A 57,671-nucleotide genomic window follows, 5' to 3' on the forward strand; every position below is an offset into this window, starting at 1 on the left:
AGTTTACTAAATAAATAATAAAAAAAGAGGCATATTTTACAGAAAATTGGTCGTCTGTAAAAAAGCCTCTTCTCGAATATGTGACAGGAAGATAAAAATTATACTAAAAAACTTATAAAATTATTAATATGTGATAGTTATTTCAGGGCTAAAAAATCTTGAAAATATCAATTTTTTACCTAGACATGAAATTGATTTGTTAACTTTTGTAAGTTATCCGCTTGGACACTTAAATCCTGTGTGACATGATTAACTGCTTGCATTGAGGCTGTTTGCTCATCCATTGAATGTAAAACAGCTTCTGTATAATTCGATAGCTTGCCCATGCCAGCTGCGATGGTTGTCACAGTGGATGCCACTTCATTGGCGCTACTTGAAAGCTGCTCAGCTGTCGTCGAAATATCCTCCAGCTGACTTGTCATCTGACTAACATGCTGTGAAATTGTGCCAAATGATTTTGTCGCTTCGTCAATGACATACACTCCTTGTTGAACATTTTTCAAATCATCTTCTACTGATGAGGCTACTTGTTTTGTATCACTTTCTATTCCTACAACTAAATCCACAATTTGCGTAGCAGAGTGCTTTGATTGTTCTGCTAATTGACGCACTTCTTCAGCTACAACGGCGAAGCCTTTACCATGCTCCCCAGCGCGTGCTGCTTCTATGGCCGCATTTAATGCTAGTAGATTTGTTTGATCTGTAATGGTAGTAATCATATCTGTCATTGATTTAATATCTGACATTTTAAGGGATAATTGCTGCATCAATCCACTTGTTTTTTCTGTTGAAGAGGAAATAAATTGCATTTGCTCTTTTGCCACATGTAAAATATTTGCACCATTTCCTGCTATCTCGCTAGCATCTTTCGCATGCACAAACACATCTTGTGTGGCTACTGTAATTCGCTCAATGCCATCAACGGTTTCTTGCATAGATTTAGCACTATCATTAGCCGATTGTGCTGCTTGCTTCAAGCCCTCTGACGTCTTCTCCATTTGTTGATCTACTTCTTCCACAGCAAGTGTAATTTCATTCGTACTCGCAGATAATTCCTCGATGCTTGCCGATAAATCTGTAGAGCTGTGCGCAATTTTTTGTGTCATTGTTCGTAATTGTTCCTGCATCTCTAAAAAGGATTGTGCTAGTTGAGAAATTTCACCATTATCACGAACCTCAATGACAACGGTATCTAATTGACCTGCCGTAATTCCTTGTGCAGCCTCTGTGATTTGTTTGATAGGCTGTATCACTTTGTAGTGGACATACACTGTGTAAGATAGTGTAATAGCAATTCCTACAATCGTTAACACGGTAGAAAACCAATCTAATGTCGTTACATTGGCTAAATCGATAAATAAAATAACGATCATTAAAACATTTAAAACGGAAAAGCCAAGTAAACTCTTTTTTCGTAAACTCATTACAAATTCCCCCAACTAAAATATGTCTTCCATACCATTATTATAGTTGAATAATCCTAAAATACATAAGGATACGCTCTATTTTATATGAGAAAAGGTCTACAAAAAAAGACTATAGACAGCCTTTTAGGGCATGTCTACAGTCCATTACTGCCTGTTTTATTTTAATTTCATGATACTTGAACCCGCAATACCTGGGTGTGTCATTTCATATGGATCTAAAATTAAGTCTAATTGTTCTTTTGTTAGGACGCCTTCTTCAATGCAAAGCTCACGAATTGAACGACCTGTTAAAATAGCTTCACGTGCTAGACGAGCAGCTACTTCATAACCGATGTGAGGGTTAACTGCGGTTAGCACGCCTACACTTTTTTCTACATATTCTTTCATGCGCTCTTCATTTGCTTCAATATCTTTTAAGCAGTTTTCTGTAAACGCACGGAATACATTATTCATAATGCTAATCGATTGGATTAGGTTGAACACTAATACAGGCTCCATTACGTTTAATTCTAATTGACCAGCTTCCGATGCTAGAGAAATTGTATGGTCATTCCCAATTACTTGGAAGGCTACTTGATTCAGCACCTCAGGCATAACTGGGTTAACTTTACCTGGCATAATTGAAGAACCTGGTTGACGAGCTGGTAACAGGATTTCTCCTAAGCCTGCGCGAGGACCAGAAGCCATTAAACGCAAGTCATTAGCAATTTTAGACATATTAATCATACAGATTTTTAAAGCGCCTGATACTTCTGTGTAGGCATCTGTATTTTGTGTTGCATCCACTAAATGTGTTGCACCTTTTAATGGTAAACCAGAAATTTCAGCAAGATGCTCATCAACAGATTTAATGTAGTCTGGGAAGGCATTTAAGCCTGTTCCGACAGCCGTTGCACCCATGTTCACATCATATAAATTCGGGCGAGTTTGACGAATGCGTACGATGTCACGGTTGATCACGCGGCAATAAGCTTCAAACTCTTGTCCTAAGCGGATTGGCACGGCATCCTGTAAATGCGTACGTCCCATTTTAATGACATGAGCAAATTGCTCTGCTTTTTGATGGAAAACGGATTGCATATAATCCATCGTTACTAATAATTCATCTATTAAATTTAACACAGCGATATGAATAGCTGTTGGGAAAGCATCATTTGTTGATTGTGACATATTGACATGACTGTTTGGGCTTACTGTGTGATAGTCACCTTTTTCTTTCCCTAAAATTTCTAGGGCACGGTTAGCGATGACCTCATTGGCATTCATATTGATGGATGTACCTGCACCACCTTGAATTGGGTCTACAATAAATTCAGCATCCCATTTGCCATCAATCACTTCTTGCGCTGCTTCGACAATTGCCTCACCAATTTCTTTTGATAATAGGTGTACTTCCATATTACTTAATGCAGCTGCCTTCTTCACAATCCCCATTGCTTTAATAAGTGATGAGTGAATTGTGTAGCCTGTAATTGGGAAGTTTTCCGTAGCACGTAGTGTTTGAATTCCGTAATACGCCTCTGCTGGTAATACGCGCTCACCTAAAAAATCTTTTTCTATTCGTTGTGTTGACATTATTGTCGTCTCCTTTTATGTAATACTCACACTTGATAGTAGCTAATAAAAGTCGTATTGTAAACAGTCATTTTTCTGTAAACGAAAAAAATCCTTCAAAAAAGCAAAAAAATCACAAAAAACCGAGCGCATTTCCTACGCTCGGTTGCATTTTATTATTTATTTGACGTTACTGTGAAACGGCTATTAACGTGCTGTGGGTTTTCTAATTCATCGACGACAGCCACTGCGTAATCGGCGTAGCTGACATAGCTTTCCCCCGCGTCATTTACTAATAAGTGGTCGACTCCTGCGGTATAGTGACCTGTACGTGGTCCTTCTGGATCGAAAAATGCAGATGGACTAATAAATGTCCAAGTAATGGATGATTGTTGTAAATCCTGTAGGTTTTGTCCTTGATTTTGCGCTGTTGCTAAATACATGGCTGGGAAATCTGGTGTATCCATCACACGCACTTTTTTCTCTGGGTCCACAAATAGGCTGCCCGCTCCCCCTACAACCACTAATTTTGTAGGAATACCTTGGAAAATCGAGATCAAATGACGACCCGCTTTGACATGTAAATCTTCTTGTCCAGCTGGAGCACCGAATGCATTGACAACGACATCGAAGCCTTTTACATCATCTTGCGTCACATCAAACACATCTTTTTCAATTACTGGAATAGCAGCTGTCACTTTTGCTGCTGAACGAACGATGGCTGTGACCTCATGACCACGTTGTACCGCTTCCTCTACTATTTTTTGTCCAGCTTTTCCTGTTGCACCAATTACGGCAATTTTCATGATTTATTCCTCCTAAGGTTTAGTTGTAACCATTTTAGTTACAGGTTAGATACAAGAAGACCATCTCCGTCTAAGTACGAAGCTGATCTAGCACATCCTGTAGCGTCTGTGCTTGTAATTGCTCTTCCATTGCCAGCCACACAGATGTATAGACACCCTCTAATGTATGCTTGATTTTTTGACCTACTGCACACGCTGGATTGGGCTCATCATGAATGGCAAATAACTGCTCTGGCCCATCAATTGCCTGATAAATCGCTAGCAGTGTTAAATCCTTTGGCTCTACTAATAGCTCATAGCCAGCCATGCCAGAATGAGAAGAAAGTAAGCCAGCTTTTTTTAGCACACCAATCATTCTTCTTACGACTACTGGATTGGTATTCACACTACCAGCTATAAAATCGGACGTAAGGAGACTTTTATCAGAGGTTGTAGCAATGAGCGAAAGAATATGGATCGCCACCGAAAATCGACTGTTCACCATATGTATCACCACCTGTTGTAACTATTATAGTTACAGGTGTACAAAAAAGTCAAGCCCTGTCACCTGTATATATTGTTCCCCGTTATGCTGTTGCTAATGTATCGCTTATATTTTTTTTACGTAAATGACTAATTCCTGTCGTATTTGACCGTTGTCCTCATAAAAATCTAAATTATGAAATTCATATTTAAAGTGACCTACAGGAAATGTCACACTTTCTCCTTGCGCTGCTGCCAAAATGCCTGCTACATCTTGTGACACCATATGTAGCAGCTCTTCCCCAGAATAAGAATCGATAAAAATAACGTTCATAAAAAAACACCTCCATAGCCATTATAGCTTAGGAGGCGCTTACATTTATAGTGTATCTTTATAACCTTTCAAACGAATCTCTTCGATGATTTGCATCATTTCTTGAATTTGTTGCTGCGACAATTCGATCTTGTTACAAGAATATGCATGTTGCACAGAACCCATGCTTTGTTCTGGCTCGCTTTGCTGTCGATCATATTCATCTACTAGAAGTACCATTGTATTTTTCACAACTATCACCCCTACAATATAATGGACTATTCCCATTATACCAAATAATGCTAATTATACCATAATAACTATAATCAAATTCTTTTCATCCAGTCATCCAACTACTTGCCTATTACGTAAAACAAATAGTTAGACCTAGATCTTTGTTTGAAAAAAACAGCAACCAAAATGGCTGCTGTTAGCATTATACGGCAATTGGTGCTTTAATCGCAGGATGTGGATCATATCCTTCAATCGATAAATCCTCAAGCTCTATATCAAAGATGGATGCTTTATTTGGATTGATGTGCAATGTTGGTAGGTTTCTTGGCTCACGTGATAGCTGTTCTTTCACTTGCTCCACATGGTTTGCATAAATATGTGCATCCCCAATGCTATGAATAAATTCGCCAACCTCTAGGCCACACTCATGTGCGATCAAATGTGTTAATAAGGCGTAAGACGCAATATTGAATGGACAGCCTAATAATGTATCAAGGCTTCTTTGCATTAACTGGCAGCTTAATTTACCATTTGCTACATAAAATTGGAACATCACATGGCACGGTGGTAATGCAGCTTTACTGCCCTTTGCGCCCGCATTAATGACATCCTCAGGATTCCATGCATTGACAATGATACGGCGTGAATCAGGTTGATGCTTAATCTGATGAATGACATCCTGTAGCTGATCAAGGCTATCGCCATCAGAGGTTGTCCAATGGCGCCATTGTTTGCCATAGACATTTCCGAGATCTCCATATTGCTGTGCAAAGTCATCGTCTGTTAAGACACGTTCACAAAATGAGGCAAGTTCTTTTTGATACAATGCGTTAAATGACTCGTCTACTAAACAGCGTCGACCAAAATCTGTCATATCAGGACCTTTATACTCATTAGATTCCACCCATTTTTTAAATGCCCATTCATCCCAGATGTGGTTATTATGCTGCAATAGGTAACGGATATTGGTATCCCCTTTAATGAACCATAATAATTCACTTGCTACAAGCTTAAAGGGCACACGCTTTGTCGTTAGAAGAGGAAAACCTTTGCTTAAATCAAAACGCATTTGATACCCAAAGACACTGTATGTACCTGTCCCCGTTCGGTCCTCTTTCTTTGTGCCATTTTCTAATATATGTTGTAGTAAATTTAAGTACGCGAATTCTGGATGCGTCATTTTTCTTCAACAGCTCCTTCAAGTTTGCTGTTGATCATTATACCATTTCACAACGAATTATTGTTGAGCTCCCTTGAAATTTCACTCTCTGTTGTGACAAAAAAAGTGGGCAGCAGGATGATATTTAATAAAACAGGTCCAACAATCACTAATAAATCAATGCCAGGACTAAAGTATAATCCAAATGCTGTAATCAGACCCGATAATACAAGGAACACGATTTGTGCGACAATGATCAAAATCGGCACCAATTGATACAGGTAATTGAGTTTACGGAACTGATGCATATTGTCTGGGTTTTTAATGATTTTCCTTTTTAACCGTCTGGATAAAATAAGACAAGCAAGCAGTTGGATAGCCATAAAGCAAAAATAAATGACACTGTATAAAAGCAACTGACTTTTTTGAATGGTGCCATCAAAATGGCCCACTCTTTGGTTTAATAACTCTTGGACTGCCCCCTCATAGACATATTCACGTTCACTTAAAAAAGTAAAGGGCTCCATAAAGCCAAGCGCTGTCCAATCCTTTGTATTGACAGTCCACTTGGATAATTTACTTGCTAAAATACGCAATTGAATAGGATCTTGCTCGCCAAACATCCCTACTAGATGACGATAGGGAATGGCTACTTTTAGCTGACCATCCTGCTTTTCTTGAAATAAATCCTGAATATAAAAGGTATAGGCAACATCGGATTTATTGGCCTCATAACGAGTCTCACCAATTTTCCAATGATTAGCTAAGGAAGCTTGAATGCCATTTTTCATTTCTGTATAGGGCATATCCTTATGTAAATGCTTCGGAATCTTATAGACAAAATGATGATCACTACCTATGAGACCAATTTCTACCTCGACTTTATCCTGATTCACCGTTTTGGCCTTCGTGGTCAATGGAATGGTGATCATAGCGATGAGAAAAAAAAGTAAAAGTGTTAAAATGCCTTTTTTCACGCAGAAGTCCCCCTATTCGTCACTAATGATTAAATTTACCCTATCATAGCCATGTCCGAAAACACTATTTCGTTATTCCGAAAAAACAATAGTGGTTTTCCGAAACTCGTTATTTCGGTATTCCAAATTTATCAATAATTAGCGATAATATATAGGAGATTATGATCATAAGCAAATTAGAGGTTTAACAATGAAAAAATGTACTTATTGTATTTTTCTTACATACTTAATACTCGGTATTTATGTGTTAGGTATTACCATCAAAACACCCTTTGTGAGTCTCACTCTCGATACGACAAAAGGTCAGCCTGTTTTTGTGGATAGCTATTACCCTCTATGGGCAGAGCAAAAAAATATTGAAAAAGGGGATATTATTGTGGCTATCGATGGGCAGCCAGCCATGGAGAATCGCTACGTTCAACAGCAAATGATCGTTAGAAGCGCCAATGCATTAACGATCCAAAAGGCTGATAAGAGTATTCAAACCATTGCTGTCAAACATCGAGACATGCCAGAAGAATTATATTTGCAAATTTTGTTCCCTATCTTTTATTTTTTCCTAGCTTTTGGTGTCGCACTTTATGTTTGGCGACGCAATCAAAATAATCTTTCAACGTTTTTATTGATCCTATTTTTATTAACTTGTTCGACCGCCTATATCAGTACTGGCGCATCAGCTAGAGGAAATATGATTGGGATGTTTGTCATTAGTAGCTGTATTATTTTATGCATGGTTCTCTTTATTCACTTTTTACAACACTTTTTCAAATACCTACAAATTAAGTGGACCTACCCTCACAGCAAATGGCTGTACTTATTAATACTGTTCATCCCTGGCTTTTATCTAATGGAGGAAGTTGAGCCATCATTACGTGAGTTCACACCTATATTGAACCTAAGTTTATTTGCTGTCCTGGTAGTCTATGCAATTTTTATTTTAGTAACGAGTTATTTACGTACTAAATTGGCCAAAATTCGTTTAATTGCGCTTGCCTTTATCGTGCCGTTTTTACCCTTTTTATTATTCTTCGTTACACCTGAAATATTAGGACATAAGCCGATATTACACGCTGAAATCGCCGCATTGTTTTTATTATTTATTCCGTTCTCTTTTCTGTTCATTCAGGTGAACGAACGATTATTCGATATTGAATACCAATTATCACGATTACGCTATTATTCAACGCTAGCCTTTTTCAGTGCGCTTCTGTTGACAGCAGGGATTGCCCTGTTATTCATGGGGGAGCTATCCATCGTCCATGTCACAAGTATTTTTTTACTTGTCTTTATGGTGATCATTGCAAGCTTTTATATAAAAGAACGCATTGATTTTAAGTATCGAAAAATTATCTTCTCTTCTACTGGAAATTATGTACATAATTTATATGCAGCCGTTCAGCGTATGGGCAAAGCAAAAAACCAACAAGAATTATTGGATCGTTTTAAATATGAAATCACCGAGAAGCTTGGAACCACAGCGTTTCATATCCGGACAATAACAGACGATTCTCCACAGCATGTAAGCTACTATCCGCAATTACTGTTACATGATGCTGGTGAGGAAAAGATTATGTTAGAAATACGCCATGCTCTGCAAAAGGAAGAGCTGCTTTGGTTAGAATTGCTTGCACTGTATGTGTCCATGTTTATCAATAACTTACAGCAAATTGAGGATTTAGTGCGTGAAATTCAGCATATAAAAAATACCAGTGATACACCGCTTCCTTGGCTCGATAAATTGCTATGGAATATTATTGAGAAGGAAAAGAGTATTTTAGCACAGGAATTACATGATACCATTTTGCAGGAGCAGCTTCATTTAGCCAGAGAACTTGATGTCCTAGCTGGCTCCCCTACTATTCAGAAGGAGACCGTGCTAGCTATACGCGAGCAGCTATTGAATGCAACGAAGGACTTACGAGAATATTGCGAGAACTTAAGTCCCCCACTATTGGATACCTTTGGTTTACAAATGGCATTAAAAAAACTCATTCAAAAGGTAAAAATAAGGGCTGATTTTTTATTAAGCGCCCAAATTGATCGTGTAGAATTTCAGGATGTCACCCTGCATCTCGTAGTCTATCGTCTTGTTCAGGAGCTGTTAAATAATGCAATCAAGCATGCTGAAGCAACAGAGGTTTCGCTTCAATTACAAGCAATCCCTCAAGGCTTTATCCTTCGATACGATGATAATGGTATAGGCTGCGACATTGACGATTTAATACAGTCCTCTGCATCAATGGGCATTAATGGCATTCGCGAACGTGTCCGTGCTTTTAATGGTGACATTACCATTCAATCGAGCCTTAACGAGGGCATGCATATTTATATACAAATACAAGAGGACGGGGATTCATATGATGAACATACTTATTATAGATGACCATCCTGTCGTTTTAGATGGTACGAAAACATTGTTGCAGGATTTAGCCAATGTTCAAATCGAAACAGAACAGGATTGCGCAGCCGTTTTATCAAGAATGGATACAGCTACCTTTCAGTTGTTTCTCATTGATATCAATATGAAGCCAATCAACGGCATTCAACTATCAGAGATGATTAAGAAAAAACAAGCAGATGCATTGATTATTCTTTACACAGGCTACGAACTTTCCGATTATTATGAGCTATTGATTGAGAAAAAAATTGACGGTCTATTATCAAAGCTAGCGACAAAGGAGCAAGTGATCCAAACCATTCAAGCAGCCATAAGAGGTGAGATTTTACTAGCAGCCGATTTCTTAGACTTTGTTCAGCAACGCACCAACCTGCCGAATGTGCAGCAGGAGGTTCTACTGAGCGATAAGGAACAGGAAATACTACAGCTCGTTGCCCAAGGCTGTACAAATAAAGCCATCGCCTCTGCAATTGGTGTCACCCAGCGCACGGTGGAGAACTATTTATCGAAGCTATTCGTCAAGCTGAATGTAGAATCGCGGGCAGAGGCTGTCATTGTTGCGAAGGAAAAAGCATGGATTAAATAATGAGGAAATAGCGTTTCTTTACTATTAGATTACAAATGTAAATTTTTCCTTACTAAAAACGGAATTTACTGGATATACAAACAATTCTGTACTATAATAAGGGTAATAATTACATTACTTCATTGCTATGATTAAAAACACGTATTCAAAAGTAATACGAGCTTTTGAATACGTTTTTTATATGTGATAGAAGCAATTGATTGTTGAATTTTTTTGGGAGGGTGTTTACATGACACAAGGTACAGTAAAATGGTTTAACGCAGAAAAAGGTTTTGGCTTCATCGCAGTTGAAGGTGGCAATGATGTATTCGTACATTTCTCAGCTATCCAATCTGATGGCTTCAAAACTTTAGAAGAGGGCCAAAAAGTTGAATTCGGCGTAGAAGAAGGCAGCCGTGGACCTCAAGCAACGAATGTAGTGAAACTATAATCTTCACTTAACATAGACGTGCATATAAAAAGAGACATTCGTAAATGGATGTCTCTTTTTCCTGTGTCAGGATTTATTCATCCTATCAACTTGCACAGGTAGCCCCACCGTATGAACCATTCCATCCTGACTAATATAAATGAATTTGATAATACTTTTTTGGGCGTCCACGCGTGGTGGACGTGTTGCTTGGTAATTCGTGTGCTAAATTTTTCTCATGGAGCTGCTTTAAAATACGGTTTGCAGAGCGTACCGTAATGCCAAGATGTGTACTGAGCAGTTCTCCACTGACGATCGTTGTCGTTAGTTTTTCCAGCATCGCTTCTATTTTTTGTAATTGTAATAAGGGAATATCATATGTCGTACTTAAATTTTTTAGATGCTGTTGTTTTTCATCGTCAAACTGTAGCATCGTTCCATATAGTAAAGGCCCAATTTCTCGTGAATTTTCAATAATGTATCCCTGTGTTTCCTTTGAAGAGCAGAGGGTTGCGGCTTTTTTAGCAAACTCCTGACTTTCAATTAGTGAGTCACCAATTCCCCACCCTATTCTGACAGGAAACGATAGCTTCTCATTTAAAAAATCAACTAAATGACAATGTGAATAACGATTCGTTGTACTTAAAAATTGCTTATACGTCGTGATAATTGCAATAAACGATGCCTCACGATGTACGATAAATGAGCTAGCATACAGTTGTTTGAAATCTAATATAGTTTTATATAAGGCAATTTGCCGATATTCTAGGTCTTCTATATTCGATTTATCTATCGGAATTAAAATATGCACTACCACTACTTTATTTTGGTTAAGCTGTCGAATTCGCAGTTGATTGAGAAAATGATCTAATGTTAATTGCATGGCATATTGAGACGGGTAAAAAGCGATAAATGGTATATTTTGATCAGCTAAGCGCTCACGTATTTCTGCAATGCGGGTAAAGCTCAAATCAACTTTGTTTTCCTTATGCAATTGTAGATGCCATTCAGCAGCTTTATCGACAATATCGCTACTTGCGTACTCGCTCATCGTTTGGCTAAAAAGATAAGGTTTTTTTCCTATCGACCATTCATGAATGCCCAAATAGCCGTTTTCCTCATAGCAAAAGTCGATGGCAATGCGATTCATAGCAATCTTTTTCTCATAAAAAAGCTCCGTAACGGTACGGTAAAAATCACGCTCTGAAATATCAAAATAATGCATGGGTACCGTTGCTTCTTGAAAATGCGTTTGAGCATAAAAATATGGAATTTGTCCGCTAAAAAGCGCTCCATCTCCCCCTTCCAAATACTTTTCTAAAAGCTCATTCAAATGTTCAAAATCAGTATAAGCATAGTAATGAAATTCACAAAAAGAGGGTTTAATTTTTTCAAGCTGTTGAACCCATGAAAGTGAGCGTTTAGCGGTAAAAACATTAATTTTATACATACATATAGCTCCTTAATAAAAAATAAATATTGAAAATAGTCAGAAAATATGGTTTCTTTGTATAAAGGACATAGATTTTCGATGTCTTAAAATAGAGACATTGGATTTTTAAAGGTTAAGTCTAATAAAGTATAAAAGGAGATGAAATTTATGCAAGGGAATTCACAAACAATTAAGAAAAAATCTTGGATTGACAATATGTTAGATAAAATCGAGCGTGCAGGTAATAAGCTACCAGACCCTATCACGTTATTTATTATTCTAGCAGGTATAGTACTAGTTTTATCATGGGTTTTATCCATGCTCGGTATTTCAGCAGTTCAACCTGGGACCGAAGATGTCATTCAAGTAAAAAATTTGCTAAGTCAAGAAGGACTTATCTTAATTTTAACGCAGATGGTTTCAACATTTACAGGTTTCGCTCCATTAGGGCTAGTAATCGTGACCATGATTGGTATTGGTTTAGCTGAGCAAACAGGCTTAATTTCAGCTGTCATGAAGAAAATTGTGATGTCAGCACCTACAAAATTAATTGTACCTTTTATCATTTTTACAGGTTTAGTTGGTAACTTAGCGGCTGACGCGGCATTTATCATTTTACCACCAATTGCAGCCATGATTTTTATGAGTATTGGTCGAAATCCATTAGCAGGCTTAATTATTACATATGCAGCTGTAGCTGGAGGCTTCAGTGCGAACATATTAATTAGCTCTCTAGATGTATTATTATTAGGGATTACAGAATCAGCAGCACAAATAGCAGACCCCGCGTACACTGGTCGTGCAACGATGAACTACTATTTCTTAATTGCTTCGACGTTTTTATTAGTCATTATTGGTACATGGGTTGCAAAGAAGTTTACAGAGCCTCGCTTTGGTTCGTTTCACGGTGAAATTGAAAAGCTAGAGCCATTGACAGCTTTAGAGAAGAGAGGATTAAAGTGGGCTGGAATCGTAACGCTAGTTTATATTTTAGTCATTGCTTTTACAGTCATACCTTCGAACGGTCTTTTACGAGATCCCGCCACAGGTGGCTTTTTAAACTCACCTTTCATGGCAGGCATTGTACCTATCATGTTATTCTTCTTCCTATTACCTGGGCTTGCCTATGGGATAGCAGCGAAGGAGGTTAAAAACGATAAGGAAGTTGCAGAGAAAATTTTTAAATCCATTGCAGATATGGCACCATTTATTGTATTAGCATTTGCCGCTTCACAAATGATTGCCTTTTTCAACTGGAGCAATATTGGTTCTATTTTAGCCATTAAAGGTGCAGAGCTTTTACAAGCATTGAATTTTACAGGTTTACCAATGATGATAGGTTTTGTTTTAATATGTGCCTTTGTCAACCTATTAATCGCCAGTGCTTCTGCAAAATGGGCTTTACTTGCACCAATTTTCGTACCAATGTTCTTATATTTAGGCTATTCCCCAGCGGTTACGCAGATGGCCTATCGTGTAGGGGATTCGATTACAAATCCAATTACCCCTATGTTACCGTATTTCGCAATTTTACTATCTTTTGCAAAGCGCTATGATAAAAATATCGGTATAGGTACGCTTATCTCTTCTTTATTACCGTTCTCGGTGTTTTTCGCAATCGGTTGGATTATCCTCTTCGCCATTTGGTTCCTACTAGGTTTACCGCTTGGCCCTGGAGATTATATTTACTTAAAATAAGGAGTGTTAGAGAATGACAACATTACAACAACAGTTAGCAGATTTATTAAAACATTATGAAGAAGAGACAATACAGCTTCGTCGTCATTTCCATGAAAATCCTGAGCTTTCCTTTGAGGAAGTTGAAACGCCAAAAACCATTGCTGCCTTTCATCGTGCATTAGGTCATGAGGTTCGTGAAGGTGTAGGTGGCAATGGAGTTGTGGCAAAGCTAGTTGGTGGAAAACCAGGGAAAACAGTAGCGTTACGAGCAGACTTTGATGCTTTAGCCATTACGGAAGAAACCGGCTTACCTTTCCAATCGAAAATTAAAGGGCGTATGCATGCTTGTGGCCATGATGGACACACAGCTTCCCTCTTAATCTTAGCGAAGGCGTTTAATCAAATGAAGGATGATTTAGAAGGAACAATCGTCTTTATTCATCAGCATGCTGAGGAGCTTGCGCCAGGTGGAGCTATTTCGATGATTAGAGATGGCTGCTTAGAAGGTGTAGATGTTATTTTTGGGACACATTTATGGGCACCCACTGATCTTGGCAAAGTGCAAACAGCTAAAGGACCATTAATGGCTGCAGCAGATGGTATTTATATAACGATAAAAGGCAAGGGCGGCCATGGTTCAAACCCAAGTGACACCAAGGACTCCATTGTCCTTGCAGCTCAGTTTATTACAAATTTACAGCAGCTTGTGGCACGTCGCATCAACCCATTACGTCCAGCAGTAGTATCAATTGGCCATATTGAGGCATTAAATCCATTCAACGTCATTGCTGATCAAGTGTACATGAAGGGTACGGTGCGCACTTTCCACGAGGAGGAGCGTAGTTTGTTAGAGCATGAAATCGAAGAGCTTTTAAAGGCAACTTGTTATTTAACAAAAGCCGATTACGAGTATGAATATGTGCGAGGCTATCCGCCTGTTGTGAACCATGATGCAGAGACTGAGCATATAATGGCGTCCGCAGAGAAAATTGCAGATGTTGAGACTGTTGAAATAGTTGATCCCAATATGGGCGGTGAGGACTTTGCCTATTTCTTAGAGGAAATCCCCGGTGCGTTTTTCTTCACAGGGGCGAAAAACCCTGATTGGGAGGAAGTCTATCCACACCATCATCCAAAATTCGATATCGACGAGCGCTCATTACGAATTGCCGCCAACGTTTTAGGTCAAGCAACGCTAGACTACTTCGCAAAAAATAATTAATAAAAAGCATTACGAAGTGCTACATGCATTTCGTAATGCTTTTTTCGGTTGAATATTTTAATAAGAAGAATAGGATGGCCAAAGCTAAGAGGTTCTCTGACTAGTTTGAGCGCTCTCTCCTCACTTTAGACTTCGGGCTCCTCCTCACTCAGTCAGGATTACTTAGGAGTCAAGACCCCCTACCTCTAACTAGGCATAAGAATGTAAGCCGGCAATGACTAGATTGACAAATACTTGGTTGAACACAATAATGCCGAAGCCGATGATGGCCAACCAGGCTGTTTTTTCTCCTTCCCAGCCTTTGGATAAGCGAAAATGGAGGAAGGCTGCGTAGAATAAAAAGGTAATTAATGCCCACACCTCTTTCGGGTCCCAGCCCCAATAGCGACTCCAGGCAATTTGCGCCCAAATCATGGCGAATAGCAGGCCACCTAATGCAAATAATGGGAAGCCGATAACAACTGCGCGATAGGAAATCTCATCCATTAATTGTGGCTGTACGCGGCTTGTCCATGGCTTTAATAAGGCACTCACTGATTTTCTTGTGATGAATCGAATGACACCATATAAAATAGTACCCACGATAAATGCCCAGACAATCGAGTTTAATTTCTTGGCATCTATTTTATTTGTGATTTCGACACCACCGATTGCTTCACCCTTCTCGGTGACGGCTCCTTTACTGACAATCAGGGGCATCATGGAGTAAGTGGCTTTTTCTTGCTGTCCCTGTGCATTATCGAATTGTACCTGCACCTCTTCTGTGGCAAGGCTGAAAAACGTCGATACGCCAATAAAGCCAATGACAACCACCAAACAATACAACACAAACTCAAGACCGTATGTACTGATAGTTTTTTTGGAAACATCCAGCGTTCTTAATAAGTAAATTAAACCTGTAGCAAAGGATACAGATAAAATGGCACTAGAAAAGGCCACAGTCATGACATGAATTGTTAACCAGTGACTTTGTAATGATGGAACAAGCGGCGATACTTCCTTCGCGAAAACGCTTCCATAACCAAGGATGATTAAGGATACAGGAATCGTGAATAAGCCAACCACGATTTGCTTATATAAGAAATGGATAATTAAGTAACTTCCTGTAAGCATGATGCCAAAGAACGTCATAAATTCATACATATTACTGACAGGTGCATGGTCAACCGCCATCCATCTGACAACAAAGTACACGAGCTGTAGGGCAAAGGCTATATAAGTGAGCAATAGTCCTAGCTTACCGAATGTTTTTCTCTTTGATTTGACTGCTAGCCCTAATGGCACAATAGCAATGAGTAGTAGAATAAAGGCAATAAATAAGGCATTGCTACTAATGGATAATAAACTTTCTTGATTCAATAGAATCCCTCCAACGTCTCTTTTTCGGAATATGCTTCCAAATAGTAAGAACGTTATAGCGTGTAAGAAGTGCCATGTTTTCCCTTTAAATATTTTTATTTTTTCAAATTGTTACATTTTTATGACATGGAAATGGGGATGTGCTTGGTAGGATCAATCATTATGTAGAGGGAACGATAAAATATCCCATTAAATGGAAGATGACTGTATCAAAAAATGGTATGCCTCTATCTACATCTTACAAAAAATTGTAATAAAAGTCTATTTCTTTTTCTATCTACATGGGACAATAATGATGCGCACAAATAACATAACGTTATGTTTCATAAACTGGAGGCTTTTAATGAAACAAAATATTTATGATAATCCGATATTTTTTCATCAATACAAGACATTGAGACAAAAAGCATCTAATTATAACCGTCTTTTGGAGCAGCCCACGATGAAGGCTTTACTTCCACCGTTGACAAATTTACAGGTACTCGATATTGGCTGTGGTATGGGGGATTTCGCCAAGTATTGTATCGACCATCAAGCCAAGCACGTAACCGCATTAGATGTTTCGAGCAATATGCTGTCCGTCGCTAAACAGGAGCATGCCCACCCACAAATTGACTATCGGCTACAGGCAATAGAGGATTATGAAGCTCCTTCGGCTAGCTTTGATTGTATAACCAGCTCCCTATCTCTTCATTATGTCAAAGATTTCGATGCGGTCATTGGTCAAATTGCTCACATGCTACGTCCTAACGGTGTATTTATCTTCTCTGTGGAGCATCCTATTGCTACAGCTCGTCATACAACGGATGATAATTGGGTATATGATGACAATCATCAACGTTTACACTATGCTGTGGATCATTACCAGGAAGAAGGCTTGCGTGAGCAAACATGGTTGGTGGATGGTGTTGTCAAATATCATCGCACTATAGCGACACTGGTCAATACATTGATTACCCATGGGTTAACCATTGATAAAATCGTAGAACCAATTCCAAGCACAGCAGCCATTCAACAACTTCCTTCTATTGAAAAGGAACTACGCAGGCCATCCTTTTTATTCATCAAAGCAAAAAAATAAACGAAAGCCTCACCCTATGTTTGTGGTGAGGCTTGTTTCATATAAATAATTTCCGGGTCTCCCTCATCCAAGTTGTCGATAAAACCGCTTTTGACAAAGCCTAGGTTATGAAAAAGCTGGTGCATACGCCTATTGGACTGATTTGTAGAGGAGAAAACCTTTGCTGTTTTAGCCATTTGGATATAAGCGGTCATTAAGGCCGATGCGATCCCCTTTCTTCGCTCGGACGGCTTGACAATGACTAAGGAAATAAAGCTATAGCCAAAAAAGTCATTGCTAAATAGCAAAAACCCCCCAATGGTATCGGCGGATTGGTATAGCAAACAGCGTTTCTCTTTGATAGCTTGCTGAATTTCTTCCGCTCTGGATGAATCTCCAATTACTTCTTGATCCATTGTACAAAGTGCTTGTAAATGCTCCATTCTTGCTTCAATTATATGATGGCTCAATTTTCAACCTCCTTCATATAATAGCTCATCACCTTTAGCTCATCTCGAAGTCCCATTGCCTGTCTGCCTTCATCGACAAAGCCACATCGCTTATAAAGTTCTTGAGCAGCTCTATTTGGTACATTGACCCCAAGCACCAGCTCATTGATGTATGGGAAATGCTTGCGAACAAAGTCAGGCAATAATTGAAGTGCTGTCTTGGCATAGCCTTTGCCCTGCTCATAAAAATCAGTGGAAAAGGAACGGATTAATAGCGCCTGTTCATTAGAGGAGTAAGGCGTCACCCCCTCTTTTTCATGTAAGACAAAGAACGTGACTAGCTTGTTACCGTCCATTGCTAAAATGGCATGTCGACTATTATCCTGCTTAGCAAGTGCAATGCTTTCTTTTGGAGACTTTGTATAGCGTAGCTGCTCTTCTGTTAGGGTATATTGTTCTACTAAATTTTTTGCTTTGTCCTCATAGAACATGAGCTGCATAGTCACTCGAATTCCTCCTCGTAAATAGCGGTGAATTCATAGTCTCCCTCTATAAGTTGCTGTAAATAATCCTCAAACGAAGCTGCAATCACCTCAAAGCTATCAGGATCATGGACATAACGAACCACCTGGCCAACTTGTCCCGCTTCATTTGGCGTAAAATCAATATATAGGCTTGATGTGCCCCCATTATTCATACAATCAGCAAAGCAGAGCCGTTCATTTAACGGGACATGCATATTAATCTTTTCATCTACTTCCACATACGCTAAAAATTCCTGATAGCGCTCATAAATTGTTTCACGTTTATCATGATAATCTTTCACGATTTGCTCCACCGATTTTAAATAATACGGATAATCCCCTAAATCAGAGCCTAGGACTAAAACACAGATCGTTTCTTGCCCATGCTGACAATAATATGTACCATTGACATCCTGTAATAGCTCCACCAAAGCTTGTGGGCAGTTCGGAAATACTTCTAACAAGGCCTGAATTTGTGTCTCTGAAGCACCAAAAGCCTGTTGTAATTGTTGCTGCTCTTCTTGTGGTAAGTATTGTAATAAATTCGCAAAATATGTTGTGCGCATCTTAATCCCTCTCTCTCTTTAACTATGACATATTTTAACATAATTTCTTCCATTCTCTTAGTCCCTCATGCTACTATGGAAGTATGCACAAAAAAGGGGTGGGTTTATGAGTGTGAAAGATGCAGTAGACGTGAAAATATTACCAACAATCGTAGGGTTGTAACGCTACTTGCAGCCCTTATATAAGGGAGAATACAATAATGGAACATTATTTAAAAACATTTTTAACAGGTCAATCGATCACTTTACAACAAATGACTACTGCTGACCTAGAGGCTTTTATAGCAATCGAAAGCGAAATCACCTCTTTGCTACTTGCTAATGATGAGATTCCCTTTCCACAAACTGTAGAGGATCACACCGCTTTCTTTAACAGTATCAGCGGAAAGAAGGAGGAATACTTTTTCGGTATCTATGAAAAAGCGTCACAACAGTTAATAGGCTCCTGTGGCGTTTATGCAGTGAATTGGCAAAATAGCACTTGCTCAGTGGGCATTTCAATTGGGAAAGAGTGGCACGGCAAGGGCTATGGCACGGATGCAATGAAAACGCTTATTGATTTTATCTTCCAATATATAGCTGTTCAGAAAATCAAGCTTCAGGTTTTTAGCTTTAACCCAGCAGCTATTCGCTCCTATGAAAAATGTGGCTTCACAAAAGAAGGCATTTTACGCCAAGAAATTTTCCGCTTCGGTACATTCCATGACGTAGTTTTATTTGGCCTCTTACGCTCCGATTGGGAGAGGAATTAATAGAATAGCACAAGAGAGATACTATGATTGCTGTAGTATCTCTTTTTTTGTTCAGTCCTCTTGCCACACGCGTGTTACTTCCTGTAAGGATAGACCTTGAAAGGCTAATCGATAGATATCTGGCATACTTAACGTTTGCCAAAATGCATAATCGTACTGGGCATCAAAATATTGCATCATCAATGCCATGATATTGCCATGTGTACCGATAACGACAGACTCCTGTGGATGCGTGAGAAGGATGTTTCGCAAACTTGGAATAGCGCGAGCCATTGCCTGTTGATTGGACTCCCCACCTGCCCATGCAAAGCTTGGCTCCTGCCACACCCGTTGAACTGCTGCATGAAAATCCTCCAGCTTCCCAGTAGCAAGTTGTCTTTCTTTTAAAGCATCTATCGTTTGGATGGGTAAATGACGCGCCTGTGCAATCCCCTCCACTGTTTGAATGGCTCTACGATAAGGACTAGCATAAACTGCGTCGATTCGATGATGCTTCAAAAGATTTGTGACACACTCTGCATCCCTTTGTCCCTGAGCAGATAGTGGACGATGATATTCATCCTCTGAATAATGAGCATGTGCGTGTCTAACAAAATAAATTTCAGTCATCTGTTTCTCCTCTTTGATCTTTAGCTAAATGAACCTTCCAAATTGCAGGGCATATGTTTTGATATAGCGCTGACTCCCAACGGAAATTTTCAGTTGAACGACCTGTAAATCAGGGGTGCTCGATTCATTAATCACTATTCGATCAAAAAATCTATAATGAAATACGTAAGTGAATTCGCTCAAACAATTCTTTTGTGAGGAATGCATCATGGCTTGTAAAGGACGAATTTCACCTGCGTTTAAGAAAGCTTGAAAGGCCTCTCTTTATTCCAACAATCAATCCGCTTCATCACCTCTTCTCTCACCCATTATTCCATTAATTTCAAAAATTCTCAACATTTCACCATAGACAATGAAATGTCCCCATTTCTAAACAACAAAAAAGGGAATTTGCTAAAATGTGACAAGATATGAATTCCATGCTTAATTATCGGAAAATTCAATCTCTAATCACAACTTTTTTCTTAGTATAAAAGACTTAAGACTTCTCTATTTTCCCCTTAATATTTTCTAAAACAAAGAACGTGAATAACCCTATCCAGCACATGAATAGGGTTTTAAGTCATGTATTAAATTATATAAAAAGGGAAATTCACAGTATTATTTATCTATAATACATAAAAATTTTCAATCGAGCTAAATAGGATGAAGTACCTTATCTATGACTAAATTACGAATTTAAGAAACGATACACAATGTGACATTTTTTTTAATATAAGTGATATACAATGAAAAAGTTGAATCGAGGTCATAAAAATTTATTTCAAGAATATGGATAAAAAATTAGGAGGAAAATATCTTGGTTAACTTATTACTTAAACAATTCTTGAAGGCGGAAATTGAGATCAAACGAAGAATTATGTATAAAAAAGCAAAGGATCTTGGTTTCACCCACCCTATTGTAGTAGATTACAGTCAAGAATTGGATGTCTTACTTAATAGATATTTAAAACAAGCACAAGCTTCCTAATCATAACGAGGCATATAATAGAAGAAAGTATAGATATGATAAAGCCAGGCCATGTTTTATTGGCTGGTTTTATCGGGGATGATACATGCATTCACCTAGCCATTTCTCAGAATGTATAGAGAATGAAAAAGTAGGCGATGTTTTTGATAAGAAAACATTTGGAGGTTGAATGATGCACGTATTCATCTTAACTTTTATGGTTGTTTCCAAAATATTATTGCCACCTCAACATTCAGTAGACCATACATCACCCACACTTTGCACACCAACTGAAATAAATACACTATATCAATACCCAAACAACCAATTTCAATCGTTTCGTGATGAGGACACATTTTATCAGCAGCTTAATCGTGCGATTTATGAGGAATATACCAATGCTTCATTGAATATTCGTCAAAAGATGGCTTTTAAAGATGTAGCAAATGCGACAAAACGTTTTTATTTACAAACAGATGGTAAACAGGAAACAATAGACCTCTCTCAACATACTTTTATTCATCCCAATCGACAAGTTTATTTTTTAGCATCCTTTCAGCACAATACCGATGAATCCTATCGCAAATTTCTTGTCATCGACGCTGAAACACAAGAAGTAATACTGGGACATTCGCTTTTTCAAGAAAGTTCCAAGCACCTTTAATTCATTGTATGCACACCATGTAGATTCTAGTAGTCATTTCAAAAAAATAGAAGTAAAAATTTCTTAACAATTAAAAAGCTTGCGATGAATGACAAACATTCATCGCAAGCTTTCTTTACTTGAATTAAGCTAAACTTTTTTGTTGAATGGCTGCTGTGACTTCTTCTATTAATTGCTGTAGTGACTTATCAGGGGAATTTTGCTGACCATGTCTGCGAACAGCTACAGTTCGGTTGGCAACCTCACGATCACCGATAACCACAATATATGGTATTTTTTGCAATTGGGCTTCTCGTATCTTTTTGCCGAGCTTTTCTTGACGGTCATCTAATTGCACACGGATTTCTGCCTGTTGTAAAGCTTCAACAACTTTCTTGGCATAGCCTTGATGTGCCTCTGCTACCCCAATCACTTGGACTTGCTGTGGTGCCAGCCAAGTTGGAAATGCTCCGCCAAAATGCTCGATTAAAATACCTAAGAAGCGATCAATTGAGCCAAACACTGCACGATGGATGACAACAGGTCTCACCCTTTCATTGTGCTCATTAATATACGTTAAATCAAATTTCTCTGGTAGCTGGAAATCAAGTTGAACCGTTGCACATTGATGACTGCGCTGAATCGCATCTTTAATATGGATGTCAATTTTCGGTCCATAGAAAGCCCCGTCCCCTGCATTAATTGTATAGGCAATACCTAAATTGTTTAGGACATTTTCAAGTGCTGCTTCTGCTTGATCCCACAGTGCCAAATCACCCATATAATCATCTGGTCGTGTCGATAATTCAATCGTATACGCAAATCCAAAGACGCTGTACACTTCATCTATAATCTTTAAGGCCAGTGCAATTTCATCCTCAATTTGCTGTGGTGTTGCAAAAATATGGGCATCATCCTGACAAAAAGTTCGTACACGTAACAGACCATTCAAGGCGCCACTAAATTCATGTCGGTGCACTTGCCCAAATTCTGCCATACGTATAGGTAAATCCCGATAGGAATGTAAGGCATTTTTGAAAATCAGCATATGCCCAGGACAGTTCATCGGCTTTAAGGCAAAGCTTTGGTCATCCACCTGTGTGAAATACATATTGTCCTTATAATGATCCCAGTGACCTGACTGCTCCCATAAGCGTTGGTTCATCATCAGCGGTGTTCGTACTTCCCTATAGTCATATTTTGCTTGTAAATGTCGCAAATACGATTCCAGTTCATTGCGTAAAATTTGACCATTGGCTAAATAGAAGGGCATGCCAGGTGCTTCCTCTGAAAACATAAATAACGATAGCTCTTTACCTAGCTTGCGATGATTTCGCTTTTCTGCTTCCTCCAAGAAGATAAAATGATCGCGCAGTTCCTCTTTTGTAGCAAAGGCAACGCCATAAATACGCTGAAGCATTTGATTCTTGCTATCGCCTCGCCAGTAAGCGCCTGACACATGCATTAATTTAAAATGCTGTAATTTGCCTGTAGACGGGACATGTGGCCCACGACATAAATCATAAAAATCTCCCTGCTCATAAATCGTAACTAGCTCATCTGCAGGAATTGCCTCCAACAGCTCTAGCTTTAACGCATCATGGGCGAATAATTGCTTTGCTTCTTCACGTGAAACCTCGCGTCTATGAATCGGGATATTTTCCTGTACAATTTGTTTCATTTTCTTTTCAATTTGCTGTAAATCACTCGGTGTCAGTGTATCAGCAATATCTATATCATAATAAAAGCCATTTTCAATGACTGGTCCTACTCCAAATTGTGCATGTGGATAAAGTCGTTTAATTGCCTGAGCTAATAAATGGGCCGTAGAATGGCGAATGACCTCGATCCCTTCCTTTGAGCTTGCATCGTACAATGTAATTTGTGCATCTTCCATAATCGGGCGCGTCAAATCAATGATGGTTCCGTTAACACTCCCTGCGACTGCCTTTTTACGAAGCTCTGGACGAATCGCTTGTGCAATATCGGTTAGTGTCACACCTTTAGTAAATGCTTGTTGTTGACCATCTGGAAATTGAATGTGAATACGTTGATTTGACATGTTTCTCTACTCCTTTTAGTAATAAAATCAATTACACCTTGGCATAATTGTGTAGATAAAAAAAACACATATCCGCCCCTAAGAAGGGACGAGTATGTGTTGATTACCCGTGGTTCCACCCAAATTCCCACTAGTTTATAAGCTAGTGGCTCATTGATTTTGCTGTAACGCCGCAAAAAACGGTGCAAGTTTCCAAGCACGGCTCCAAGGTAGTAAGATGGGAGTACGACATTAGGAAGCTTGCAGCCAAGGCCCCCCTCTCTATAAATGGTTAATCGCATCTCTTGTCCTTATCATTGCCCATTTCATTTTGTATGAAATTGTTAATTACTATAACGAATAGTGAATTCTTTGTCAAACACTAAAAAAGAAAAAAATTTAGCGACGGACTTGCAATGGGCGTTCTGGACGTTGAACACAATAGTGACAATGCGGGTCATCACATGCCTCCTCTTGCCACTCATTACACATCGCACAAAAATAACTATCAAACGTGTCATCATAGATGATGGAATTTTGACAACTCGGGCATTGTTGATTTTTTTGAATCGTACCGATGATTTCTAGCCCATCAATAATCACTATATCTTCGCGCTGTTCAATTCGCATTTTATTATTATCTCCTAATGATTTTTCACTTCTAAGGTCTCATCTTCAGATTGCCATTCTACATGGATCATTGGCTTTGTTTCTCGTTTAAAGATTTTCTCACTTTCTTTTTTTGTGAAGGAATAATAGCCATCTTTATTTAACTGAACATCACTTAAATTTTGGGATTCTTTTGTCCCCTCAATTGTAATTTCTAAAGGCCCCAAATCATCATCATCTCCCAGATAAAATAAGCGTAAGCCCACCTCACCATTACTATGATAGATGGCTTTCCAATGCTCACTTTTGGCGATATAATGTATCTCCTGCTTGGGACTTTGACAAGCTGTCAATAGGATGATGAGGGTAAGTGGAAACATCCATTTTTTCATTAAATATCCCCCTAACCTTGTATGGTGATAGCCCACCCTGTCGGCTTTTCTTCAAAGGCATCCTCGTATTCTGTAAAAACAAAATGAAGTCCCCTTAAATCATCTGGCAAGGGTGGTGTCACCACATACGTACTGCTTTCATGTCCATTTGAGCCACCTGTACCTTTACTTCGGCATTCATAGGACGCATCAATGTATAGACCAAAATGTTTTCGTTCTAATTTTTGCTGAATCGTTAGCTGAGGTTCTTGCTGCTCATCCCAATCGATTAATAATTGCACCACACTTGCATTGTCATATTGACGAACATAAGAAACCGTATACAAACGCTCTCCCTTTGCTACCGTTTTCAATACAGGGATATAGTGACGGAAGCCTGAAGGTTCTACCTTTGAAGTATAGTATTTTTCTGATTTAATCAATTGGAAGAACAATGCTAAAAAAGTATCATCGAAACCATATTGCTGTGCCCATTTCGAAATGGTATCATCCGAAGGCAAGCCTGGAGTAAGAGCAGCTTGCTCTTTTCGTTGCTGCAAAAGTGCACATATTTGCTCATCTATTGTGACAAGCCTTGAATCATTGTATTTGCTATGTTGTTCGGACATCTATATCCTCCTTCCTCCTGCAAGTCCTTCTTCTTTCTATACGTTATTTTCCGCAATTGGTTCCATAAACAGCCTATTTTTACTTGTAAATACCAAAAAAGCTATCCAATACATTGGATAGCTAGTTCGCTAGCATATCATTGGGCCAGCTAGTCGAGTCTGATAATTGATATGTAACCATATTGGCTGTCACAGCGAGAATAACACCCGCTCGGGACATATGAGAGGTATTTGGCTTTTCCAATACAAGGACCACGTAGCCCTCTCCACGTCCTTGCTCATCAAGCGCATTCGTCGCATTGATTTCAAAGGTGGAATACGTTTGCTCATTCGTTGCATACAGAAGTCGTTCTTCATCATACACGCCATGTTCTTTTAAATTATAGCTGACAGGCATCCACCCTTCAGACCATTCAATACTGCCTATCATTTCTCGTTTTCTTCTGGCAAGACGTCCAATGGAATACCTAAAATATATCTTCATAATCGCTTGATTGTCTTCATTTTTTCCTTCACAAGTGGCTGTCACTTCAAGCATAATATCATTTTTAAAAAGCTTTTTCATAAACACTAATGCCACAGTGATAACACAGATAAATAGTACTATACCCAAGATGATAAATGCCATTAGGTCCCTCCTAGTATCACAATTGCTGTTAATACAATATTACCATGTTCTAGGAGAGATAGGAGCTTTTCACCAAACAATCTTAGAAATTGACACAGGCATAAAGGATAAGACAAAAAGTGATTATTTGTTGGCTTGAAGCTCAACTGTAAGCGTAAAAGGTATTTTTAAGTATTCATAGTGTATCGTTACTTTCTGGTTGTTAGATGCTAGAACTTGTACTGCATAATGCTGTGGCTGCTCGCCAATAGCTTGTTGATTTATGTATCTTTGAGGTACGATCGTTCGCTGTGCTAATTTATGAAAAGATAGTTGATCATTTCCCTCTAGCTTTGTTTCCGCCTCAAAAGGTTCTGACTTACTTATTATAAGCTTCGCGTTATCAGGACGCTGATCATTCACCAGTATTTGCTTTAGCTTAATTTCACGCAGCCCTGTATTTTCAAGTGCGATGATTTTGATTGCTTCATTGCCTTGTTTGCTGCTATAGCTTTGAATAACAAGTGGTGGATTGCTCTTGAGATAAATCATAAAGATTGCCCCGACCACTAGCACACTCAGTACTAAAATAAATAGTATTTTTTTCATACTTTCCCTCTCTTTCCTCCCAACTAGTATAACAAAAACAACCTGACTTATTGACAGTCAAGTTGTTTTTGTAAACGTATTTCATCTCGTATTGGAATACCATCATTACCAATGAGTGGGATAGAAGGCTTATAGGCTCTTGCTTTTTCCACTGCATTACGCAGTATTTCTATTAAACAATAGCCTCGTTTTTGATAGAATTTCAATGCATGCAAATTATCGTTTGTTGTAATAAGTGATATGCTTGTACAGCCCTGCTCCATTGCTGCTTGTTCTACTGCTTTCACAAGAGCAGAACCAATACCTTTCCCCTCAACCGTACTATCTAACGAAATGATTTCACAGTCCTCTTCCCGCATGATATAGGTGATTAAACCGATCATCATTTGTTGCTCATTCATAAAAGCAAAGCCCGCTAATTCACTACAATCATAAATGCCACTGGAAATGACCATCTCTGTCGTACCCCAATGTTCCTGAAAAAATTCGCTTACAGTTTGTTTTGGTAGTTGATGTATGGCAATAATCGTCATTTTATAAACTCCTTCTTAAATGGAAATATGAAAAACCCCTGCAATCGCTTTTTGTATGCCTAAAAATACAGCCCAGGATAGCACACCAAGTCCAATAGCTAGTACAATATGTACAGAGGATTTCATCGCCATGTAAATCACAAATAGCATGCACATCGTTGCGGGCAAGCCAACGATAACGCCTACCGTAAAGCGTTGAATATGCTCACTCGACTCACTTTGCACTGTCAGCCAAATAATGCTTAAAATACTCACCAAGGGCAACGCAGCAATAATGCCTCCATAGGTAGGGAACCGTCGTGCAACCTCCGTCACAACGCCAATGATGGCTGCTGAACTCAAAATTTTAAAAAATGTATACATTATTTTGCCACCTCACTTAGACGTCGAAACGCCTGTAGAATGGCTTGCTGTTCCTGCTCAGTTAGCTGATTAAGTGCATGCTGTAGCTTATCATCATCTAGCTCCGAGTTTTTCTTCAACACTTGTAGCCCTTCTGCTGTCAAATGTAGCATGACCTTACGCTGGTCGTCACTTGCACGCTCCTTCATCACCCAGCCATGACGCTCTAGCTTTTTCACATGCTCTGATGCCGTATTAGGAGAAATATTTAGTAACCCTGCTATATCACGCACCGTCACTTCCTCTTCCTTTTGTATCATTTGCAAAATACGCACACTCTGATGGGAAATAACATCTTCATGGGTTGTATGTAGATGATAGAATATCGTTGTAAAATAATCATTTATATCTTTAATCATTGTAATAACTCCTTTAATATATCGTTCAAAACGATTATATCGTATACAACGATATATTAAAAGCGACCTCGTTAAAGTTTTTATTTTCAGATATTTTTCTTCAGTAAGCTTAGCATCTAATAGCCATCTGAGGGTAAACCTGCATAAGGCTTATACCATTTTGGATAAATTAGCGGGACTGCTGTTGCAAGAAATTGAAAAGTATTCAAATAAAAAAGAGCAGCAAAATAACGGGCTAGATAGCTGGCAAAAAGTAATACTGCTAAAGTCATGATAGGACCACCCGCTATAAATCCTAGCGACTGCTTGCGCGTTAAGCTACTCCCTTGTTGTGGGGTACAGAAGCCAAACAATCCCCATCGAATATGGAAATGTATACGACCTATACGCAAGTTTTCAGGAAGATGTTTTGCACCTAAATAAACATGGACTCGTTCCTTTGAACATACTATAACACCCAATGTATGCCCAATTTCATGCAGCAGCGTAGAGATTGGTATGCCTACTACATATAAAAGCATAAAGGATAGAATGGACATTACTACTCACCCCCTCTCAAAAATTCTATCTATTTTTCATAAACATCTATCTTTCTGCGCTTCTTGCTAAATAGTATCAATGGGTACTTGTGAACACTTACGTTCTACAGTATTATTACTCTATTCTGAATTTAATTGAGGGCATCCCATGTTATACTTTCTCTATTTTTTAGTAGGTGGCACAATCATGGTGCTCGCGCTACTACTTAGCCAATCTAAGTATTTATTTTTATCAGGTATTATTACGGCCTTACCGATATTGACGCTCATTAATATGGGCATGCAAATGAAAAATATGAAAGAAGATACCTTTCATGCTGTTCTTCAAAACACAGTATTTGGAGCGGTTGGCATGCTGTTATTTACCGTGCTCGCGTTCCTCCTAACAAGCTGGTTTAAACCAGGCATTTCCGTTATGAGTGCGCTCGCTGTCTATGCCGTATTTATGCTTTCTGGCAAATATATTTTATCCATGTTTGCCTAAAGAAAGGAGCTGTCCTATGACAGCTCCTCATTGATTATTTTCACATAAACTCCCTGCTCAAACCTTTCCAAAGCAGAGACATTCATTGCTTTGACATAGTTAGATACCTCGCTCGCCTTCCATAGTCGCTGTTGATGATAGATAGCTGGATCGATGAGTCGCACTTTATTGCGAAAATGAATGTCATGATTCTCTTGTTCTTCTCTTACCTCTACATTTTCATGTAATTGTTGTAAAAGAGCTTGAACGTCTCGATCATGTGAAGCCTTCATCTGCTGCAATACCTCATGATCGGTCTTTAGGAAATCTTCAAGCGTTAGAATTTGTTTTGCTAGCGACAGTTTTAATACATTCGCTAACGAACTTGTCGCATAGATATTTAAAGGGTGCAAGAAAAAATCTAACACTTCCTGATAATAAATTTTTACAAACCATTCTGCACGCTCAATCGTTTTAACACACAATTTCCCCTGAAAAACGAATAAGTCCTGTAAAAATTTTTGGATATCTTCAAGGGCTAAATTTCCATAAAAATACATATCTCTTAATGTATAATCTATACGATCCGCACACAATGCTGGAGCAGGTTGTTCAAGTAACGACCATCTGGATGTATCTAGTATGTTCTCTACCTCGTAGCCATATTTTTCAAGAATCGCAGGTATTGAAGACTGTTTGATAACATCCATGAATATCGCTTCATGGTAATCTTCCGCCTCATTTTCAAGGACCACATCCACCACATGGGAAAAAGAGGTATGGGACACATCATGTAATAAGCCTGCCACCTGCTCCTGCAATGAACCGCCAAGCTGTCTAATAAGCAGCATGACACCTACAGAATGCTCAAATCTTGAAATAGTCCACTTGCTATTTACTAGAAAGCCTGCCCCAGCCTGATGAATTTCCTTTAAGCGTTGAACTGGCTTACTTACAATCAATTCCTCTAACAAACCATCTATCTCGAACTCCCCATATAAGGGGTCACTAATCAGCATTTATATTCTTCCGACTAATCACAAAGACTCCACCACAATGCGATAGTGGGTAAAATGTTAACTCACAAATTTCCTGTAAGGCAACCTTTAGCTCCTCATGGACAAAGTAAAATTCATCCTCGTCCCAGTATCCCTTGCTATCTTGACGACATTGCTCCAGCTGCTCTCTTGTCTGGAAAGCTACATCGCCAATTAAAATTTTCCCTGTTGGTGATAGGTGCTGTAATAATTGTGTGATATACAAAGACTTTTGCTCATCTTTAAAATGATGGAGCGCATACGTACTAATAATCGCATCATAGGGCTGCTGTAATAGCTCCTGTGGCAAGCCATTCATTAAATCCCACTCCATTAAGTGAGCCTCTGGCATTTTTTCCTTGGCAATGGCAATCATGTTCGCAGAAAAATCAAAGCCATAAATCGAATGCCCCTGTTCATAAAGCTTCGCCGTTAATATCCCTGTTCCAAAGCCAATATCTAAAACTGTGGAAGCCGGAACAGCCATCACTTCATTGAAAATTTTATTTAAAATCGCTTTATAGCCTGCAAATGGGTATTGATACTTTTCCTCACTGTGTTGTACCGTTTGGTCGTATCCATCGGCCCATAAATCAAAACCTTCTTTATTTAATAGCATAGTGCCTCCTACAATGTATAAATTCTCCAAGCATTCATTAATTTACGTTCAGTCATCTGTTTCATCATAAATCCCCCTTCATTAACCAATTCAGTCCATTATACCAATTTATTACCTTTCCAACAATTCAGAAAATAAACAGTGCTTTATCAATTTTCAAATTTTCATAAGCTGTTATAATATCATTATGTATAAAAATTACAATAAACATTCTGGATAATATTTTATTATAAATTACCAAAATATTACCACATTCAACTTTTTACGATATTATAATACTGGGTAGTTAAAATATAAAAGGAGATGACTTAATGCAAGGTACAAACAAAAAGGCATTGTTATGGATTAGCATTATAATGAGCTTAATGTCCATTTTCTTTGCATCTTTTGGTTCTAACAAATTTGGAGCCCCATTCCCCTTTATAAGTTACATCGGTGAGAATGAGTTATCATCCGCAATTGCTCTATTTACTAAAAATGGCATTACTCAAATTAACTTTAATATACTTTATTTCTTTATAAATGTTACACTAATTTACTTTATTCTTTTTTATGGTAGAAATATAATTAGTTCATTAAAATTAATTAAACAATCCTAATTCTTATACATCAAGATTACAAAAATTAGCCTATCAAAAGAAAAATAAATTGTGTCCTACATATAATGAAGATGGAAATGTTGATTATAGACAAACAATTTCGTCTAATAAATTTGCATGAACCTTTGCATCTTATCCCATTGTAAAGGGAGTAATTTCAAAACAATTCAAGAGCAATTAGGGCAATCACATGTTACTATATCTATAGACACTTATAATTTTTAACAAATTAATGTAAATTGGTCGCCTGTTTAATTCAACCTATTATAAAACCTCATGTAAAACCCATATAAATCAACGTTTTCTTTAAAGGAGGGATCTAAATGATCGCATTCACTTGTAATGCATGCTCTAGAACGACTTCTTTAGGTCAAAGAGGTCAAGATTAAGTTATAAACTAACAGAAATTGAATGATCTCTTTAGGCCAAAAAGTAATCAAATAGCCTAATAAACAGGAGAGATTTCAAATGGAACAACAAACAATTCAGCCGTTTTTAACGGTTGCCAACTATCATTTACTAGAACAGCAATTAAATAAAATTTTACATGCACTGACAACAACAAAGGATAAAAACGTTATCCTAGCAGTACGTGGCCTTGTTGATACGGAGGTAACGACAAAATTAGCATTATCAGCAGCAGAAACAATGCTGATTGACCAGCTTTTTGCTGTCACAGATCGTGCACAAGGTGATGCATTTTTAGAGCAATTAAAACCATATGTCATCCCGTTCAAGCCGGTGACCGCTAGTACGCTTAAAGCCTTATTTAAAAAAGAAAAGAAGCTCAAGCTACCAAATCTAGAAGCACTCGATTTTCAGCAAATTTGTTATCTTGCTTGGGATGATGCTGGCACACATCGAAAGTATGTTGTCCTTGAGCAAAATGGGCAGCTAAAAGGGATCAAAGGGATATTTGCCAATAACACGGTTCGCGGCATTTGCGCTATCTGTAATCGCCATTCAGATGTAGGCTTATTTACTACGTCCATTAAAGGACAGGTGGTTGGCACGTTTACCAACCACAGTAATTACATTTGTGCAGATAGTCAAACATGCAATGAACATGTTACGGATATGAACAGAACACTGGAGTTTTTCGAGCGTATTACACAAAAATAAATGAACGAAGGCAGAAATGTTGTGCAAACAACATTTCTGCCTTTTAACTTTAAAAGATTAACTTTTCGGGTTTAGAAAAAGTTATCGGTTGGGATTACGATCAATAAATTCCTCTATTTCATCGGCTAATCCGTACACAAGATGGAAATAGTGTTTCTCCGACATGACACCCTTTTTTCGCCATTTTTGCATTTCTTCATAATGAAATTGATAAAAATAGCCTTCTACATCTCTTCTAGCAATTCCTTTTTTCTCCGCCATCTCTGCAATCGAAAGACCTTTCCTCCACTCTTGGTCGTATTCCTGCACGGTCATGCCCAAAAATTTACTTATAGCTTCATAATCATATTTCACATGGTACACAAGAATACCTTCCTTATTTTCTTCTGCATATACGGTTGAAGAAAATGAGAAAACTACGATAAATAAAAGCACATACACTTTATTGGCACTTTTCATTTTGGAACCCCCATACTTTTTGAGGTTAATGTGTGTGGTTCTCATCATTACTATGTATGAAGGAAATCGTGGAAGTGATGAAGAATGTCAGCGAAGAAGAGAAGATTTTTTATTCATCCTTCGTGAATGATTTAGTCCAAAATACCATGGCTTGTCATTAGTCATGTAATACAAAATGAAGCATGATACTATTCACGCAAATTTTCAATTCTACGTTCTTATCGATCGATATCTCTTGTCTAAAATCGATTAAGTCCTTTTCCTCGACATGAATCATTTTCGCGACACTAGCCGTTGAAAACATGTAATCCTTAATGAGGTCATTCAAAAGCAATGCGGCTCTTTCCCTTGCATCAAAGCCTTCAAAGCCAACACATAACATAACTATTTTTCGTTCAATCTTATCTAGCTGCTCCGTCGTGATGCTGCCCTTGTTATTCAATAAACTATCCAGCTCATTCATTGGTAAATCAAATATTTTCGCAAGTTGCTGATGATTGAAACTGAATTTTTCAGCCACTTCTTGAATTTGCTGTCTCAGGTAATCGAATCGGGAAATATCCGTGACAAAAGATACTTCTGCCCTATCCTTCCATTCTTTCACAGTAGTAACCCTCTTTTCATTCTTTTTTATGTATCAAATGAAACTATATTAAAAATGAGGACGCCAAAAAAGTGGCAGTATTAATAAAAAAACGGAAATCGTAATAAAAATGGTAGTGGTTGTAGGGGATAATTTTTGGCGATATGGACCATTATAAAATCCCGAAAACTGCAGTTTATTACGATAGAGGACAAACAATAAACTATATATGGCGATTCCCCCCAGCCACCCAGCGTATGAACCATCAACATTTATTCCAAAAGAGGTATAAATAAGCCTAGCGCCTCCCCACATCACGCATCCAATAATGGAAAAAAGGATAATAATTCTTATTAATTCTAAAAATATTTTAAATGTAATCATCCATAGTTCTCTTATTTCCTTCACCACCTCTCCACCTCCACAATCTGTAAAATTATTACAACACTTCCTGAATTAGTAATTCACTTAAACCGAGAATGTATTGTCGTCTATGGTGAGCTTACTTGTTGTGTCTTAATACGGTTTCAACATGAATTGGGTAGGAATTATAGAACAAAGTATAATTGGTGGGAAATGTATACTTTTATTATTTCCGCTTTATATTCACTGACAAAAGAGTGAAAAAACTTAATGCCCTCACTAGTATTAATAGCCAGCGAATACAAAAGAAAAAACCAACTTTATGCTAAAAAGCTGGTCTAGTTATTCAATCATTCATTTATGACTTGCTGTTTTTCATCTTCATAAAGAGCCAGAAAAGGTTGGCTATTTCTTCAGCTTCATATTTATAAATCGTTTCAGCGAAAGAAGCACGAAATGGCTGTAGCATGATCTCTAAAACACTCATGCGGGGTGTTTCTCTCTTCATTTCATCCAAAAGTAAGCTAGAGAGTTCGAGTGATTTTTGTGGAAGTTCGATTGTCGAGATTTTTTTACAAAATTTCTCTAATTTCTCTTGTATTTCTTTACTAGTAATGGACTTATAGGCTAGATCCTTTTCTAATAAAAACATTTCCTGTGGCTCTAATAGAATTTCTCCACTCTTAATCATTTCTGGCAGAAAACTTTCTACATATTTCAATGACCGAGTAACCACTTTTTTTAGATCTATCGTCATATTAGTAGCCAAATTCCAATAAAAAGATAAATATTGGAAGGTGCCAAAAAAGACGACCGCACACTCATAATAATAGTGCTTTCCTTCTTCTCCATAAATATCATAGAATCTGTTTTTTAACCAGGTGATTTCATGAAAGCGATGTTCCGCAAGAATTTCTTGCAGCTCTTCATCATGCAAAAAGGAGATTTCTCGAAATAAAGGCATTAAATTATATTTTTCTTTAATTTTTAATGTGGCGATTAATTGTTCAATTAAAACGTCTACATCATCTTTTTTCTTACCAACTAAAATTTCCTCTTTTAAAACATTTCGCTCTTGACGATTTTGCTCTAATACGGCTTTCAGGCATTCGTTTTTAGATGAAAAATAATTATAAAATGTACCTTTCGAAATATTTGCCTTATCTAAAATATCCTGAACCGATGTATGCTGATACCCTTTTTCAGTAAATAATTGTAATGTTGATTCGATAACGATTTGTTTACGATCTTTCATACATTTCTCCAATCTCTAAACACAATAACGAACTAACTACAATTATACTAGGAAAACTAGATTTCTTAAACTATGCAAATTTGATACTAGAGTTCCTCACTCTGTAGTGCCAGTCCAAATCGGTTAGGTTTTTCTAAAATGTATGGATAGTAAAAAACCTTCTGCACACACTACTTTTCAGGAGGTGATATTTAATGGCGAATAATAACAACAACCAAAATTTCAACTCAAAAATTCCTAATGCAGCTCCAAACGCAATGAATTCAATGAATGTTGAATTCGGGAACGAGACTGATGTTAATCAAATCAGACAACAAATTCAACAAGCTGAAGCTAAAAAGCAACAGGCTTCTGGTTCTATGAACGCAATGAAGTCAACGAACGTTGAATTTGGGAATGAAACTGATGTTAACCAAATCAGACAACAAATTCAACAAGCTGAAGCTAAAAAGCAACAGGCTTCTGGTTCTATGAATGCAATGAAGTCAACAAACGTTGAATTTGGGAATGAAACTGATGTTAACCAAATCAGACAACAAATTCAACAAGCTGAAGCAAACAAAAAATTTGCTTCTGGTAAATTTGCTAACGAAAATAATTCAAAATAGCTTTCATTCAACATCCGCAGCCGGCATCCTTGCCGGTTTTTTGTTTTTCACCATTTTGGTTAATTCCTTCAGGATAAAATTCCCGCTTTAGATTTTCATTCAGGTAAACCGAATTTACATACATCCAAAATGATTCGATTCAAGTTATCAATTTGTTTTTTTAAAAAATTTTTTTGCTTCTTCTATTTGCTCCTTTGGTAGAGTCCGCAGTAATTCTTCTTCTAACCACGCTATCGTTTTGCTTCTTAAATAATTTCGCATGTGTTCTTCCGCTTCCAGCATGACACTATTGATCGTACAGTTCGATTGACTTGAACAAGACTCACACTTTGGTTTTTTATTTTGATAAGCAAAATTCGCTTTAATATTCTTACACTGAAATATCGGATCTTCACCTTCAACAGCTCGCACAACATCCCAAAATGTAATATCTTCAGGTTTTCTATTGAGTCGATAACCCCCTTTTACACCAGATACCGAGCTAACAATGCCTTCCTTGGACAATTTCCCTAAAACTTTTGAAAGATAGGTCTCCGATAATCCTTGAAATTCTGATAAATCCTTTATTCCTATACTTTCATTTTTTGGTACATCAATTAAATAAACAAGACTGTGTAGGGCATATTCAACCATCACACTATATTTCATTATTCCACCCTCTTAAAACATTTTGCTTACCATGATAGTAACACATTTTAGCTATACATAAATGAATCAGTTTGACAAACGAAAATGAAAAGTGTATATTGTAGACAAAGTTAATCAACGATTAAATTAATCGACGATTAGTAACAACTTTATTTAACTGGAGGATTTTTATGCGTAAACTACTTGTGATAAATGCACACCCTGAAGTGGAGTCAAAGACATCTTTGAGCCTTCAAGTATTAGATCATTTTCTAGGGACATACAAAGAAAATAAACAGGATGATGAAGTAATTGAGCAAATTAATCTATATGAAGACGTTGTTCCGATGATAGATAAAATTGTTTTAAGTGGCTGGGAACATTCACGAAATGGAGATCCTTTAACACACGAAGAAAATGAAGTTTTGGAACGCATGAATGAAATTTTAGTTCAATTTAAAAGTGCCAATAAATATCTAATTGTAATGCCTTTGCATAATTTTAATATTCCTTCAAAGCTAAAGGATTATATGGATAACATTCTAATTGCGCGAGAAACATTCAAATATACGGAAAATGGTTCTGTGGGCTTATTAAATGATGGAAGGAGCATGATCCTCATTCAGGCAAGTGGTTCAATTTATACAAATGGCGATTGGTATACCGAAGTGGAGTATTCTTACAAATACCTTAAATCAATGTTTGCCTTTCTTGGAATAGAAGATGTTAATATTCTTCGTGTCCAAGGAACAGCCTTATTGAATACAGAAGATGTCTTGCAAAATGCACTTTATCAAGCGGATCAATTATCCGTTGAATTAGCTAATAAATAATGGAGGGATTCACAATGACACAACGTATGAATTATTATGAAATTGCACCAGATGCTATGAAGATAATGATGGAAATGGAAAAATACACGAAGACAAGTGGTATTGATAGAAAACTACGTGAACTCATTAAAATTAGAGCTTCTCAAATTAATGGCTGTGCCTATTGCATCAACATGCACACTGCTGATGCGAAGAAAATGGGAGAGACTGAACAGCGCTTATACTGCATTAGCGCTTGGAGAGAATGTACTTTTTATTCAGATGCTGAAAAAGTAGCATTAGAATTAACGGAACATATTACGCATATTCCAGAAAAACGCGTTCCTGATGAATTATATGAGCGTGTTCGCAAGCATTTTGATGAAAAGGCTTATGTCGATTTGGTTATCTTGATTAATCAAATTAACAGTTGGAATCGAATTTCTATTGCTATGGGCAATGTTGCGGAATAATAAATGGCTGCCTTAACAGGTAGCTATTTTTCTTATAGTAGTTTGATATCAATTTGAGTCGTACTTTCATTTGGCAGTCCCCCCCTATCTCCCTTTAACAAAATGTTCAAATGTTTGTTTAGGAAATAAAAAAATTTCCCGGGTAAGCGCAAGAAAAGACAAATTCAATCCCACATTCCTCCATCAAGCGACTGATTTCTTCATTTTCCTTGCCTTTTGAAATACTGGCAGAAGGCAGGGGCTATAATTATTTCCTCTTAAATGTCTTCTATGACCATGCAATCTTAGAAAATTATTAGAGTATATACTTTCACTTACCTCTCTCAGTATTGTGTTTTCGCACAAAAAAACACTCGTCATGTAAACGAGTGTTTCGTAATTAGTATGACAACCAATTAAGTGCTGTGTAGATTTTTAAGGCTTTTTAAATTCTTGCAAGTTTATTAAGATTGGGGTTAAATATTGAGTGGTCTTTCACTTGTTTCCAACATACACGTACAGTGAACATGTTTATTTTGTAATGGAAATTTGATTAGCGTATTTCGTATACTTTTGATAAAACTTAATAATATCAATTTACACAGTTTATTAACGTAATTCACTATATCGCATAGTTCATTGTATTTGTTTAACCTATGCAACTTTTGTTACTACCAATGCAGCATTATCATAAGTTATGAGTCCCGTTGAACTTACTATGGCAACTCGTATAACATCACCCTGGTTTAACGCTAATTGGTCTGTTCTTGATACTAAATCTACTTCAATATTAGCAGCAGTTACAAAGGTTTGATATTCAATCTGTTTTGTTGCAAGAGGAGTCCCATTTATAGTGAGGCGAAAAATAATATTATTCGATATTCCTCCTGAACTTGCTCTTAGTTCAATTGTAAACGTAACAGTATATACCCCTTGACTATTAACAGTAATAGAATCATCAATTGTACTTGGTGTTGTTCCACTGGAAGGTCCGACTGTGTCGAAATTAACATTTGGATTAATAGTAGGATTTCCTCCAGCTACGTTATATATTGAACCATAAGCTGGGATAAATTGTACTGGTTCTTCTTGAGTTGGCACATTGGGACAACTAGAAACCCTAAACTTGGAGAAACTTTTACAGTCTTCACACCCCTCGCAATCATTGCAAAGCTTATTGAATCCATGATTATTAGACAAATGTATCCTCCCTTCTATTATTTCGATTAGAATATTTTATGTTTTTTAGGTCATATTCGTTTGTACATAAGAGAGGAGTTTGCCCATGATATTTTTCCTTTTAATAAATACTAAGTCCATCCCAGTCATTTAACTATTTCATCAATCAGCATATTTCGCTTAACCAATACCCTTTGTACTGAAACTCAGACAAAAATGGTTTGAGTTTTTTTGTGTATGTGAATCCTTTAATTTATCAAAATATTATAGGTGTGTAACTTTTTCTCCAAAAATGAGCATCAAATGGCATAAGCTAGATACTATTATTTTATGTCAACAATTATTCTCGCTACTCTATATTCACCTTCTATCTCTATCGCCATATTGCTATCAATATCATTCGTAATTTCCACAGCCCTTATTTTATATATATTCGTTCCGGTATTCAGCCTGTAACCCTCTTCGTGCTTTGTAGGTAAATCTGTTGTTTGTTCTTTTATTTCTCCGACTTTTTCTTCTATTTTATCATTTGGGATCGGTTCATTAGTAACAATATAATTATGACCATTCCAATTAAATACAGGGAAAGAAATATTGTCTTGATTTCGTTCATTGCACCCAGTTAACAGAAGGAAAGTAACTAAAAATAACAAAATGGATCTTTTTATCATATTTGTTCCTCCACCAAAGAAGATGAGGGTATTAACCAAATCTTCTTTTGCATCTTTTTATTTTTTAGTATTCATATAATATTTTTTCATAAGTTCTATCAGCCTATGGATAGTTTTTATAAGTTGTTGAAAAAATTTTCCAGCAACGTTGTATTTTACTTCTTTATAATTTGTCACCATATACACGACTCCACCTACTATAATCTGCATGAATATAAAAACCCGTAGAAGCAGATTCGGCTGACTTACTGATACATATACTCCAAATGACAGATTTTGTTACACTAACACCCCTTTCCCCGAATCATATGTTAGGGCTATCATTTATCACTCTCCCCTGTTAAATGAAAGAAACATTGAATATTACCCCTATCCCAAATATTGGGTTTATGATAACATATATCTGAATCTTTTAACTTTGGAAAATATGAAAGGAAGTGTAATAACCAGATATGAAAAAGATATTGAAACCATTGATTAGTGGTATTGTCATTGGTGCCCTCTCTCTAACTATAAATATAGATAAAAATGTATTAGCTAATGATATTGCAAATACATGTAAGTATGATTCGGCATCGAAGGTCAACCCTGATTATTCCACAATGAACTGTTTGTTAACCGAAACAGCACTGAGTTATAATGTTCCTCCTGAAATTGTGAAGGCAATAGCGGAAGGTGAAAGTGGAAATTGGCGTCATTTCGATATGAATGGTAAAGCGATTGTGACAGCTGATAATGGAATTGGCATTATGCAAATTACAAATCAAGCTGACTACAATCAAGATAGACTAAAAAGCGATATTGTCTATAATATTCGAGCTGGTGTGGAGACTCTAGATGATATGTTTAAGCGGAAGGATTTGCCTAGCATCAACAGTGGGGAAAGAGATATATTGGAACATTGGTACTTCGCTATCATGGCTTATAACGGTACTAAGCCGGTAAATAGTCCATTTGTCCAAGCAACTGGGGAAAGAAATGCAAATGCCTATCAAGAAAAAATTCTCCAAATTATTGAGAGATTAGAATTAATAGACTTAACAGAGCTGCCTTTTACACGCGAACATTTTCAATATGACTCTAACAGCAGGGAAAATATTAAATTTTCAGCGATGAACTATGATTTTGATTTACCTTTAACAAAATCAAAGTACTTTTTTAAAGCAAATCAAAAAGTTAGTGCAACAACTAATGTAACAGTTAGGACAAGACCTACTACGGATAGTCCTTCTATGGGTACTTTACGTACAGGCGAAATTGTTACCATTACGGGTCCTTTTGAATATGAAGCCGTATCAACGAAGAAAAACCATTTTGTTTGGTATCCTGTGAAAAGAAATGACGGGACAGAGGGGTATGTAGCATCAAGTTATTTAAACTACTCAGCATCAACACCTACAACTCCTACAACTCCAGTAGGTAGTATAGATGTATCAAAGTTCGCTGATTACAAGGCAGACCAGTACTGGGCAGAGGATTTTCAATGGGCAGTAAACAAAGGACTTATCAGCGGTTATCCAAACGTATACAACCCTGCAACAAAGAAATACGAAAACTTACTGAAACCAAACACGAATTTAACAGAAAATCAGATGTTATCTGTACTTTTCCGTTACTTTAAGTCTGATGAATTAGCTTCAACAAAACCTAGTTCTTCATGGAGTGCAGATGTAAACTATCAACTAGCAAGTAAGTACGCTCTACCAACGCTAGGTGGTATATCAGCGTCTAAACAGGTATATGCAGTCAAAGACATCACACGTGGTAATTTTGCTCGTATCCTAGCATCTATGCATTATGGAAAAACAGTATCTCAGAAAGAGGCCATCCAGTTTCTACGTGACTTCGATTTAACAACTACTAAAACGGATGCAGAGTTTAAACCAAATGATTCTCTAACAAGAGCGCACGCTGTGGCATTCTTCCACCGTTATGAGCAAATATTCAATAAATAAATTGCTATCTATAAGTGAAAAGGTGACTTTAAAAGTCACCTTTCTTTTATATGGTTCTCTAAATGGTGCTATAAAGCCCTATGTGGAGTTACGGGAGAGGCTGTGAAAGCATAACAAAGGGACTTGCATATCGGGTAATCAATCATAAACACAAGTCCTGTTCAAATTGAAGGAAAGCACCTTCAATCGAAAGTGCTCAATGTAGCTATTGATATCAGCTATCGCTACAATTCAATTGATAAATCTAAGAAAATCAAAAAATGAAAAATTTGGGGTACTTTTTAGGATACATGCTTTCCCCTACCTCCCCCACTCTGAAAAATTAAAAGTTATAACTCAATGACATTTTACAAACGCTGAGATATTCACAAAAAAACACTCGTCATGTAAACGAGTGTTTCGTACTTATTATGACAACCACTTAGGTGGTGTGTTTTTTTCCCAATAGATATCGCCAAGGTTGTTGTGTGCCATGAAGTTGTCCTCGACACTGTGGTAATGGAAGTTGTAGTAGTAGCCTTCCTGCGGTCTTTTTTCTGTGCGCACATGGAAACGAATTAAATCTGTGCCTGTTTCATTGTTGATGACATTGAAAATTTTCTCACCGTAATTACCACTTGGCCTTTCAGAGATGGTTAAAGATGCAGCAGTTTGATCATCAAGATTAGCCACTGTCATTGCAATGGCTTCCTCCATTTTAGGGAAGATGATGCTGTCGAATTCATTGCTAATTTTTGGACCAATTTTTGTGCCAAATTTTATGTACGATTGTTCTCTAGCTGCATCCACCAGTAAGGCATTATAATCAATCGCTTCCTCTTGTATCTGTAGCTGCTCGTCACTGCTGTCATCATGCTCAGCAGCTAAAGCAGTGCTTGTCCCTGATGAAGGGCCGATGGATGCACGGTTCGAAGGATTTTGATCAAATGCTTCCCAAATCTCATGTGTAGGCGTTATTAAACCAAATGTTAAAAACGCAACCATGATGACTATACTTTTCTTAACCCACGTTTTCATTTATTGTCACCTACTCTTTATGTACAAATTGGTAATTCTCCTATTATTATATACGTTCTCGCCATTAAAAGGTTTCATATTTCTATAATTCATTGTACAATATTTATGAATAATGTGTCGTTTTTTTAAAGGAGGTACAAAGCATGAGCATCGCAATGGGTATTGGTCTTTTATTAATGTTAGGTTACTTATCATCTTTATGTTTCACGGACTAATTTTTATATTTTGTAATATGTACCCTACAAAGCCCTAAAAGCCTGTTATATGCAGTCTTTTGGGGTTTTTCATTTTTCCTTTACATTGCATAGTAACGCAAAATAATGCACACAGTTGGGGCTCATTATGGGACTATCTCGGGGCTTGTTGGGGCTAATATTGTAAGCAAAATTTCAAATTTAGTAATCGAATTTTGTATAATGTCCATCTTTAGACCTCTTTCGAGAAGCTGGAATACGTTTACTAAAAAAAATTCTATTGCCAAAATCTTTTAAATATAAAAACTAGTAGTAAAATTTAACAATTTTATTGAAAATGAAAAAAAGTAAGGGTATAATGACTTTTAATTATTAAAAAAACGAAGAACAGACAAAGTATGTCATTCCCTTTAACGAAAGAGAGCAATCGGTAGCTGAAAAGATTGTGTTAAATAATGATTGAAAGACACCTGTGAGTGTTATCCTGAAAAAAGTAAGGATAGACGGTTTGCAACCGTTAAAAAGCTTTGAGTTGGCTGTGAATGCAGCAATTAGGGTGGTACCGCGAGATAGGCTCTCGTCCCTGACAAATTGTCAGGGGCGGGAGCTTTTTATATTTAAAGGAGGTGAGTGTCCGTGGATGATGACGATGATGATAAAAGAAAAAAGTTAAAAAATTTAGGAGGAAAAATCATGCATACAAATCTAAAACGTACACTTACCAAAGAGTGTATTAATAAAGTGGGAGAAATGGTAAAAGTCCAAGGTTGGGTAAAAAAAATAAGACATCTTGGAAATATCAGTTTTATAGTACTAAGAGAGCGAACTGGTGAACTGCAATGTGTTTTAGAAGGAAAACTTGCTGGCGTCATTATAGAAACAGAAAGTGTTATAGAAGTTATCGGAAAAATCGTTCCAACAAATAACACAGTACTTGGCGTTGAACTGCTAATAAAATCAGTGAAAGTGATAAACAAAAATGATTTACTACCTTTTGAGGTAAATAAAAAAGAAGTAAACACAGGACTTGAGAACCTTTTAAATCATCGAGTATTATCACTCCGTCATGAAAAAATCGCTTCAATTTTTAAAATAAAAGCAACTCTTGAAGAGGCATTTCGTGAATATCTAACAAATAAGGATTTTATCAGAATTTTTACACCAAAAATTGTTTCTCAAGGTGCGGAGGGCGGCGCCAATGTTTTTAATTTAAATTATTTTGGGAAAGACGCATTCCTTGCACAATCTCCTCAATTTTATAAACAAATGATGGTGGCTTCAGGTCTTGAGTATGTATTTGAAATTGGACCAGTTTTCCGTGCAGAAGAGCACAACTCATCAAGACATTTAAATGAATATATCTCTCTGGATCTTGAAATGGCTTTTATTGAAGAGTATGAGGAATTAATGGAGCTAGAAACTCAAATTATAAAATATATGTTTGAGAAAGTAAAAGAAAAAAATGAAAACGAGTTAAAGCTTTTGAATATTGAGATTCCAACTATTACTGATATTCCAAAACTAAAATTACATGAAGCAAGAGAAATTTTAAAGAATCGTTTTAAAAAAGAAATGCCAGATGGTGACCTAAATACCGAAGGAGAAAAACTGATTGCAAAATATATAAAAGATACGACGGGGAGTGAGTTTGTCTTTATTACAGAGTACCCGAAAGAAAATAGACCCATGTATACAATGCCTGCGGAAAACGGATTAACCAAGTCATTTGACCTCTTATTTAAAGGTCTAGAAATCACATCTGGAGGCCAACGAATTCATGAATATGAAATGCTTGTAGCATCATTCAGAGAAAAAGGACTTAACGAGGAAAACTTCCAAAATTATTTAAACACATTTAAATATGGTGTTCCACCGCATGGAGGTTTTGCTATTGGACTAGAACGTTTAACAGCCAAACTCCTTGGATTAACAAACGTTCGGGAGGCAAGTGCTTTTCCACGAGACATCAATCGATTAACACCTTGAGTAGTCTATTAAGCTTTATTGTTGGATCTTAATTCAGCCCACTTCAAATAGTGGGCTTTTTTGTTTTTATAATGAATACTACTATCCTGCCTCGTTGGTTTAAGTACATTTGTTCACAATATCTTTGGTATATAATCTAATTAGTAATTCATGAATATGGCACTTTTCATGAATAACGTCGCTCTCCTTATTTCAGAACAGTGCCCGATTGGAATACATTATTCCAACTGTGCAACATTAAAATTAATACCAATTTCCATTATTTATCTTATAATAATTGTAAGAGGAGTTGTTGTTTAATTGACTGTTAAAAATATAAGTACATCCATTTCTGAAGATATTATTATTACGAATTTGACTGGTTTCATAACCCTTGCTGATGTAAACAGCTGGTTTAATTCATTTGAGAAAACATGCTATTCATTTATTAGGCAAGAAAAAAAGTATAAGTTGTTAGTTAATCGTAAAGGTTATACTCCAGAACATTTTTCTGTACAAAAATTGTGGAAAGACAAATTTTTCACTAATAAAATATTAGAGAACACAATTGCAGTCGCTTTTTTATTAGAAGAAGGAGATATTCTAATTCACCTTAAACAATCTAATACCAAAGACAATGTTATGTTCTCAAGTAACTATGACCAATTAATTTACTGGCTTACTAAATATAAATAAAGGATTTCTACTCTTAAGGTGTTGAAGGGTAATTTTTTTATTGCACAATTTTTTTCAAGTAATCGAACCACTTTTGATTATAATAACTAAACAATACAAAATTCCTTGTACAAGAATTGTGCCAGATGCTGAATAAAAAGACGTGATTTGTCTCTTGCTTGTTAAAAGCATACCGTTATGTTTAATAAGGATTTTATTTCCTTTTCTCGCAGATTCCTTTTACGAATTGTTACTTATAATCTGGGTATTCATTGATCCCACCATTTTTCTCTGTAGCTTTGTAATATAGTTTGATTAAAAACATCTCACTAACCAGCATTTTTCTATAAATAAAAGAGGCTCCATTTTGAAAAAAGATTGTTCAAAATGGAGTCTTATTATGTAATACTAAGTTTGATTTTTATAAAAAAGATTGATTATTTTTTTCTTCCTATGTTGTTCAACAACCGCGCCCGATAATTGAGAATTAAAAGATTAATTATAATTATATATTTTCACATCATTTGCTTCACAAATATACAATAGTTCTTTACTAGATTTATTATTTCCATTTACTAATATTCCTTTAATTTCCTTTATTGCCATTTCAGCTTTTACTCCGATAGAATCATGTTTTTCTATTACCACTTGCGTACTTTCAATTTTCATATTATTTTTTAAAGCTGAAAATGACCTTAAATATGACAAAAGACGTTTACGTTCGCTTAATTCATATGTTCTATCATCAAGGATTGTTCTTTTAATTGATTCAAAATTTGAATCAAATAGTAAAATCATGTCCTTTTCAAACTTTCCCTTACAAGTTGTCCAATTAAGTAATTTTATAATATTATAGGCAAGAATTCTCCCCTCTTCTAATTTGAACATTTTTTCAGTTTCATCATCTACATCACTATCAAAATTATAAGCTAGATTATCGAATACTTTCTTTGTATATTCATCAGTAATACCTTCAGGATGATTATATTGAATTCTGCCAGATAAAATAATGTCTTTAACTGAAACAGGTCTATCTTCAGGAGTGTGGAAAAATAAAAAACGACCATTAGGGCAATCTTCTTTAGAATTATAATGCGAAATAAATTATTCGTTCAAAGATATTAAATACATGTTAATGAGCGATGTACTAGAAAGTACTATGATCTGAACATGATAACTTCAGACTATCAAGTTCCAGTATTCTATATCCATGGCGAGGATGACTGGCAAACTCCTTATTCTCTCGCTCACACATACTTTGATTAACTCAAGGCGCAATGAAACAATTTTACTCCATACCAAATGCTGGACATGCGACGATGCTTGATCAGAAGGAGCTATTCAACTAAGCTTTATTCGACATTATCGATCAAATCAAACATTAATTACCAAAGCCATTCCATCATAGTACCATGATGGAATAGGACTCGAGTATATCAAACCATTCGATATGCATAAGCTCCATAATATATGTCAAATACTCTTATACAACTAAATGGCCCTTTAATGAAAAAAAGCACTTTCCTTATTCCAGGAAAGCGCCACATGTTGCGTAAAATCAACACTACACCACAGAAAATGAAAGATCATTACGTTCTTTCATGTCTATGTTTCCAATAACTATCTCAACTTCAGATAAGTGATAAAATGTGTAGTTTCAAAATTATTTACTTCTTCATTCGGTGAGTAAAGATATATCTTATTGTCTTGTCCAAGAGCTATCCAATTTCCCTTGTTGACCTATTTTCCTTAAGTCTTTAAACGATGAAGCTCTGAAGTCAAATAGACAAAAAAGGACCGGGCAACTTTTTGCCCAGTTATTCCTATTCGTTTATAATTTCTTCATACCCAGTCATAGTATCCATATGGCTCGCAATCATGGCGATAATGGTACTTGCCTCTTCTTTTTTAAATGACAAGGTACTTTCATCTTCGAAGAGTTCCCCGTCTTCTGTCCAGATCCGATTGACTCTTCGCAGAACGCCATCTCCATTAGCTCTATCTACCCCAAACTGATAGGTTACTTCAAGATTATCTTCAATTTGATAAGCCGGGACTTCCGGAGTTTCCCATTCCACATCAATTTCTTCAAGAGTAATTTCATCATCTAGAACTTCATATTCTTCTTCATCATCTACATAAAAGACTTCACTATCTTCGTCAATAAATTCATGAAAACTTTCATGAACAGCTTCAATCACATCAGTAATATCATCCAAAATAATTCTTGTAGGTTGTTGAAGCGTCATATCAAAGCTTTCTAAGTAAAATTCTTCATTATACGGATCAAAGAGGAGGGTGCAAAAGTAAACCCTGTCGTCATCTTCTGTCGAGATAAAAAATTCAATTCGGGGATGTTTTGAACCTCGATTGATATTCATATGACCGATTTGGTCATATTCTTCGCAAATCGATTTCAAATGATCTTGAAGCTCACCAGTTACTCTGTTAAACCATTCCATAGACATGTCACTACCGCCTCATTTTCTTTTTATCTAGTCATAATTTTTTTCCGTTTATTCATGCTGATTATATCCATTTATCGTGAATTATATTCTTTACAACTTAACGTGAGGACCTATTACTTACAAAGATTTGTTTTTGAAGAAAATTCCACTTATTGCACTGAATATTTTTAGTTAAATCGGGGACGATAAATCTTGTGACTTTAAAAGAAGGAGGAAGTAAAATGGAGAAAAATACCCCAAAGCCAGATAATCGATCAGATAATGTTGAAAAGCTTCAAGATATGATGAAAAATACTAAGGAAAATATGGAAGCTGCAGAAGAAATGATGGCTTACGTTGATGAAAACGAGCGAAAGGCACTTAAGCAAAAAAATGCACGTAGGGAAGAAAGTATGAGTGGTTTTCGAGAAGAGATTTTAGATGAAGCGGCTGCTCGAAAAAATGGTAACTCATAAATTTAAGTAAAGTGTCTTTTTATCCCGCGTACCAAAGTTCCTTAAATAATCAATGGGTGATAAAGAATGCCCCACTGATTAAGTTTCATTTCATGTGAATACGGGAAAAGACGGAAAATAATATATTTAATTTATAAAGCAACAGAAATTATACGGAAATAAAAATGTGAGAAAGGCTATATAGGTTTAGACAAAAAACCAAACTCTTTTGAGCTGGTTGCCGTTTTCTTCATGTTATTGATTAACTGCGTAACTTTCCCGAAACCTATACTAATTAAGAATTACAAAGATGAGTGTTGGGATTCTTAACACTATTTCGTAGAGATCATCAACCACTATTTATCGGGCAATCGCTCTCCGTTAGTTAAAGTATGATTCTTCACAAATTCTTGGTTATTCGTAATAGGTAGAGGATTACCATATTTATTAATTCCCTCATATTGTTCAGTTAATATCTATGCTTCAGCTACTTCCCTCGCTGCGGCTTTTTTATGTATAGATAACCTTAAATTGCACATATTAATATTGAGTGTATCGCACGCACTTAGCTGCGGCGCTAGTTGACAGCTGCAGCTTTTCTTCAATTTAATCCGCAACAGCTTGGCGCCTAGTACCCCCGCCATTACATGTATATCATCCAGAAAAAATAATAAGTATTTATTAAGCCTGATTAAACCGTCAAATAATTAGTTCTCCAGTATAAAACTGGGGATTTTTCAATATGACTGAGTTTTTAGGAAATATCTTTACTGTACATTTTTTATCAAAAATTCATTCAATATAGAGATGAAATTTAAAATTCCACTTTGGTATACCTGCTTAAAATAATCTTCCACTTCTTCAACTAAACTGCTCCGTTAGCTTAAGTACATTGTTTCACAACTCACATCAAGCTTAACATAAAATCTTATTTTTAATTTAGAAGTGTTATTCAATTAAAGGGCCCTTTCCATGAAGAAAGACGCTTTCCTATTTCAGAAAAGCGCCCTTTAATTGAATAACGATTAACCTTCTATTAGCTGGTTTAGTTGAAGAAGAAAAGTGAAGTTTATTCAACATTTGCGTCCGTTTGTGAAAAGGTTAATGAAATCTAAACCAAGCAAACCATTGGCCTTGTTTATTTTTGGTCACAAAAATTTGTCTGTGGGATGCGTCATATGCCGGTAAATACTTCGGAAACAGCATTTCCACAAACCAAGAATTGTTAGCTATTTCCTCCCCGCAATAATGTTTCGCCATTGCATAATAAGCTTCCGGATGTGGTGCTTTTGAAAGATGTGCTATGGTTTCTATTTTCCAACCTTTATAATTATCTTCTTTATAAACCTCAGGAATAATTGTATTTAATGCATTTATAAGACCTTTATCTGAACTGATATGTCTCAAGCTTTGCGAGTTCGGACATTTACCATTGTTAATTAAAAAGGGTACTTCCTCATTTGTTTCAGCAAATGATATTTGAGAGTGTATCAATATTCCTAAAAAACACAAGTAAATAATAACTCTTAAATAATTCTTGATTCATCACCCCTCGAATAGTTATTATTCATAAAATAAGGGGTTTTTATGCTAATCTTTATAACAATCTGCCTCAATTGTTGAACTAAACTGCTCCGTTATTTGAGTTAAGAAAAAAAGAGCTGCCTAAGCAACTCAATGATCTTCAAGAAAAGCGCCCGATTGTTGAAGATTGTTTTCCAACTAAAGCCCTCTTTAGTGAAAAAAATCATTTCTGTTCATTTTCCTCTTTAGCCTTTTGTAATACATTCTGGATAAATGGAGCTTTATTTGTTGTATAGGAAGCTCTATCAAAACGAAACTTTTCTGCCAAATTAATCTTTAATTTTTGATATTCTTTTAGAACATCAGGATTCACTCTTAAATAATTTCTGAACAAAATTTGATTGTTCCAATGTTCTCCATGATATTGATAAAAATGTATATGATGAGTCCCAGATCCCCATTGTCCCTTTCTAAAGAAACGCCTTTGAGGAAATTCTTTATGATATACAAATTCATACCCAATTTGTTTTAAAGGCTCGATGAATTCACTCACAATTTCTAAATCATTTACTCCAATAGCGATATCTAAAATTGGTTTTGCACATAAACCTTCAACAGATGTACTTCCTATATGTTCAATTGATATATATTTGTCAGTTAATATTTCCTTTAGTTTTTCTTTTTCTTCATCAAATTGTTTGGACCAATTCGGGTTGTAATCTTCGATTGTTATTTCCTTTTTCATACTATGTCTCTCCAACTATTATTTCTAATGTTCAATAGAATTTCTCTTATATTTCAAGTGTACTCTTTAAAAATTTTGAATGCACTATATAAATATGTGTTTATTTACTCCACAATCTGGTCTTTAAATGTAAAAAAGATCCTTTCCTTTTTCAAGTAAAGCGCCCGATTGTTGAATAACGATAAAATACTCAACTTATTATTCTTTCACTTAAGCAGCCTTTAGTTTAATTACATTTCTTCAATTCTAATAAAGACCACTTACCTTTTTATTTATTCCCACACATAATGTTTACCATGACCATCTATTTCTTTTATAATCTTTTTTTCTTCGGTTTTAGAATGAGTTATATAATCAATATGCAAATGACGATCAAACATATTATTGTATACATGATAAATAGGATGCTGTTCACTCATATTATTAATCATTGTTAATAGATTGATTTTCAATGATTCATTAAATTGATTGGCCACGTGTGTGTGAAAAATTATCACTTGTGTACCGTCATCAATATTTTTTATAAATGACGGGATTAACTGTAAAAAGTCTCCTGCATATAGTTTTTTTGAAATATTTTTATTAAGTTGGGACACCTTTCTTAATAACTCTTTACGATCTTTTTGTTCTGGCCAAATGAGTGCTTGCATCCATTCATAGTCTTCTTCTTTGTTAAGGTCCACTATGTTTAAATCTATTCCAACCCGCTCACTCACTTCAAAAGGTTTAATAGCAGTTAATGACTTTCCAATATTTTCAGCATATACCACGACACTACTTTCAAAATCACCAAAATGAAGAATTTGTTCAGTTTCTTTAATCTCATATTTATAATGGTCTAGATTTAATAATAATCCCGCGCTTGTACCAATTTCTATTAATGTTAAAGGCTTTTCGGTTTTATGTGCTATTTCACTAAAAATCGGATATAAATACGAACTACGATTCAATTCATTCGTCTGAACAAGTTTTGTTTGAAAACATTCTACTAATGCTTCTTCATTAAGACGAACAAATTCTTTTAAGGTAAAAAAACTTGCTTCTAAATAGTTTTCAGACCGATCAAATATAGAGTAATAGGACTTAAGTGGATGATTCTTTTTAAAAGCTAAGTATTGGACACTTGCAAAAAACATATTAGGCTTGGGTTGAGAACCTGGAATTGACTGCATCAATGTGAGTAGTTCTCTATCTTCTGCAATTTCCTTACTCCAATAGGCATAAAGTGGGCTACTTTTTTGTGCTTCAAGTTCGCTAAATCGTTTAAAAATTTTCGCTAATCTTTCCATCTAAAACACCTCTTTCTCTTTTGTGTTTTTAGTGTACAATTATTGTTAAAACAAATAAATTAATTAAATATAATGAAATTGATTAATAATTTTAATTAAAAGAGGTACATATGGAGATAAAATGGTTAAAATCATTTGTTACCGCTGTTGAATGTGGGAATTTCCGTTTAGCAGCAGAAAAGCTTTATATATCACAGCCCAGTATTACTGTTCATATTCATCTGTTAGAAGAAAGTTTACAGATATCTTTATACGAACGAAAACATACTCAACTTACATTGACGGACGAGGGACAATTTTATTACTTTCTGGCAAAGGATATATTGAAAAAAATAGAAGATAGTAAAAGAGAACTCAATCTCTATTCCGTTCAAAAGCGTACTCTTCTGAAAGTTGCGATATCACCAATATTAGTAGAAACAAATCTACCACATATACTTTTACAATTTTCTACAGAGAATCTAGAATATGAAATCGAAATTATTGTAGAAGATTCAAAAAAAATGGATGAACTAATTTTAAAAGATGAGGCTAATTTAGCTATCTGCATTGGCACTAGTAAGCAATCGATTATTCATTCAGAAAAATTATATTCTAGTCCATTACAACTTATTTATCCTAATAATCAAGATACTAAATTGGATAAAGTTATGCAGTTATATAAGTTATTTGAAAGCTATCCTTTGTTTACAGGACATTTAGAAGAAGCGATATCAATCGAGGCTTTATTAGATATACAATTTCCATCAATTCGAAAATTGAATATCTCGCAGAGTTACATTATAAAGCAATTTGTTAAAGATGGTTTAGGAATGGCATTTTTACCCAAGTCTATAGTTCATAAAGAAGTAACGGAAGGGCTGTTCAATTTATTTCATTTTGATCGTTTCCTCTTACCTACTGTGGATTTGTATATTCGCCATATAAAAGAAAATGAAAAGATTGTCCCCCTGTTGCAAAAAATTAGGGCTAGTAATTTTCTCTAATAACTGAGCCTTTTCTTTAACTAACCTGCTCGTCTGCTTAAGTGTAATCCTTCACAAACTCAGTTATTATTCTATATGAATACGTAAGAGTTTTCCTCAACAATATGGCCCGATTGCTGAATAAGGGAAAATCCTGCATATAACATATTTTTTATCAAATTTTATAAATTATCATTCTAAGATCTAAAAAAAAAGTTCATCTTTTTTATAAACGGTATTCACCACAGTACAACTTTCTTACAAGCGGTTAAACTTTGCTTTAAAGATACAACACACACTTCACAATAAAAATGAGCACATCTAATTTAATTTCAACAACACTTATTTATCTTTGTCAGGATTTAACATACTAATCAAAAACCTCAATTTGAAAGAAACCTACAACTATTTAACAATCGAAGAATTAAATATATTTCTCCACACAGCAAAAAAGTATGAAGATATTACGGGTTATACTTTTTTGTTGATAGCCGTCTATACAGGTATGCGCAAAGGTGAAATTTGTGGTTTACAGTGGCAAAATATAGATTTCAAAAATAATATAATTACAATTGAACGAACACGTGATGATATTGGTACGCGTACCCCTAAAACTAAAAATAGTTATCGAAGAATTTTGGTGGATGATCTTGTCATTGATCAATCAAAAAAATACCAAGTATGGTGTAAACAAATTTTATTAAAACATGGCAAACAATTAGATGATCAGTTATTTGTATTTATTAATACTTTCAATAACCTATTGCATGGTGCTGCCATTCATAAAATGTTTAGAGATACGATTTTAAAAGCTGGTATATTAAACAATGACGGAGAACCAAAAATTACTTTTCATGGTTTACGTCATACCCATGCAACAATTTTATTAAATAGCGGACAGAACGTAAAAGCAATTGCTCAGCGCTTAGGAAATACTCCAGCAATGATTTATGAAATTTACGGCCACGTAATGAAAGAGTTAGAAGAACAATCAGTGGAGGTTTTCAGTAGAAGTTTAAATTGCGGAACTGGGGCTAGCGGCGGGGCTAATTAATGTAAAAGGTCCGTTCAAACGTTGATAAATCAATACTTTTGTCATTTATTTAATGTTTCACACACTAATTTTTTTATTTTGAAATATGTACCCAACAAAGCCCTAAAAGCCTGTTATAGCAGCTTTTAGGTTTTTTTATATAAATGGCAAACATTAATATTTTTTCATACATAATTTTATACGTTATTCAGTGCATTTCCGCATTTTCTTTAGACAAAGAGAAAAACGCATAAAACCAATTTTCATAAGGTTTCAAGCGTTTTTTGTGTAAAAAATTAAGCTATGATTTGCAATTGACACCCCACATTTGTCTTGAATTTTGGTATTACGATTTTCACATAGGGTGTAATAAATGGGTTGAGTGAAAAGAATGGAGGAAATTCAACTTTAAATCAGATTCTAGCTATCAATATAGTCTTAGATTTAATCCAATGCGAATTTGCATAAATAGACTTGCTACAGGGAAGACTTTTTAAAGAAAATTATGGAGGTGCGAATTACGTGTTTGAGAAAAAATTAGCACTTCATGAAACCATGGAATTTCATGAAGTCATTAACTTTATGACAACTAGTTTACTTAAATCGAAGCTGAGTCAAGGTGTGGTCTTTGATGATGATTTAAGAGCGTTATTGGACAAAAATGTAAAATTATCTACCCCGGCACTCACTGCTATGGTTAAGCTCTACTCAAAATCGGAATTGGAATATTAGGAGGACAATTGTATGCAAGACTATTTAGATCCTATAAATTCAGTTGGAATGCCTGAACTAACTGATTCGGGGATTGCTCTTGAGTTTTTACTTACAACCAAAACGGGTATTCGTAATCTTTCAATTGCCTTAACAGAAACAGCTTCTCCTGCTCTTCAGAAAATCTTGAGAACTCAGCTGGATGTCATGGTCGATTTATATTTCGAAATTTCTGAACTGATGGTAAAAAAAGAATGGCTGAAACCTTATGATCTTGCAGGTCAAAAGGAACTGGATATTAAATCAGCAGAAAATGCGATTAGTATTGCCCAGTTGGATTTATTCCCTAAAGATATGAATCGAAAAGGAATGTTCCCTACCCCACCGAAAAAATAAACGAAAATGAGGGATTTTTTTAATGAAAGCTGTCACTTTTCAAGGTGTAAAAAATGTTGAGGTTAAAGAAGTACAAGACCCTAAAATAAAAAAGCCGATGATATTATTGTTCGTTTAACCACTACTGCCATTTGCGGGTCAGACTTGCATTTGATTCATGGTATGATTCCGAATCTTGGACAAGATTATGTCATTGGTCATGAACCAATGGGTATTGTAGAAGAAGTTGGAAAAGATGTGACGAAGGTTAAAAAGGGTGACCGGATTGTCATTCCTTTTAATATTGCATGCGGGGAATGCTGGTACTGCAATCATGATCTGGAAAGTCAATGTGATAATTCAAACGATAATGGCGAAATGGGTGCCTACTTTGGTTATTCAGACACAACAGGCGGTTTTCTAGGAGGACAGGCAGAGTTTATGCGAGTGCCCTATGGTAATTTTATCCCTTTCAAAATTCCAGAGAAATCAGAAGTTCCTGATGAAAGTCTTGTTCTCCTTGCCGATGCCGCATCTACTGCTTTTTGGAGTGTAGATAATGCTGGTGTAAAGAAAGGAGATACTGTTATTATTCTTGGCTGCGGACCTGTTGGACTGCTAGCACAAAAATTTGCTTGGCTGAAAGGAGCAGAAAGAGTAATCGCAGTTGACTACATCGGGTATCGTCTTAAACATGCAAAGAAGACAAATAACGTGGAAATCGTTAATTTTGAAGACCATGAAAATTGTGGTGAATACTTGAAAGAGATTACCAAGGGCGGTGCAGACGTTGTCATTGATTGTGTAGGGATGAGCGGAAAAATGACGCCTTTAGAATTTCTTGCAAGTGGGGTAAAACTTCAAGGTGGTGCTATGGGAGCCCTTGTCATAGCCAGTCAAGCTGTACGTAAAGGAGGAACAATCCAAATTACCGGTGTATACGGCGGTCGATACAACGCCTTCCCACTTGGAGATATATTCCAACGCAATGTAGCGATTCGTACTGGACAAGCTCCAGTTGTTCATATCATGCCCCATGTCTATAACTTAATGGCTGAAGGAAAAGTGAATGTCGGTGATATCATTACACATGTCCTCCCACTTGAAAAAGCAAAACATGCTTATGAAATATTCGATACAAAGCAAGAAGGTTGCATTAAAGTGGTTTTAAAACCCTAATATAGAAGTTTTTAGGTACTTTTGTCTCTGCATTGCAAAAGTACCTTTTTCATTGACCTAGGGGTACATATTTATATGTATTTCTTCTGAAAGTGATTCTTCAAAATGGCATTAATATTTGAGCACAAGCCTCTTCGACTGGCGAACTACATTTTGATCAACAGAACTAACCCCTCCCTAATCAAAAATCATTATGTAACGATTCCTTTCATTGAACAACTTCTAATGAACAACTCAACATCCCATTTGTTTTATTTCCATGAGGAAAGACGCTTTCCTTATTTGAGAAAAGCGCCAAATTTATGAGTAAATAATTAGTTTGGCAAAACAGTTGAATAAGTTTTTGAACTACCTTAGATATCCACCATTATTAATATCAAATGTCGCACCTGTGTAATGCTTTGATCTATCTGACAAGAGGAAAATAACAGTATCAGCAACATCTTCAGGCATTACAGGTGTATCGATGAGCTGATGATTTAAATATTCCTCTTTTCTCCAAATAGGTATTGCATCCATCATAGGAGTGTTTACCATTGTAGGGGCAATGGCATTAACTCTGATGTATGGTGAGAAATTCACTGCACAGCTTTTAGTTAATCCCAATATAGCAGCTTTTGAGAGTCCATATATTGCATCTGAACTGCCTTCCATACCTGATACAGAAGACATATTCACGATGACTCCCTTACGTTCGCTCTGAAGTAGATATTTCCCGAACATTTGAGAAAAATAAATACATCCCTTTAAGTTTATATCTATGACTTTATCAATTTCCTCGGTTTGATAATCCAGTATATTCTTACCCAAATAAATCCCTGCATTATTAACTAAACTATCTACATCACAATGTTCTCTTTCCAAATTTCCAAAAAAATTGACTACTTCTTCATAAATACTTACATCTAGTTGATATGTATACAAATCTGAGGGGACATTCATTGATTGTTTTAATTCCCTTAAGGCGTCTTCATTAATATCACAAGCAAGTACTGAAGCACCTTCATCTAAACATTGTTTAACAATTTCTTTTCCTATACCAGAAGCTGCACCTGTTACTATTACTTTTCTATTTTTAAGCATCATCTATTTTACCCCTTTATTAAAAAGTTAGGATGTTATGAAAAACTCTACCTAAATTCTATCTTTGGCGCAAGAAGAACATTGTTTAACCTCTCTTTATAAAAGACCTGTTTTTTTAACTTATTACAAATTTTATTGATTTGTTGTCTTGGTTTAATATCCAATTTTTCAGAGAGACAATCATCACAATATATATCTTTTTGACTGTTAATAAAGTTTTGGACAATCTGTATATTAGACGTAAGCTAATTATCTTCCTTCCTTAAAAAGAAATCTTTGCTCACAATTATATAAGTCTTCCACTATACTTCCATTAGAACAGAGATAATGTATAATGTCTGTTGTTGAGTTTACATTAACTTCAATCTTTTTATTATTGTAGAGATTCCTTTAGAAAAATAAACTAATAAGTGCTAAAATAGCAGGTCCACCTTGTTTTAATAGAATCGATTTAGAGCTTGTTAAGCTACCATACAAAGCGACAATGATTACAAAGATTAAAAAAATGGCAACAATTTCAGTTTGCTGATGTGACAAAAATAATCCATACAATAAGGCGATCGCAATCAGACCATTATAAACGCCTTGATTTTTGAAAAGAACTTGAACATTTGCATTTTCTAATGCTTCTTCAGAAAGACTAAATGTTTTTGCTGTTCTTTTAGAAGTAGTTGCAAACGTTTCTAAATACATAATATACAAATGCTCAGCTGCTACGACTAAGCTTAAAATAAAAGTTAATGAAGACATCCTATTCCCTCCTAAAAAATCTTTAAAAAAGCAATGTCCTCAAGTGTATCAAGGACATTGCTTGAAACTATTTATTAAAACGAACAATGCGGTCTATTGGTAGGCGTGAAGAACCATATGCTGGGGCTGCCGCTTCACCAATGGCTAATAATAAAATAGGAATTTCATTTGCTGGTAATTCCATGTATTCA

Annotated in this window: 64 protein-coding genes, 1 pseudogene and 1 other annotated feature (1 of these 66 running past the window's edge); of the genes and pseudogenes, 23 read left to right on the forward strand and 42 right to left on the reverse strand. The window is 36.2% G+C overall.

Features of this window, described 5'->3' with window-relative positions; genetic code table 11:
• Window positions 1-179: 179 nt before the first annotated feature.
• The 8 genes from VK91_RS16985 to VK91_RS17020 form a co-directional block, all read right to left on the reverse strand.
• Window positions 180-1,424, reverse strand: coding sequence for a methyl-accepting chemotaxis protein (locus VK91_RS16985; RefSeq protein ID WP_048394485.1), 1,245 nt, complete (start codon window positions 1,422-1,424; stop codon window positions 180-182).
• Between the two features lie 159 nt (window positions 1,425-1,583).
• Window positions 1,584-3,002 (reverse strand): aspartate ammonia-lyase, encoded by a 1,419-nt coding sequence (gene aspA, locus VK91_RS16990; RefSeq protein WP_004230240.1) that lies wholly within the window; start codon window positions 3,000-3,002, stop codon window positions 1,584-1,586.
• A 155-nt stretch (window positions 3,003-3,157) separates the two neighbouring features.
• A complete protein-coding gene (locus tag VK91_RS16995) occupies window positions 3,158-3,787 on the reverse strand; it encodes an NAD(P)-dependent oxidoreductase (protein WP_048394487.1) in 630 nt (209 codons plus the stop codon).
• A gap of 70 nt (window positions 3,788-3,857) precedes the next feature.
• Window positions 3,858-4,271 carry an Rrf2 family transcriptional regulator gene (locus tag VK91_RS17000; RefSeq protein ID WP_048394490.1) on the reverse strand — a complete coding sequence of 138 codons (414 nt, stop codon included), beginning with the start codon at window positions 4,269-4,271 and terminating at the stop codon, window positions 3,858-3,860.
• A 105-nt stretch (window positions 4,272-4,376) separates the two neighbouring features.
• Complete coding sequence (locus VK91_RS17005; protein WP_036080672.1) at window positions 4,377-4,583, reverse strand: hypothetical protein; 207 nt, start codon at window positions 4,581-4,583, stop codon at window positions 4,377-4,379.
• Window positions 4,584-4,628: 45 nt separating this feature from the next.
• Window positions 4,629-4,814: a hypothetical protein gene (locus tag VK91_RS17010; protein WP_048394492.1), complete on the reverse strand. Its 186-nt coding sequence runs from the start codon at window positions 4,812-4,814 to the stop codon at window positions 4,629-4,631.
• A gap of 184 nt (window positions 4,815-4,998) precedes the next feature.
• A complete protein-coding gene (locus tag VK91_RS17015; RefSeq protein ID WP_048394494.1) occupies window positions 4,999-5,976 on the reverse strand; it encodes a thymidylate synthase in 978 nt (325 codons plus the stop codon).
• Window positions 5,977-6,023: 47 nt separating this feature from the next.
• Window positions 6,024-6,932 (reverse strand): hypothetical protein, encoded by a 909-nt coding sequence (locus VK91_RS17020; RefSeq protein WP_048394496.1) that lies wholly within the window; start codon window positions 6,930-6,932, stop codon window positions 6,024-6,026.
• A 190-nt stretch (window positions 6,933-7,122) separates the two neighbouring features.
• Here VK91_RS17020 and VK91_RS17025 point away from each other — a divergent pair, with 190 nt between their 5' ends.
• From VK91_RS17025 to VK91_RS17035, 3 genes are all read left to right on the forward strand, one after another.
• Window positions 7,123-9,315 carry an ATP-binding protein gene (locus VK91_RS17025; protein WP_048394498.1) on the forward strand — a complete coding sequence of 731 codons (2,193 nt, stop codon included), beginning with the start codon at window positions 7,123-7,125 and terminating at the stop codon, window positions 9,313-9,315.
• Window positions 9,290-9,916: a response regulator transcription factor gene (locus VK91_RS17030; RefSeq protein ID WP_048394499.1), complete on the forward strand. Its 627-nt coding sequence runs from the start codon at window positions 9,290-9,292 to the stop codon at window positions 9,914-9,916. Before VK91_RS17025 ends, VK91_RS17030 begins: the two co-directional genes overlap by 26 nt.
• Window positions 9,917-10,145: 229 nt before the next feature.
• Window positions 10,146-10,346 carry a cold-shock protein gene (locus VK91_RS17035; RefSeq protein ID WP_004230248.1) on the forward strand — a complete coding sequence of 67 codons (201 nt, stop codon included), beginning with the start codon at window positions 10,146-10,148 and terminating at the stop codon, window positions 10,344-10,346.
• Between the two features lie 130 nt (window positions 10,347-10,476).
• Here VK91_RS17035 and VK91_RS17040 read toward each other — a convergent pair whose 3' ends face one another.
• On the reverse strand, window positions 10,477-11,775 hold the full coding sequence (locus tag VK91_RS17040) for a hypothetical protein (protein WP_048394501.1): 1,299 nt from the start codon (window positions 11,773-11,775) through the stop codon (window positions 10,477-10,479).
• 150 nt (window positions 11,776-11,925) lie between these two features.
• On the opposite strand from VK91_RS17040, the gene VK91_RS17045 reads away from it, so the two are divergent.
• Window positions 11,926-13,455 carry an AbgT family transporter gene (locus VK91_RS17045; RefSeq protein ID WP_048394502.1) on the forward strand — a complete coding sequence of 510 codons (1,530 nt, stop codon included), beginning with the start codon at window positions 11,926-11,928 and terminating at the stop codon, window positions 13,453-13,455.
• A gap of 13 nt (window positions 13,456-13,468) precedes the next feature.
• Entirely contained in the window at window positions 13,469-14,659 is a 1,191-nt protein-coding gene (locus tag VK91_RS17050) for an amidohydrolase (RefSeq protein WP_048394504.1), read from the forward strand.
• 189 nt (window positions 14,660-14,848) lie between these two features.
• Here the strand turns inward: VK91_RS17050 and ccsB are convergent, their stop codons facing one another.
• Complete coding sequence (gene ccsB, locus VK91_RS17055; RefSeq protein WP_048394507.1) at window positions 14,849-16,018, reverse strand: c-type cytochrome biogenesis protein CcsB; 1,170 nt, start codon at window positions 16,016-16,018, stop codon at window positions 14,849-14,851.
• Window positions 16,019-16,361: 343 nt separating this feature from the next.
• Between ccsB and VK91_RS17060 the strand changes: the two genes are divergently transcribed.
• The gene (locus VK91_RS17060) at window positions 16,362-17,099 is read left to right on the forward strand and encodes a bifunctional 2-polyprenyl-6-hydroxyphenol methylase/3-demethylubiquinol 3-O-methyltransferase UbiG (RefSeq protein WP_048394510.1); all 738 of its coding nucleotides are present in this window, start codon (window positions 16,362-16,364) and stop codon (window positions 17,097-17,099) included.
• 14 nt (window positions 17,100-17,113) lie between these two features.
• On the opposite strand, the gene VK91_RS17065 is transcribed toward VK91_RS17060, so the two are convergent.
• The 3 genes from VK91_RS17065 to VK91_RS17075 are packed head-to-tail and all read right to left on the reverse strand — an operon-like array spanning window position 17,114 to window position 18,617.
• Window positions 17,114-17,548 carry a GNAT family N-acetyltransferase gene (locus VK91_RS17065; protein WP_048394512.1) on the reverse strand — a complete coding sequence of 145 codons (435 nt, stop codon included), beginning with the start codon at window positions 17,546-17,548 and terminating at the stop codon, window positions 17,114-17,116.
• Window positions 17,545-18,027: a GNAT family N-acetyltransferase gene (locus VK91_RS17070; protein WP_048394606.1), complete on the reverse strand. Its 483-nt coding sequence runs from the start codon at window positions 18,025-18,027 to the stop codon at window positions 17,545-17,547. The genes VK91_RS17065 and VK91_RS17070 overlap by 4 nt, the downstream gene beginning before the upstream one ends.
• A gap of 2 nt (window positions 18,028-18,029) precedes the next feature.
• The gene (locus VK91_RS17075; protein WP_048394514.1) at window positions 18,030-18,617 is read right to left on the reverse strand and encodes an SMI1/KNR4 family protein; all 588 of its coding nucleotides are present in this window, start codon (window positions 18,615-18,617) and stop codon (window positions 18,030-18,032) included.
• 200 nt (window positions 18,618-18,817) lie between these two features.
• Here VK91_RS17075 and VK91_RS17080 point away from each other — a divergent pair, with 200 nt between their 5' ends.
• Window positions 18,818-19,369, forward strand: a complete 552-nt coding sequence (locus tag VK91_RS17080; protein ID WP_048394516.1) for a GNAT family N-acetyltransferase — start codon at window positions 18,818-18,820, stop codon at window positions 19,367-19,369.
• A gap of 51 nt (window positions 19,370-19,420) precedes the next feature.
• On the opposite strand, the gene VK91_RS17085 is transcribed toward VK91_RS17080, so the two are convergent.
• Entirely contained in the window at window positions 19,421-19,978 is a 558-nt protein-coding gene (locus VK91_RS17085) for a histidine phosphatase family protein (RefSeq protein ID WP_048394517.1), read from the reverse strand.
• 799 nt (window positions 19,979-20,777) lie between these two features.
• Here VK91_RS17085 and VK91_RS17090 point away from each other — a divergent pair.
• Window positions 20,778-20,948, forward strand: a complete 171-nt coding sequence (locus VK91_RS17090) for an aspartyl-phosphate phosphatase Spo0E family protein (RefSeq protein ID WP_004230265.1) — start codon at window positions 20,778-20,780, stop codon at window positions 20,946-20,948.
• 172 nt (window positions 20,949-21,120) lie between these two features.
• Window positions 21,121-21,591 (forward strand): hypothetical protein, encoded by a 471-nt coding sequence (locus VK91_RS17095; RefSeq protein WP_048394519.1) that lies wholly within the window; start codon window positions 21,121-21,123, stop codon window positions 21,589-21,591.
• 124 nt (window positions 21,592-21,715) lie between these two features.
• Here VK91_RS17095 and thrS read toward each other — a convergent pair whose 3' ends face one another.
• The 10 genes from thrS to VK91_RS17145 form a co-directional block, all read right to left on the reverse strand.
• Window positions 21,716-23,632, reverse strand: a complete 1,917-nt coding sequence (gene thrS / locus VK91_RS17100; RefSeq protein ID WP_048394520.1) for a threonine--tRNA ligase — start codon at window positions 23,630-23,632, stop codon at window positions 21,716-21,718.
• Window positions 23,633-24,010: 378 nt separating this feature from the next.
• The gene (locus VK91_RS17105) at window positions 24,011-24,241 is read right to left on the reverse strand and encodes a hypothetical protein (RefSeq protein WP_048394522.1); all 231 of its coding nucleotides are present in this window, start codon (window positions 24,239-24,241) and stop codon (window positions 24,011-24,013) included.
• Between the two features lie 14 nt (window positions 24,242-24,255).
• Window positions 24,256-24,612, reverse strand: a complete 357-nt coding sequence (locus tag VK91_RS17110) for a hypothetical protein (RefSeq protein WP_048394528.1) — start codon at window positions 24,610-24,612, stop codon at window positions 24,256-24,258.
• Between the two features lie 11 nt (window positions 24,613-24,623).
• Window positions 24,624-25,220: a hypothetical protein gene (locus VK91_RS17115; protein WP_048394530.1), complete on the reverse strand. Its 597-nt coding sequence runs from the start codon at window positions 25,218-25,220 to the stop codon at window positions 24,624-24,626.
• Between the two features lie 121 nt (window positions 25,221-25,341).
• Window positions 25,342-25,848, reverse strand: a complete 507-nt coding sequence (locus tag VK91_RS17120) for a hypothetical protein (protein WP_048394531.1) — start codon at window positions 25,846-25,848, stop codon at window positions 25,342-25,344.
• Between the two features lie 123 nt (window positions 25,849-25,971).
• Window positions 25,972-26,436, reverse strand: coding sequence for a hypothetical protein (locus VK91_RS17125; RefSeq protein WP_048394533.1), 465 nt, complete (start codon window positions 26,434-26,436; stop codon window positions 25,972-25,974).
• Window positions 26,437-26,483: 47 nt separating this feature from the next.
• Window positions 26,484-26,969 (reverse strand): GNAT family N-acetyltransferase, encoded by a 486-nt coding sequence (locus VK91_RS17130; RefSeq protein WP_048394534.1) that lies wholly within the window; start codon window positions 26,967-26,969, stop codon window positions 26,484-26,486.
• 15 nt (window positions 26,970-26,984) lie between these two features.
• Window positions 26,985-27,332 carry a DUF3147 family protein gene (locus VK91_RS17135; RefSeq protein WP_016993931.1) on the reverse strand — a complete coding sequence of 116 codons (348 nt, stop codon included), beginning with the start codon at window positions 27,330-27,332 and terminating at the stop codon, window positions 26,985-26,987.
• A complete protein-coding gene (locus VK91_RS17140) occupies window positions 27,332-27,730 on the reverse strand; it encodes a MarR family winged helix-turn-helix transcriptional regulator (RefSeq protein ID WP_036219134.1) in 399 nt (132 codons plus the stop codon). The genes VK91_RS17135 and VK91_RS17140 overlap by 1 nt, the downstream gene beginning before the upstream one ends.
• 116 nt (window positions 27,731-27,846) lie before the next feature.
• Window positions 27,847-28,269 carry a hypothetical protein gene (locus VK91_RS17145; RefSeq protein ID WP_082148170.1) on the reverse strand — a complete coding sequence of 141 codons (423 nt, stop codon included), beginning with the start codon at window positions 28,267-28,269 and terminating at the stop codon, window positions 27,847-27,849.
• A gap of 187 nt (window positions 28,270-28,456) precedes the next feature.
• Here VK91_RS17145 and VK91_RS17150 point away from each other — a divergent pair, with 187 nt between their 5' ends.
• A complete protein-coding gene (locus tag VK91_RS17150; protein WP_082148171.1) occupies window positions 28,457-28,753 on the forward strand; it encodes a hypothetical protein in 297 nt (98 codons plus the stop codon).
• Window positions 28,754-28,767: 14 nt separating this feature from the next.
• Here the strand turns inward: VK91_RS17150 and VK91_RS17155 are convergent, their stop codons facing one another.
• Window positions 28,768-29,751 carry an HD domain-containing protein gene (locus VK91_RS17155; RefSeq protein ID WP_048394538.1) on the reverse strand — a complete coding sequence of 328 codons (984 nt, stop codon included), beginning with the start codon at window positions 29,749-29,751 and terminating at the stop codon, window positions 28,768-28,770.
• A complete protein-coding gene (locus VK91_RS17160; protein ID WP_048394539.1) occupies window positions 29,741-30,388 on the reverse strand; it encodes a class I SAM-dependent methyltransferase in 648 nt (215 codons plus the stop codon). The genes VK91_RS17155 and VK91_RS17160 overlap by 11 nt, the downstream gene beginning before the upstream one ends.
• 1,067 nt (window positions 30,389-31,455) lie before the next feature.
• On the opposite strand from VK91_RS17160, the gene VK91_RS17170 reads away from it, so the two are divergent.
• Window positions 31,456-32,109, forward strand: coding sequence for a FusB/FusC family EF-G-binding protein (locus VK91_RS17170; protein WP_048394543.1), 654 nt, complete (start codon window positions 31,456-31,458; stop codon window positions 32,107-32,109).
• 81 nt (window positions 32,110-32,190) lie between these two features.
• Here the strand turns inward: VK91_RS17170 and VK91_RS17175 are convergent, their stop codons facing one another.
• The 4 genes from VK91_RS17175 to VK91_RS17190 form a co-directional block, all read right to left on the reverse strand.
• Window positions 32,191-32,568 (reverse strand): hypothetical protein, encoded by a 378-nt coding sequence (locus tag VK91_RS17175; protein ID WP_048394545.1) that lies wholly within the window; start codon window positions 32,566-32,568, stop codon window positions 32,191-32,193.
• A 157-nt stretch (window positions 32,569-32,725) separates the two neighbouring features.
• Window positions 32,726-33,172 (reverse strand): HTH domain-containing protein, encoded by a 447-nt coding sequence (locus VK91_RS17180; protein WP_048394546.1) that lies wholly within the window; start codon window positions 33,170-33,172, stop codon window positions 32,726-32,728.
• A gap of 48 nt (window positions 33,173-33,220) precedes the next feature.
• Window positions 33,221-33,559, reverse strand: coding sequence for a hypothetical protein (locus VK91_RS17185; RefSeq protein WP_231595711.1), 339 nt, complete (start codon window positions 33,557-33,559; stop codon window positions 33,221-33,223).
• Between the two features lie 313 nt (window positions 33,560-33,872).
• A complete protein-coding gene (locus VK91_RS17190) occupies window positions 33,873-34,769 on the reverse strand; it encodes a TetR/AcrR family transcriptional regulator (protein ID WP_048394548.1) in 897 nt (298 codons plus the stop codon).
• Between the two features lie 194 nt (window positions 34,770-34,963).
• On the opposite strand from VK91_RS17190, the gene VK91_RS17195 reads away from it, so the two are divergent.
• Window positions 34,964-35,377 carry a gamma-type small acid-soluble spore protein gene (locus VK91_RS17195; RefSeq protein ID WP_066036862.1) on the forward strand — a complete coding sequence of 138 codons (414 nt, stop codon included), beginning with the start codon at window positions 34,964-34,966 and terminating at the stop codon, window positions 35,375-35,377.
• Between the two features lie 147 nt (window positions 35,378-35,524).
• Here the strand turns inward: VK91_RS17195 and VK91_RS17200 are convergent, their stop codons facing one another.
• Window positions 35,525-36,025, reverse strand: coding sequence for an Rrf2 family transcriptional regulator (locus VK91_RS17200; protein WP_048394550.1), 501 nt, complete (start codon window positions 36,023-36,025; stop codon window positions 35,525-35,527).
• Between the two features lie 170 nt (window positions 36,026-36,195).
• On the opposite strand from VK91_RS17200, the gene VK91_RS17205 reads away from it, so the two are divergent.
• Together VK91_RS17205 and VK91_RS17210 are read left to right on the forward strand one after the other, a co-directional pair.
• Window positions 36,196-36,837, forward strand: coding sequence for an FMN-dependent NADH-azoreductase (locus tag VK91_RS17205; protein ID WP_048394551.1), 642 nt, complete (start codon window positions 36,196-36,198; stop codon window positions 36,835-36,837).
• A gap of 14 nt (window positions 36,838-36,851) precedes the next feature.
• Entirely contained in the window at window positions 36,852-37,289 is a 438-nt protein-coding gene (locus VK91_RS17210; RefSeq protein ID WP_048394554.1) for a carboxymuconolactone decarboxylase family protein, read from the forward strand.
• A 633-nt stretch (window positions 37,290-37,922) separates the two neighbouring features.
• On the opposite strand, the gene VK91_RS17215 is transcribed toward VK91_RS17210, so the two are convergent.
• Entirely contained in the window at window positions 37,923-38,468 is a 546-nt protein-coding gene (locus tag VK91_RS17215) for a hypothetical protein (RefSeq protein WP_053075730.1), read from the reverse strand.
• Between the two features lie 302 nt (window positions 38,469-38,770).
• Window positions 38,771-39,118, reverse strand: a complete 348-nt coding sequence (locus VK91_RS17220; protein WP_048394556.1) for a hypothetical protein — start codon at window positions 39,116-39,118, stop codon at window positions 38,771-38,773.
• A gap of 452 nt (window positions 39,119-39,570) precedes the next feature.
• On the opposite strand from VK91_RS17220, the gene VK91_RS17225 reads away from it, so the two are divergent.
• On the forward strand, window positions 39,571-41,073 hold the full coding sequence (locus VK91_RS17225) for an SH3 domain-containing protein (RefSeq protein WP_048394557.1): 1,503 nt from the start codon (window positions 39,571-39,573) through the stop codon (window positions 41,071-41,073).
• A gap of 408 nt (window positions 41,074-41,481) precedes the next feature.
• Here VK91_RS17225 and VK91_RS17230 read toward each other — a convergent pair whose 3' ends face one another.
• Window positions 41,482-42,090 (reverse strand): YpjP family protein, encoded by a 609-nt coding sequence (locus tag VK91_RS17230; protein WP_036080766.1) that lies wholly within the window; start codon window positions 42,088-42,090, stop codon window positions 41,482-41,484.
• 568 nt (window positions 42,091-42,658) lie between these two features.
• Window positions 42,659-42,872 (forward strand) — a binding site (T-box leader).
• Window positions 42,873-42,977: 105 nt separating this feature from the next.
• Between VK91_RS17230 and aspS the strand changes: the two genes are divergently transcribed.
• Both aspS and VK91_RS17240 read left to right on the forward strand, forming a co-directional pair.
• Window positions 42,978-44,270: an aspartate--tRNA(Asn) ligase gene (gene aspS, locus VK91_RS17235; protein ID WP_048394617.1), complete on the forward strand. Its 1,293-nt coding sequence runs from the start codon at window positions 42,978-42,980 to the stop codon at window positions 44,268-44,270.
• A gap of 300 nt (window positions 44,271-44,570) precedes the next feature.
• A complete protein-coding gene (locus tag VK91_RS17240; RefSeq protein ID WP_048394559.1) occupies window positions 44,571-44,945 on the forward strand; it encodes a hypothetical protein in 375 nt (124 codons plus the stop codon).
• Window positions 44,946-45,419: 474 nt separating this feature from the next.
• On the opposite strand, the gene VK91_RS17245 is transcribed toward VK91_RS17240, so the two are convergent.
• Both VK91_RS17245 and VK91_RS17250 read right to left on the reverse strand, forming a co-directional pair.
• Window positions 45,420-45,812, reverse strand: a complete 393-nt coding sequence (locus VK91_RS17245) for a hypothetical protein (RefSeq protein WP_048394561.1) — start codon at window positions 45,810-45,812, stop codon at window positions 45,420-45,422.
• 935 nt (window positions 45,813-46,747) lie between these two features.
• A complete protein-coding gene (locus VK91_RS17250; protein WP_048394563.1) occupies window positions 46,748-47,392 on the reverse strand; it encodes a hypothetical protein in 645 nt (214 codons plus the stop codon).
• Between the two features lie 221 nt (window positions 47,393-47,613).
• On the opposite strand from VK91_RS17250, the gene tlp reads away from it, so the two are divergent.
• A complete protein-coding gene (tlp, locus tag VK91_RS17255) occupies window positions 47,614-47,847 on the forward strand; it encodes a small acid-soluble spore protein Tlp (RefSeq protein ID WP_048394565.1) in 234 nt (77 codons plus the stop codon).
• A 1,080-nt stretch (window positions 47,848-48,927) separates the two neighbouring features.
• Here tlp and VK91_RS17260 read toward each other — a convergent pair.
• From VK91_RS17260 to VK91_RS17270, 3 genes are all read right to left on the reverse strand, one after another.
• Complete coding sequence (locus tag VK91_RS17260) at window positions 48,928-49,338, reverse strand: hypothetical protein (RefSeq protein ID WP_231595713.1); 411 nt, start codon at window positions 49,336-49,338, stop codon at window positions 48,928-48,930.
• 235 nt (window positions 49,339-49,573) lie between these two features.
• Window positions 49,574-50,095, reverse strand: a complete 522-nt coding sequence (locus tag VK91_RS17265; protein WP_048394567.1) for a GrpB family protein — start codon at window positions 50,093-50,095, stop codon at window positions 49,574-49,576.
• A 272-nt stretch (window positions 50,096-50,367) separates the two neighbouring features.
• Window positions 50,368-51,384, reverse strand: a complete 1,017-nt coding sequence (locus tag VK91_RS17270) for a DUF2332 domain-containing protein (RefSeq protein WP_048394569.1) — start codon at window positions 51,382-51,384, stop codon at window positions 50,368-50,370.
• Window positions 51,385-51,494: 110 nt separating this feature from the next.
• Between VK91_RS17270 and VK91_RS17275 the strand changes: the two genes are divergently transcribed.
• The 5 genes and pseudogenes from VK91_RS17275 to VK91_RS17295 all read left to right on the forward strand — a co-directional run bounded on the left by VK91_RS17275 (window position 51,495) and on the right by VK91_RS17295 (window position 55,647).
• Window positions 51,495-52,370 (forward strand): LysR family transcriptional regulator, encoded by an 876-nt coding sequence (locus tag VK91_RS17275; RefSeq protein ID WP_048394571.1) that lies wholly within the window; start codon window positions 51,495-51,497, stop codon window positions 52,368-52,370.
• A gap of 367 nt (window positions 52,371-52,737) precedes the next feature.
• The gene (locus tag VK91_RS17280) at window positions 52,738-53,403 is read left to right on the forward strand and encodes a site-specific integrase (protein WP_231595715.1); all 666 of its coding nucleotides are present in this window, start codon (window positions 52,738-52,740) and stop codon (window positions 53,401-53,403) included.
• Between the two features lie 501 nt (window positions 53,404-53,904).
• Complete coding sequence (locus tag VK91_RS17285) at window positions 53,905-54,114, forward strand: hypothetical protein (RefSeq protein ID WP_016993944.1); 210 nt, start codon at window positions 53,905-53,907, stop codon at window positions 54,112-54,114.
• Window positions 54,115-54,126: 12 nt separating this feature from the next.
• Window positions 54,127-54,489: a spore coat protein gene (locus VK91_RS17290; protein ID WP_048394572.1), complete on the forward strand. Its 363-nt coding sequence runs from the start codon at window positions 54,127-54,129 to the stop codon at window positions 54,487-54,489.
• Between the two features lie 22 nt (window positions 54,490-54,511).
• A pseudogene (locus VK91_RS17295) lies at window positions 54,512-55,647 on the forward strand (zinc-dependent alcohol dehydrogenase).
• 348 nt (window positions 55,648-55,995) lie between these two features.
• Here the strand turns inward: VK91_RS17295 and VK91_RS17300 are convergent.
• The 3 genes from VK91_RS17300 to VK91_RS17310 all read right to left on the reverse strand — a co-directional run.
• Entirely contained in the window at window positions 55,996-56,730 is a 735-nt protein-coding gene (locus tag VK91_RS17300) for an SDR family NAD(P)-dependent oxidoreductase (RefSeq protein ID WP_048394621.1), read from the reverse strand.
• A 390-nt stretch (window positions 56,731-57,120) separates the two neighbouring features.
• Window positions 57,121-57,480 (reverse strand): DUF1304 domain-containing protein, encoded by a 360-nt coding sequence (locus VK91_RS17305; RefSeq protein WP_048394575.1) that lies wholly within the window; start codon window positions 57,478-57,480, stop codon window positions 57,121-57,123.
• A 67-nt stretch (window positions 57,481-57,547) separates the two neighbouring features.
• On the reverse strand, window positions 57,548-57,671 hold the end of the coding sequence (locus VK91_RS17310) for a nitroreductase family protein (protein WP_048394576.1). The gene runs 503 nt beyond the window's last position; the window shows 124 of its 627 coding nt (coding positions 504-627); the start codon falls outside the window, past its right edge; the stop codon is at window positions 57,548-57,550.

Origin of the sequence: Lysinibacillus sp. LK3, assembly GCF_001043675.1 — a bacterium.
GTDB classification, from domain to species: Bacteria; Bacillota; Bacilli; order Bacillales_A; family Planococcaceae; genus Lysinibacillus; species Lysinibacillus capsici.

Bases quoted from the DNA above. Each gene is read 5' to 3' on its own strand.
- VK91_RS17060 (WP_048394510.1), top strand. From the start codon at position 16,362: ATGAAACAAAATATTTATGATAATCCGATATTTTTTCATCAATACAAG.
- VK91_RS17015 (WP_048394494.1), bottom strand. From the start codon at position 5,976: ATGACGCATCCAGAATTCGCGTACTTAAATTTACTACAACATATATTA.
- VK91_RS17105 (WP_048394522.1), bottom strand. From the start codon at position 24,241: ATGCGAATTGAACAGCGCGAAGATATAGTGATTATTGATGGGCTAGAA.
- VK91_RS17040 (WP_048394501.1), bottom strand. From the start codon at position 11,775: ATGTATAAAATTAATGTTTTTACCGCTAAACGCTCACTTTCATGGGTT.
- VK91_RS17000 (WP_048394490.1), bottom strand. From the start codon at position 4,271: ATGGTGAACAGTCGATTTTCGGTGGCGATCCATATTCTTTCGCTCATT.
- VK91_RS17045 (WP_048394502.1), top strand. From the start codon at position 11,926: ATGCAAGGGAATTCACAAACAATTAAGAAAAAATCTTGGATTGACAAT.
- VK91_RS17085 (WP_048394517.1), bottom strand. From the start codon at position 19,978: ATGACTGAAATTTATTTTGTTAGACACGCACATGCTCATTATTCAGAG.
- VK91_RS16995 (WP_048394487.1), bottom strand. From the start codon at position 3,787: ATGAAAATTGCCGTAATTGGTGCAACAGGAAAAGCTGGACAAAAAATA.
- VK91_RS17145 (WP_082148170.1), bottom strand. From the start codon at position 28,269: ATGTCCATTCTATCCTTTATGCTTTTATATGTAGTAGGCATACCAATC.
- VK91_RS17225 (WP_048394557.1), top strand. From the start codon at position 39,571: ATGAAAAAGATATTGAAACCATTGATTAGTGGTATTGTCATTGGTGCC.
- VK91_RS17005 (WP_036080672.1), bottom strand. From the start codon at position 4,583: ATGAACGTTATTTTTATCGATTCTTATTCTGGGGAAGAGCTGCTACAT.
- VK91_RS17270 (WP_048394569.1), bottom strand. From the start codon at position 51,384: ATGGAAAGATTAGCGAAAATTTTTAAACGATTTAGCGAACTTGAAGCA.
- VK91_RS17210 (WP_048394554.1), top strand. From the start codon at position 36,852: ATGACACAACGTATGAATTATTATGAAATTGCACCAGATGCTATGAAG.
- VK91_RS17135 (WP_016993931.1), bottom strand. From the start codon at position 27,332: ATGTATACATTTTTTAAAATTTTGAGTTCAGCAGCCATCATTGGCGTT.
- tlp (WP_048394565.1), top strand. From the start codon at position 47,614: ATGGAGAAAAATACCCCAAAGCCAGATAATCGATCAGATAATGTTGAA.
- VK91_RS17110 (WP_048394528.1), bottom strand. From the start codon at position 24,612: ATGAAAAAATGGATGTTTCCACTTACCCTCATCATCCTATTGACAGCT.
- VK91_RS17080 (WP_048394516.1), top strand. From the start codon at position 18,818: ATGGAACATTATTTAAAAACATTTTTAACAGGTCAATCGATCACTTTA.
- VK91_RS17130 (WP_048394534.1), bottom strand. From the start codon at position 26,969: ATGACGATTATTGCCATACATCAACTACCAAAACAAACTGTAAGCGAA.
- VK91_RS17175 (WP_048394545.1), bottom strand. From the start codon at position 32,568: ATGAAAAGTGCCAATAAAGTGTATGTGCTTTTATTTATCGTAGTTTTC.
- VK91_RS17245 (WP_048394561.1), bottom strand. From the start codon at position 45,812: ATGTTCAAATTAGAAGAGGGGAGAATTCTTGCCTATAATATTATAAAA.
- VK91_RS17190 (WP_048394548.1), bottom strand. From the start codon at position 34,769: ATGAAAGATCGTAAACAAATCGTTATCGAATCAACATTACAATTATTT.
- thrS (WP_048394520.1), bottom strand. From the start codon at position 23,632: ATGTCAAATCAACGTATTCACATTCAATTTCCAGATGGTCAACAACAA.
- VK91_RS17120 (WP_048394531.1), bottom strand. From the start codon at position 25,848: ATGGCATTTATCATCTTGGGTATAGTACTATTTATCTGTGTTATCACT.
- VK91_RS17070 (WP_048394606.1), bottom strand. From the start codon at position 18,027: ATGCAGCTCATGTTCTATGAGGACAAAGCAAAAAATTTAGTAGAACAA.
- VK91_RS17200 (WP_048394550.1), bottom strand. From the start codon at position 36,025: ATGAAATATAGTGTGATGGTTGAATATGCCCTACACAGTCTTGTTTAT.
- aspA (WP_004230240.1), bottom strand. From the start codon at position 3,002: ATGTCAACACAACGAATAGAAAAAGATTTTTTAGGTGAGCGCGTATTA.
- VK91_RS17155 (WP_048394538.1), bottom strand. From the start codon at position 29,751: ATGCTGATTAGTGACCCCTTATATGGGGAGTTCGAGATAGATGGTTTG.
- VK91_RS16985 (WP_048394485.1), bottom strand. From the start codon at position 1,424: ATGAGTTTACGAAAAAAGAGTTTACTTGGCTTTTCCGTTTTAAATGTT.
- VK91_RS17220 (WP_048394556.1), bottom strand. From the start codon at position 39,118: ATGATAAAAAGATCCATTTTGTTATTTTTAGTTACTTTCCTTCTGTTA.
- aspS (WP_048394617.1), top strand. From the start codon at position 42,978: ATGCATACAAATCTAAAACGTACACTTACCAAAGAGTGTATTAATAAA.
- VK91_RS17205 (WP_048394551.1), top strand. From the start codon at position 36,196: ATGCGTAAACTACTTGTGATAAATGCACACCCTGAAGTGGAGTCAAAG.
- VK91_RS17150 (WP_082148171.1), top strand. From the start codon at position 28,457: ATGGTGCTCGCGCTACTACTTAGCCAATCTAAGTATTTATTTTTATCA.
- VK91_RS17140 (WP_036219134.1), bottom strand. From the start codon at position 27,730: ATGATTAAAGATATAAATGATTATTTTACAACGATATTCTATCATCTA.
- VK91_RS17125 (WP_048394533.1), bottom strand. From the start codon at position 26,436: ATGAAAAAAATACTATTTATTTTAGTACTGAGTGTGCTAGTGGTCGGG.
- VK91_RS17250 (WP_048394563.1), bottom strand. From the start codon at position 47,392: ATGTCTATGGAATGGTTTAACAGAGTAACTGGTGAGCTTCAAGATCAT.
- VK91_RS17170 (WP_048394543.1), top strand. From the start codon at position 31,456: ATGGAACAACAAACAATTCAGCCGTTTTTAACGGTTGCCAACTATCAT.
- VK91_RS17025 (WP_048394498.1), top strand. From the start codon at position 7,123: ATGAAAAAATGTACTTATTGTATTTTTCTTACATACTTAATACTCGGT.
- VK91_RS17195 (WP_066036862.1), top strand. From the start codon at position 34,964: ATGGCGAATAATAACAACAACCAAAATTTCAACTCAAAAATTCCTAAT.
- VK91_RS17075 (WP_048394514.1), bottom strand. From the start codon at position 18,617: ATGCGCACAACATATTTTGCGAATTTATTACAATACTTACCACAAGAA.
- VK91_RS17300 (WP_048394621.1), bottom strand. From the start codon at position 56,730: ATGCTTAAAAATAGAAAAGTAATAGTAACAGGTGCAGCTTCTGGTATA.
- VK91_RS17030 (WP_048394499.1), top strand. From the start codon at position 9,290: ATGATGAACATACTTATTATAGATGACCATCCTGTCGTTTTAGATGGT.
- VK91_RS17035 (WP_004230248.1), top strand. From the start codon at position 10,146: ATGACACAAGGTACAGTAAAATGGTTTAACGCAGAAAAAGGTTTTGGC.
- VK91_RS17265 (WP_048394567.1), bottom strand. From the start codon at position 50,095: ATGAAAAAGGAAATAACAATCGAAGATTACAACCCGAATTGGTCCAAA.
- VK91_RS17115 (WP_048394530.1), bottom strand. From the start codon at position 25,220: ATGTCCGAACAACATAGCAAATACAATGATTCAAGGCTTGTCACAATA.
- VK91_RS17160 (WP_048394539.1), bottom strand. From the start codon at position 30,388: ATGCTATTAAATAAAGAAGGTTTTGATTTATGGGCCGATGGATACGAC.
- VK91_RS17305 (WP_048394575.1), bottom strand. From the start codon at position 57,480: ATGTCTTCATTAACTTTTATTTTAAGCTTAGTCGTAGCAGCTGAGCAT.
- VK91_RS17290 (WP_048394572.1), top strand. From the start codon at position 54,127: ATGCAAGACTATTTAGATCCTATAAATTCAGTTGGAATGCCTGAACTA.
- VK91_RS17230 (WP_036080766.1), bottom strand. From the start codon at position 42,090: ATGAAAACGTGGGTTAAGAAAAGTATAGTCATCATGGTTGCGTTTTTA.
- VK91_RS17050 (WP_048394504.1), top strand. From the start codon at position 13,469: ATGACAACATTACAACAACAGTTAGCAGATTTATTAAAACATTATGAA.
- VK91_RS17275 (WP_048394571.1), top strand. From the start codon at position 51,495: ATGGAGATAAAATGGTTAAAATCATTTGTTACCGCTGTTGAATGTGGG.
- VK91_RS17095 (WP_048394519.1), top strand. From the start codon at position 21,121: ATGCACGTATTCATCTTAACTTTTATGGTTGTTTCCAAAATATTATTG.